Annotated in this window: 52 protein-coding genes, 1 other RNA gene and 2 pseudogenes (1 of these 55 only partly in view); 35 read left to right on the forward strand and 20 right to left on the reverse strand. The window is 41.8% G+C overall.

What is annotated here, in order from left to right; all coding sequences use genetic code 11:
- Positions 1-101 precede the first annotated feature (101 nt).
- From ppiD to VY86_RS02800, 3 genes are all read left to right on the forward strand, one after another.
- Positions 102-1,973, forward strand: a complete 1,872-nt coding sequence (gene ppiD / locus VY86_RS02790) for a peptidylprolyl isomerase (protein ID WP_046973842.1) — start codon at positions 102-104, stop codon at positions 1,971-1,973.
- Positions 1,974-2,123: 150 nt separating this feature from the next.
- The gene (locus VY86_RS02795) at positions 2,124-2,498 is read left to right on the forward strand and encodes a ComEA family DNA-binding protein (RefSeq protein WP_046973843.1); all 375 of its coding nucleotides are present in this window, start codon (positions 2,124-2,126) and stop codon (positions 2,496-2,498) included.
- A 154-nt stretch (positions 2,499-2,652) separates the two neighbouring features.
- Positions 2,653-3,060 (forward strand): acyl-CoA thioesterase, encoded by a 408-nt coding sequence (locus tag VY86_RS02800; protein ID WP_021323860.1) that lies wholly within the window; start codon positions 2,653-2,655, stop codon positions 3,058-3,060.
- A 28-nt stretch (positions 3,061-3,088) separates the two neighbouring features.
- Here the strand turns inward: VY86_RS02800 and queC are convergent, their stop codons facing one another.
- Both queC and VY86_RS02810 read right to left on the reverse strand, forming a co-directional pair.
- Positions 3,089-3,787 carry a 7-cyano-7-deazaguanine synthase QueC gene (gene queC / locus VY86_RS02805; protein ID WP_046973844.1) on the reverse strand — a complete coding sequence of 233 codons (699 nt, stop codon included), beginning with the start codon at positions 3,785-3,787 and terminating at the stop codon, positions 3,089-3,091.
- A gap of 32 nt (positions 3,788-3,819) precedes the next feature.
- Positions 3,820-4,872, reverse strand: coding sequence for a PLP-dependent cysteine synthase family protein (locus VY86_RS02810; RefSeq protein WP_046973845.1), 1,053 nt, complete (start codon positions 4,870-4,872; stop codon positions 3,820-3,822).
- A 126-nt stretch (positions 4,873-4,998) separates the two neighbouring features.
- On the opposite strand from VY86_RS02810, the gene VY86_RS02815 reads away from it, so the two are divergent.
- The 5 genes from VY86_RS02815 to amtB all read left to right on the forward strand — a co-directional run bounded on the left by VY86_RS02815 (position 4,999) and on the right by amtB (position 10,914).
- Positions 4,999-5,460 (forward strand): Lrp/AsnC family transcriptional regulator, encoded by a 462-nt coding sequence (locus VY86_RS02815; RefSeq protein WP_021323859.1) that lies wholly within the window; start codon positions 4,999-5,001, stop codon positions 5,458-5,460.
- Between the two features lie 86 nt (positions 5,461-5,546).
- Positions 5,547-7,316 carry a SmdA family multidrug ABC transporter permease/ATP-binding protein gene (locus tag VY86_RS02820; RefSeq protein WP_046973846.1) on the forward strand — a complete coding sequence of 590 codons (1,770 nt, stop codon included), beginning with the start codon at positions 5,547-5,549 and terminating at the stop codon, positions 7,314-7,316.
- Positions 7,309-9,093: a SmdB family multidrug efflux ABC transporter permease/ATP-binding protein gene (locus VY86_RS02825; protein ID WP_046973847.1), complete on the forward strand. Its 1,785-nt coding sequence runs from the start codon at positions 7,309-7,311 to the stop codon at positions 9,091-9,093. Before VY86_RS02820 ends, VY86_RS02825 begins: the two co-directional genes overlap by 8 nt.
- A gap of 176 nt (positions 9,094-9,269) precedes the next feature.
- Entirely contained in the window at positions 9,270-9,608 is a 339-nt protein-coding gene (glnK, locus tag VY86_RS02830) for a P-II family nitrogen regulator (RefSeq protein WP_046973848.1), read from the forward strand.
- A 22-nt stretch (positions 9,609-9,630) separates the two neighbouring features.
- On the forward strand, positions 9,631-10,914 hold the full coding sequence (gene amtB, locus VY86_RS02835) for an ammonium transporter AmtB (protein ID WP_046973849.1): 1,284 nt from the start codon (positions 9,631-9,633) through the stop codon (positions 10,912-10,914).
- Positions 10,915-10,986: 72 nt separating this feature from the next.
- On the opposite strand, the gene tesB is transcribed toward amtB, so the two are convergent.
- The gene (gene tesB / locus VY86_RS02840; RefSeq protein ID WP_046973850.1) at positions 10,987-11,850 is read right to left on the reverse strand and encodes an acyl-CoA thioesterase II; all 864 of its coding nucleotides are present in this window, start codon (positions 11,848-11,850) and stop codon (positions 10,987-10,989) included.
- Positions 11,851-12,101: 251 nt separating this feature from the next.
- Between tesB and VY86_RS02845 the strand changes: the two genes are divergently transcribed.
- Positions 12,102-12,548: a YbaY family lipoprotein gene (locus VY86_RS02845; RefSeq protein ID WP_046973851.1), complete on the forward strand. Its 447-nt coding sequence runs from the start codon at positions 12,102-12,104 to the stop codon at positions 12,546-12,548.
- 130 nt (positions 12,549-12,678) lie between these two features.
- Positions 12,679-12,775: signal recognition particle sRNA small type (gene ffs, locus VY86_RS22890), an RNA gene on the forward strand.
- Positions 12,776-12,857: 82 nt separating this feature from the next.
- Here the strand turns inward: ffs and VY86_RS02850 are convergent.
- The 3 genes from VY86_RS02850 to VY86_RS02860 form a co-directional block, all read right to left on the reverse strand.
- A complete protein-coding gene (locus VY86_RS02850) occupies positions 12,858-13,061 on the reverse strand; it encodes an HHA domain-containing protein (protein ID WP_011147992.1) in 204 nt (67 codons plus the stop codon).
- 1,049 nt (positions 13,062-14,110) lie between these two features.
- Positions 14,111-17,260: an efflux RND transporter permease subunit gene (locus VY86_RS02855; protein ID WP_046973852.1), complete on the reverse strand. Its 3,150-nt coding sequence runs from the start codon at positions 17,258-17,260 to the stop codon at positions 14,111-14,113.
- Between the two features lie 18 nt (positions 17,261-17,278).
- A complete protein-coding gene (locus VY86_RS02860; protein ID WP_046973853.1) occupies positions 17,279-18,472 on the reverse strand; it encodes an efflux RND transporter periplasmic adaptor subunit in 1,194 nt (397 codons plus the stop codon).
- Positions 18,473-18,601: 129 nt separating this feature from the next.
- On the opposite strand from VY86_RS02860, the gene acrR reads away from it, so the two are divergent.
- The 4 genes from acrR (at position 18,602) to VY86_RS02880 (ending at position 21,526) form a co-directional block, all read left to right on the forward strand.
- Positions 18,602-19,243: a multidrug efflux transporter transcriptional repressor AcrR gene (gene acrR, locus VY86_RS02865; protein ID WP_046973854.1), complete on the forward strand. Its 642-nt coding sequence runs from the start codon at positions 18,602-18,604 to the stop codon at positions 19,241-19,243.
- Between the two features lie 390 nt (positions 19,244-19,633).
- A complete protein-coding gene (locus tag VY86_RS02870) occupies positions 19,634-20,308 on the forward strand; it encodes an energy-coupling factor ABC transporter ATP-binding protein (RefSeq protein ID WP_046973855.1) in 675 nt (224 codons plus the stop codon).
- Entirely contained in the window at positions 20,305-20,934 is a 630-nt protein-coding gene (locus VY86_RS02875; protein WP_046973856.1) for an energy-coupling factor transporter transmembrane component T family protein, read from the forward strand. The genes VY86_RS02870 and VY86_RS02875 overlap by 4 nt, the downstream gene beginning before the upstream one ends.
- A gap of 43 nt (positions 20,935-20,977) precedes the next feature.
- Entirely contained in the window at positions 20,978-21,526 is a 549-nt protein-coding gene (locus VY86_RS02880; protein WP_046973857.1) for a biotin transporter BioY, read from the forward strand.
- Here the strand turns inward: VY86_RS02880 and VY86_RS02885 are convergent.
- Entirely contained in the window at positions 21,523-22,428 is a 906-nt protein-coding gene (locus VY86_RS02885) for a DMT family transporter (protein WP_046973858.1), read from the reverse strand. The two genes, VY86_RS02880 and VY86_RS02885, sit on opposite strands and share 4 nt — an antisense overlap.
- Positions 22,429-22,459: 31 nt before the next feature.
- Entirely contained in the window at positions 22,460-23,224 is a 765-nt protein-coding gene (locus VY86_RS02890; protein ID WP_046973859.1) for a 2OG-Fe(II)-dependent halogenase WelO5 family protein, read from the reverse strand.
- A gap of 129 nt (positions 23,225-23,353) precedes the next feature.
- Here VY86_RS02890 and VY86_RS02895 point away from each other — a divergent pair, with 129 nt between their 5' ends.
- Positions 23,354-23,791 carry a DUF1284 domain-containing protein gene (locus VY86_RS02895; protein WP_046973860.1) on the forward strand — a complete coding sequence of 146 codons (438 nt, stop codon included), beginning with the start codon at positions 23,354-23,356 and terminating at the stop codon, positions 23,789-23,791.
- Positions 23,792-23,905: 114 nt separating this feature from the next.
- Here VY86_RS02895 and rsmS read toward each other — a convergent pair whose 3' ends face one another.
- Together rsmS and priC are read right to left on the reverse strand one after the other, a co-directional pair.
- A complete protein-coding gene (gene rsmS, locus VY86_RS22895; protein WP_071880961.1) occupies positions 23,906-24,073 on the reverse strand; it encodes a pleiotropic regulatory protein RsmS in 168 nt (55 codons plus the stop codon).
- 21 nt (positions 24,074-24,094) lie between these two features.
- A complete protein-coding gene (priC, locus tag VY86_RS02900; RefSeq protein WP_046973861.1) occupies positions 24,095-24,637 on the reverse strand; it encodes a primosomal replication protein PriC in 543 nt (180 codons plus the stop codon).
- Positions 24,638-24,780: 143 nt separating this feature from the next.
- Here priC and apt point away from each other — a divergent pair, with 143 nt between their 5' ends.
- The 15 genes from apt (at position 24,781) to VY86_RS02975 (ending at position 40,216) form a co-directional block, all read left to right on the forward strand.
- Positions 24,781-25,332, forward strand: a complete 552-nt coding sequence (apt, locus tag VY86_RS02905; protein WP_046973862.1) for an adenine phosphoribosyltransferase — start codon at positions 24,781-24,783, stop codon at positions 25,330-25,332.
- Between the two features lie 96 nt (positions 25,333-25,428).
- Positions 25,429-27,411, forward strand: coding sequence for a DNA polymerase III subunit gamma/tau (gene dnaX / locus VY86_RS02910; protein ID WP_046973863.1), 1,983 nt, complete (start codon positions 25,429-25,431; stop codon positions 27,409-27,411).
- Positions 27,412-27,466: 55 nt separating this feature from the next.
- Positions 27,467-27,796 carry a YbaB/EbfC family nucleoid-associated protein gene (locus VY86_RS02915; protein WP_046973864.1) on the forward strand — a complete coding sequence of 110 codons (330 nt, stop codon included), beginning with the start codon at positions 27,467-27,469 and terminating at the stop codon, positions 27,794-27,796.
- The gene (gene recR, locus VY86_RS02920; protein WP_046973865.1) at positions 27,796-28,401 is read left to right on the forward strand and encodes a recombination mediator RecR; all 606 of its coding nucleotides are present in this window, start codon (positions 27,796-27,798) and stop codon (positions 28,399-28,401) included. Before VY86_RS02915 ends, recR begins: the two co-directional genes overlap by 1 nt.
- Positions 28,402-28,683: 282 nt before the next feature.
- Positions 28,684-30,576 carry a molecular chaperone HtpG gene (gene htpG, locus VY86_RS02925; protein WP_193386978.1) on the forward strand — a complete coding sequence of 631 codons (1,893 nt, stop codon included), beginning with the start codon at positions 28,684-28,686 and terminating at the stop codon, positions 30,574-30,576.
- A gap of 184 nt (positions 30,577-30,760) precedes the next feature.
- Positions 30,761-31,405 (forward strand): adenylate kinase, encoded by a 645-nt coding sequence (adk, locus tag VY86_RS02930; RefSeq protein ID WP_021323839.1) that lies wholly within the window; start codon positions 30,761-30,763, stop codon positions 31,403-31,405.
- 178 nt (positions 31,406-31,583) lie between these two features.
- The gene (hemH, locus tag VY86_RS02935; RefSeq protein WP_046973867.1) at positions 31,584-32,573 is read left to right on the forward strand and encodes a ferrochelatase; all 990 of its coding nucleotides are present in this window, start codon (positions 31,584-31,586) and stop codon (positions 32,571-32,573) included.
- 163 nt (positions 32,574-32,736) lie between these two features.
- A complete protein-coding gene (gene wzz(fepE) / locus VY86_RS02940; protein ID WP_046973868.1) occupies positions 32,737-33,840 on the forward strand; it encodes an LPS O-antigen length regulator Wzz(fepE) in 1,104 nt (367 codons plus the stop codon).
- A 96-nt stretch (positions 33,841-33,936) separates the two neighbouring features.
- Positions 33,937-35,247: an inosine/guanosine kinase gene (locus tag VY86_RS02945; RefSeq protein WP_046973869.1), complete on the forward strand. Its 1,311-nt coding sequence runs from the start codon at positions 33,937-33,939 to the stop codon at positions 35,245-35,247.
- A 288-nt stretch (positions 35,248-35,535) separates the two neighbouring features.
- Positions 35,536-36,144, forward strand: coding sequence for a hypothetical protein (locus VY86_RS02950; protein WP_046973870.1), 609 nt, complete (start codon positions 35,536-35,538; stop codon positions 36,142-36,144).
- Between the two features lie 23 nt (positions 36,145-36,167).
- Positions 36,168-36,962, forward strand: a complete 795-nt coding sequence (locus VY86_RS02955; protein WP_046973871.1) for an AfsA-related hotdog domain-containing protein — start codon at positions 36,168-36,170, stop codon at positions 36,960-36,962.
- Positions 36,955-37,785 (forward strand): hypothetical protein, encoded by an 831-nt coding sequence (locus VY86_RS02960; protein WP_046973872.1) that lies wholly within the window; start codon positions 36,955-36,957, stop codon positions 37,783-37,785. The genes VY86_RS02955 and VY86_RS02960 overlap by 8 nt, the downstream gene beginning before the upstream one ends.
- A gap of 96 nt (positions 37,786-37,881) precedes the next feature.
- Positions 37,882-38,556 (forward strand): HAD family hydrolase, encoded by a 675-nt coding sequence (locus VY86_RS02965; RefSeq protein WP_046973873.1) that lies wholly within the window; start codon positions 37,882-37,884, stop codon positions 38,554-38,556.
- A 74-nt stretch (positions 38,557-38,630) separates the two neighbouring features.
- Positions 38,631-39,041 (forward strand): carboxymuconolactone decarboxylase family protein, encoded by a 411-nt coding sequence (locus VY86_RS02970; protein ID WP_046973874.1) that lies wholly within the window; start codon positions 38,631-38,633, stop codon positions 39,039-39,041.
- Positions 39,038-40,216, forward strand: a complete 1,179-nt coding sequence (locus VY86_RS02975) for an acetyl-CoA C-acetyltransferase (protein WP_046973875.1) — start codon at positions 39,038-39,040, stop codon at positions 40,214-40,216. The genes VY86_RS02970 and VY86_RS02975 overlap by 4 nt, the downstream gene beginning before the upstream one ends.
- Before the next feature lie 84 nt (positions 40,217-40,300).
- Here VY86_RS02975 and VY86_RS02980 read toward each other — a convergent pair whose 3' ends face one another.
- The 3 genes from VY86_RS02980 to VY86_RS22900 form a co-directional block, all read right to left on the reverse strand.
- Positions 40,301-40,825: a hypothetical protein gene (locus VY86_RS02980; RefSeq protein ID WP_158019896.1), complete on the reverse strand. Its 525-nt coding sequence runs from the start codon at positions 40,823-40,825 to the stop codon at positions 40,301-40,303.
- A gap of 197 nt (positions 40,826-41,022) precedes the next feature.
- Positions 41,023-41,946: a DMT family transporter gene (locus VY86_RS02985; RefSeq protein WP_046976683.1), complete on the reverse strand. Its 924-nt coding sequence runs from the start codon at positions 41,944-41,946 to the stop codon at positions 41,023-41,025.
- 10 nt (positions 41,947-41,956) lie between these two features.
- A complete protein-coding gene (locus VY86_RS22900) occupies positions 41,957-42,682 on the reverse strand; it encodes an SDR family oxidoreductase (RefSeq protein ID WP_158019897.1) in 726 nt (241 codons plus the stop codon).
- Positions 42,683-42,961: 279 nt separating this feature from the next.
- Between VY86_RS22900 and VY86_RS02995 the strand changes: the two genes are divergently transcribed.
- A complete protein-coding gene (locus VY86_RS02995) occupies positions 42,962-43,927 on the forward strand; it encodes a LysR family transcriptional regulator (RefSeq protein ID WP_046973876.1) in 966 nt (321 codons plus the stop codon).
- A gap of 214 nt (positions 43,928-44,141) precedes the next feature.
- Here VY86_RS02995 and VY86_RS03000 read toward each other — a convergent pair whose 3' ends face one another.
- A complete protein-coding gene (locus tag VY86_RS03000; RefSeq protein ID WP_046973877.1) occupies positions 44,142-45,056 on the reverse strand; it encodes a LysR family transcriptional regulator in 915 nt (304 codons plus the stop codon).
- A gap of 392 nt (positions 45,057-45,448) precedes the next feature.
- On the opposite strand from VY86_RS03000, the pseudogene tnpA reads away from it, so the two are divergent.
- Positions 45,449-45,878 (forward strand): annotated as a pseudogene (tnpA, locus tag VY86_RS22905) (IS200/IS605 family transposase).
- 773 nt (positions 45,879-46,651) lie between these two features.
- On the forward strand, positions 46,652-47,263 hold the full coding sequence (locus VY86_RS03010) for a LysE family translocator (protein ID WP_046973879.1): 612 nt from the start codon (positions 46,652-46,654) through the stop codon (positions 47,261-47,263).
- Positions 47,264-47,469: 206 nt separating this feature from the next.
- Here VY86_RS03010 and ybaL read toward each other — a convergent pair whose 3' ends face one another.
- Together ybaL and VY86_RS03020 are read right to left on the reverse strand one after the other, a co-directional pair.
- Positions 47,470-49,173, reverse strand: a complete 1,704-nt coding sequence (gene ybaL, locus VY86_RS03015) for a YbaL family putative K(+) efflux transporter (RefSeq protein WP_046973880.1) — start codon at positions 49,171-49,173, stop codon at positions 47,470-47,472.
- A 241-nt stretch (positions 49,174-49,414) separates the two neighbouring features.
- Positions 49,415-50,632: an MFS transporter gene (locus tag VY86_RS03020; protein WP_046973881.1), complete on the reverse strand. Its 1,218-nt coding sequence runs from the start codon at positions 50,630-50,632 to the stop codon at positions 49,415-49,417.
- A gap of 255 nt (positions 50,633-50,887) precedes the next feature.
- Between VY86_RS03020 and ushA the strand changes: the two genes are divergently transcribed.
- Positions 50,888-52,546 carry a bifunctional UDP-sugar hydrolase/5'-nucleotidase UshA gene (ushA, locus tag VY86_RS03025; RefSeq protein WP_046973882.1) on the forward strand — a complete coding sequence of 553 codons (1,659 nt, stop codon included), beginning with the start codon at positions 50,888-50,890 and terminating at the stop codon, positions 52,544-52,546.
- Between the two features lie 59 nt (positions 52,547-52,605).
- Here the strand turns inward: ushA and ybaK are convergent, their stop codons facing one another.
- The 3 genes and pseudogenes from ybaK to copA form a co-directional block, all read right to left on the reverse strand.
- Positions 52,606-53,082 (reverse strand): Cys-tRNA(Pro)/Cys-tRNA(Cys) deacylase YbaK, encoded by a 477-nt coding sequence (gene ybaK / locus VY86_RS03030; RefSeq protein ID WP_046973883.1) that lies wholly within the window; start codon positions 53,080-53,082, stop codon positions 52,606-52,608.
- 182 nt (positions 53,083-53,264) lie between these two features.
- A complete protein-coding gene (locus tag VY86_RS03035; protein WP_023043781.1) occupies positions 53,265-54,080 on the reverse strand; it encodes a TraB/GumN family protein in 816 nt (271 codons plus the stop codon).
- 340 nt (positions 54,081-54,420) lie between these two features.
- Positions 54,421-56,949: pseudogene (gene copA, locus VY86_RS03040) on the reverse strand (copper-exporting P-type ATPase CopA); the annotation flags it as partial.
- 150 nt (positions 56,950-57,099) lie between these two features.
- Here copA and cueR point away from each other — a divergent pair.
- A complete protein-coding gene (cueR, locus tag VY86_RS03045; protein ID WP_046973885.1) occupies positions 57,100-57,501 on the forward strand; it encodes a Cu(I)-responsive transcriptional regulator in 402 nt (133 codons plus the stop codon).
- Here cueR and VY86_RS03050 read toward each other — a convergent pair.
- On the reverse strand, positions 57,495-57,671 hold the end of the coding sequence (locus tag VY86_RS03050) for an NfeD family protein (RefSeq protein WP_046973886.1). Its footprint extends 279 nt past the window's final position; 177 of the gene's 456 nt are visible here — the last part of the coding sequence; the start codon falls outside the window, past its right edge — the gene reads right to left on this strand; its stop codon occupies positions 57,495-57,497. The two genes, cueR and VY86_RS03050, sit on opposite strands and share 7 nt — an antisense overlap.

Consider the following 57,671-nt stretch of genomic DNA (forward strand, 5'->3'; position numbering starts at 1 on the left):
ATAGAAGCGCATCAATTGATTGGTGCGCTTTTTTTCTCTTAACGCTTGAATTAGCGTAATATAGCGTTTTCTATTTCACCAAAGCGGAGTTTTGCCTCTTTATGATGGACAACCTACGCACGGCGGCAAACAGTCCTGTGCTTAAAATCGTGCTGGCTCTCATTATCTTGTCTTTTGTACTGACAGGGGTTGGGGGCTACTTGACAAGTGGAACTGGTAGTTATGCTGCCGAAGTGAATGGCCAGACTATCAGTCGTGCTCAATTGGAGCAGGCGTTTCAGCAAGAGAGAAACACGTTGCAAGAACAACTGGGAGATAAATTCTCTGTGTTGGCAAGTGACGAACAAAGTATGAAGCAGATTCGTAGCCAGGCTTTGGAACGTCTGATTAATAACGCGTTGATTGAGCAATATTCCCGTGAATTGGGTCTATCTGCCAGTGATGAGCAAGTTAAGGATTCTATCCGAAATATCCCTTATTTTCAGACAAATGGTAAATTTGATAACAACAAATACCTGGAACTGCTCAACCGTTTCAATCAGAGTCCGGATATTTTTGCTGAACAAACGCGCCAGAATTTAATTAATCAGCAATTAGTTATGTCTTTTTCTGGTAGTGAAATAGCATTGCCTGGTGAGGCAAAACTCAATGCTGAATTGCTTTTGCAAAAGAGGACAGTCCGTCTGGCTACACTGGAGCTGAAGAAAATTCAGGCGCAGCAAGAAGTGACAGATAAAGATTTACAGGATTATTACGCTCGAAATAAGAACAGCTTTATTGCTCCCGAAGAAGTGAAAGTCAGCTATATAAAAATGGATGCTGTAGATGAAATGGATAAAGTTTCAGCCACATCCACTGATATTGATACTTACTATGAGCACAACTTGAAGCGTTATACTCAATCAGAGCAGAAAAAATACAGTTTGATTCAGCTTGCAACCGAAGCTGAAGCCAAAGCAGTGCTTGATGAGCTGAATAAAGGTGCTGATTTTGGTAAATTGGCGACTAAAAAATCCACAGATAAGTTTTCAGCGAAAAATCATGGCGATATTGGCTGGATGGAAGCGGATTCTCTTCCTGAAGAGATGAAAAAAGCTCACTTAAGAGAGAAAGGCCAAACTTCTTCTGTGATTAAAGTTCCTAATGGTTTCGCTATTTTCCATTTAGATGATGTTAAGCCTCAAATAACTAAGCCTTTGTCTGAAGTTCGCTCTGAAATTGAGAAAATAGTTAAACAGGAAAAAGCGGTAGATGCTTTCTATGCTCTGCAACAGAAGGTCAGTGATGCGGCTACCAGCGATAATGAATCTTTAGCTGCTGCTGAGGAAGTTTCAGGTATTAAAATTGTGACGACTAATTGGTTTGATCGCAATAATGTGCCGGCAGAGATTAATTTTAGTTCTGTTATTCATGCAATTTTTGAAGGTAATCTTGTTGATGGGCAAGGGCCAACAGGCACTAACTCTGATGTGATCTCAGTTGAAGGTGATCGTGCGTTTGTTCTGCGTGTAGATAATTACAAGCCAGAAACAGTGCAGCCATTTGAGAAAGTTAAAGAACAGGTTATCGAACTGGTTAAGCGTCAGAAAGCTGAAAAACAGCTTCAAATTGAAAGTGAGAGATTACTTGCTGCCTTAAAAGAAGGTAAAGGTGAACAAGCTCTGAAAGACGCAGGCATTCATTTTGGTGAATCTCAGGTTATTCAGCGTATACCTCAGAATAATGTATTGGTTGATGCGGTATTCGCTTTACCACAGCCAAAAGCAGCTAAGGCAGAGTATGGTTTAGCGAAAAATAGTTTGGATGACGTTGTTTTGATTCAATTGGATAAAGTGACTCCAGGTGTTGTATCCGGAGAGCAAATTAAAAGCATGACTGATGGTTACCAGAGTGAGATGGGTAACGCGATGCTGGAGTCATTATTGATTAGCTTGCGTGAAAAAGCCAAAATTAAGTTAGGTCATATTGAATAAAAATTTGCGGGGAATATCGCAAATATTTTTGTAATTATCTTGCTCATAAAGGCCGCTTTCGCGGCCTTTCGCATATCTGATCTTCATCTATTGTGCTCAAATTTATCTGTGGCAATCTTTTTTGTACCAATAAAACACGGAGGAATAAGTATGAAAAAATCGGGAATTTTATCTGTTTTGCTTGCTGGCTTGCTTTATACGTGTGGAGGGCAATTTGCAATCGCCGCTGAACAAGTAAAAGATAAAGTCGCTAAAACAGCCAGTACTACAAGTCATTCTTCATCAGAAAAGCAGTTACAGCAACCAGATGCTTTGAAAGTAGAAGAAAAGGGAAAGGTGAATATTAATATTGCAAGTGCAGAAGAGTTAGCAAAAGCACTGAATGGTATTGGGGTAAAAAAAGCACAGGGAATTGTTGAGTATCGTGAAAAACATGGCTCATTTACTGCTGTGGAACAATTACAGGAGGTTCAGGGAATAGGGCCAGTTTTTATCGAACGAAACAGAAGTAAGTTGAGTTATTAGTAGTCATCCAGCATCCTCATTCATGATTTATTTTGTGAGTGGGGATGTTGTGATCGGGGTTGCAAATAAATCACTTTAATTCGTGTAAATTTTTTGTTTTGCTATTGTTAACCGAATCTGGTCAGATGAGTGACGTTAACATTAAGGCAATATTATGAGTTCAATTATAAAAGTTCATGGTTATCATATCGATTTATTTCAACATGTAAACAATGCCCGCTATTTGGAGTTTATGGAAAGTGCTCGATGGGAATGGCTATATAAGCACTCTGTAGTGGAATGGATACAGAAAAATAATGTTGGGTTTGCGGTGGTTAACATGAATATTAATTATCGTAGTTCAGCCGTTCTTGGTGATGAATTGGAAGTGGATTGCCGATTAACTGAGTTGAGAAACAGAAGTGGTGTATTTTCGCAGGAAATAATACGCAAGAGGGATAATCAACTCATTACAGATGCTAAAACCACATTTGTGTGGATTGATAGGAAAACGCAAAAAGCATTGTCTATTGAAGGTGAATTACGTGAAATAATGGGAGCTTTGATGAAAACGGGACAATGAGAGGAGAATGTTCCCATTGTCCTTTGGGTTAAGGTAAATGTGTTTTTGCTTTCATTTCAGTCATTATTTTCTCAGGCGCATTCAGATATTTTTCCAGTCCGCTAGTTCTGAGATAACAAGCTGCACATGTACCACACCCATTACCTTGAATGCCGTTATAACAAGTCAGTGTCTGGCTACGGACGAAATCTAAATGCTGATAGTAGTCGGACAATGCCCAGGTTTCAGCTTTGTTGAGCCACATCAATGGGGTTTCAAAGTGGATATCACGGGCAACGCCAAGGCTTACAGCTTTATTCAGTGCTTTGACAAATTCATCACGGCAATCAGGGTAGCCAGAGAAATCAGTCTCGCATACACCAGTGATAACTGTTTCAGCTTCAACTTGGTAAGCATATATAGCAGCCAGTGTCAGGAACAAAATATTACGGCCAGGGACAAATGTACTGGGTAGGGTGCTTTTTTCACTTTCACTATAGTTAGGGACAGGGATGTTATCACGAGTCAGGCTGCTGAGAGCCAGTTCGTTAAGTAATGTGACATCAATTACCTTATGTGCAATAACACCAAGAGAATGGCTGATATCACATGCAACATCAATTTCGGCCCGATGGCGTTGACCATAATCAAAAGTGACACAATGTACTTCATCATATTGGTTAATTGCCTGAATCAGACATGTAGTGGAATCTTGCCCACCACTGAATACAACAACAGCTCGTCTCATTGTAACATCCTCATTGGAATAAAACGGTTATTTTACTTATAACCTTGGAGATTGGGTAGCTGCTTGAGGTAAGGAGAGATATCGCCGATATTATTTTTTACCCAATCTGGGTTGTAATAAGTGTCGAGATAACGTTCACCACTGTCACACAGTAAGGTGACTATTGCTCCTTGTTCTTCACGTTCATGCATTTGATTGGCAAGCAGGAGTGCACCCCAAACATTGGCTCCTGTAGATGCTCCAACTTTTCTGCCCAGTAACTTTTCCAGCCAGTAAATCGTTGCAATGCTGGCGCAATCTGGTATTTGTATCATGTCATCGATAACTGTAGGAATAAAAGAAGGTTCTGCCCGAGGACGGCCAATACCCTCAATTTTGCTGCTGTAATTGCCACGAATATCACAACAATTTTGACGGTAGCAGTCATAAAATACAGAGTTTTCTGGATCAACAACAATCAGCTTGGTGTTATACCCCTGGTAACGGATATAGCGTCCTAATGTTGCAGAAGTCCCGCCAGTGCCAGCGCTCATAACGATATAATCTGGCTCAGGAAATGGTTCCATTTGCATCTGGCGGAAAATACTTTCAGCAATATTATTATTACCCCGCCAGTCCGTTGCACGTTCAGCATAAGTGAATTGATCCATATAATGACCATTTAATTCTTTCGCTAGTCGTTCTGATTCGTCATAAATTTGAGCTGAATGATCAACAAAATGGCATTTCCCGCCGTAGAATTCAATTTCTTGAATTTTACGTTTTGCGGTGTATGAGGGCATAACAGCAATAAAAGGTAATCCAAGTAGACGGGCAAAATAGGCTTCGGATACAGCAGTACTGCCAGATGAGGATTCAATAACTGGAGTACCTTCCTTGATCCAGCCATTGATAAGTGCGTAAAGGAATAAAGAACGGGCAAGTCGGTGTTTTAGACTGCCGGTTGGGTGGGTACTTTCATCTTTCAGATATAAATGGATACCTGGAAAAGCCGGTAAATTAAGGCGGATGAGATGAGTATCAGAACTGCGTTGATAATCTGCCTGAATCTCTTTGATTGCCTTGGTTGTCCAGCTGTACGACATAATTTATTAACTCTTAATTAGAATGTAATTGATGATGAGTAGATTAACTTTATACTGGGAGAAATGGATTGTTATTTTTTTCAATATGTGGTTTCTTTATGGAAAAATTTTCTATAAGAGGTGACTATGTTAGATAAAACAGACCGCAAGTTGCTTAAGTTACTACAGAAAGATTGTAGCCTGTCTCTGAATGCATTGGCGGAAGCTGTTAATCTTACCTCTACCCCTTGCTGGAAACGTTTAAAACGGCTTGAAGACGAAGGCTATATCGTTGGCAAAGTTGCTTTGATTGATAGTGAAAAATTAGGGCTAGGATTGACAGTGATTGTCATGATCAGAACTCAGCAGCATAACAGTAGTTGGTATGAGGAATTTGTTGCATTTATAAAGCAAATGCCAGAGGTTCTGGCTTTTTACCGTATGGCCGGTGAATGTGATTATCTGATGCATGTAGAAGTTGTGGATATGAAAAGCTATGATCTCTTCTACAAGCGCATGGTTAATGGTGTTTCGGGATTGATTGATGTTACATCCAGCTTTGCAATGGAAAAAATCAAGTACACTACAGCATTACCGATACCAGATTAACTAATGATTACTCAATGAGTTAACTTCATTATTCTGAATGTCGTTCAACATTTATATTATCTATTTCTATTTCAGGATATACGCGTGTGAGAATATTTTCTCAATTAAGCTGGTACTTCCGCCGCGAGTGGCGTCGCTATCTTGGCGCAGTGACTCTACTTATTATTATCTCTATTCTGCTACTGGTTCCTCCATATCTGGTGGGCGTAATTGTTGATGGCATCCGTGCTGGTTCTATGTCATCTCACCAACTGATGGCGTGGATTGGTGTTATGCTGGTCATTGCATTGATTGTTTACATTCTGCGTTATATATGGCGCTTATGGTTGTTTGGGGCGTCATATCAATTAGCGGTTAAATTACGCAATAATTTTTACCAGCAACTTAGCCGACAAACCCCTGAGTTTTATCTGCGTCACCGTACGGGTGATTTGATGGCCCGTGCGACTAATGATGTGGACCGTGTGGTATTTGCTGCGGGTGAAGGGGTGCTCACTTTAGTTGACTCGTTGGTTATGGGTTGCGCAGTACTGATTATGATGAGTGTACAAATTAGTTGGCAGTTAACTTTATTATCTTTGTTACCTATGCCGATTATGGCAATCATCATTAAACGATATGGTGATCAACTTCATCATCGCTTTAAATCTGCACAAGGTGCCTTTTCTGCTCTGAATAACCAAGCTCAGGAAAGTTTGACCAGCATTCGCATGATCAAGGCATTTGGTCTTGAAGATATGCAATCAAATCAATTTGAACAGGTTGCTGTAGAAGCTGGGCGTAAGAATATGTATGTTGCTAGGGTGGATGCCCGATTTGATCCGACAATTTTTATTGCTATCGGTATGTCAAACTTTCTGGCTATCGGTGGTGGTAGTTGGATGGTGCTGAATGGTGTTTTGACTCTTGGGGAGCTCACTAGCTTTGTGATGTACCTTGGCCTGATGATTTGGCCAATGTTAGCGCTGGCATGGATGTTTAATATCGTTGAACGGGGAAGTGCTGCATATAGCCGTATCCGTAGCTTGTTGCAGGAGCTTCCGGTTATTGCGGATGGTAACCGTCATTTATCTCCTGAGCGTAGTATTCTGAATGTGAATATCAAAGCGTTTCATTATCCGCAAAGTAATAAAACTATTTTGAGTCAAATTAACTTCCGGTTATCACCCGGACAGTTACTGGGGATATGTGGCCCAACCGGTTCAGGTAAGAGCACACTACTTGCGTTGATACAGAGACAGTTTGATGTGACTGATGGGGAAATTTTTTTCCAGTCGATTAAAATTGCAGATATCCGGTTAGATGAATGGCGAGCACGGTTTGCTGTTGTCAATCAAACTCCTTTTCTATTTTCAGACACAGTTGCCGGGAATATTGCTTTGGGACGTCCTGATGCAACACAGGAACAGATCGAAGGAGTTGCCCGTCTTGCCAATGTTCATGAAGATATTCTTCGTTTACCTGAAGGGTACCAAACGGAAGTGGGCGAGCGTGGAGTGATGCTTTCTGGTGGGCAGAAGCAGCGCATTTCTATTGCAAGAGCATTGCTTTTAGATGCAGAGATTTTGATTCTGGATGACGCTTTATCTGCGGTTGATGGGCAAACTGAACACAATATCTTACAAAACCTCAGCCAGTGGAGACAACAACGCACAGTTATTATCAGCGCACACCGCCTGTCTGCATTAACTGATGCTGATAATATTCTAGTGATGCAGCAAGGTTCTGTTATACATCAGGGGCGGCATCAGCAACTGGCGGAGCAGCCAGGATGGTATCGTGATATGTATCATTATCAGCAGCTTGAAGCAGCATTGGATGACGGGGAAACCACTGAGGGAGATCAAGATGACTAAGGTTCGCCGATTGTGGCCGTCTCTGAAACGTTTGCTGGTTTATGGAAAAAATTATCGTAAGCCGTTGGGGCTGGCGGTGCTAATGCTGTGGGGGGCTGCAATTGCGGAAGTAAGTGGTCCGATTTTGGTTAGTTACTTTATCGATAATATGGTTGCAACGGGTAATATGCCAGTAGGAGTGATTATTGGGTTGTCTGTAACCTTTATTGCTCTGCAACTGATTACGGCTGCATTACACTATTTCCAGACTTTATTGTTCAATCAAGTGTCAGTTGATGTGGTTCAGCAACTTCGTACTGATGTGATGAATGCAGCATTGCGCCAGCCTTTGAGTGCTTTTGATAATCAACCGGTAGGGCAATTGATTTCCCGTGTAACGAACGACACAGAGGTCATTAAAGATCTTTATGTCAATGTGGTTCCTGCGGTATTCCGGAGTATAGCGTTGATTGGTGCGATGATGATAGCCATGTTTGTGCTCGAATGGCGTATGGCACTGATTGCAATGCTTATTTTTCCTATCGTGTTGATTGTCATGGCGATATACCAGCATCTAAGTACGCCAATTATCAGGCAGGTACGCAGTTATTTAGCTGATATTAATGATAATTTTAATGAAGTTATCAATGGAATGAGTGTTATTCAGCAGTTCCGGCAGCAGGCTCATTTTGGTGAACGTATGTTGTCAACAAATCGTGCTCATTTTAAAGCGAGAATGCAGACGTTGCGATTAGATGGGATTTTATTACGTCCATTGCTGAGTTTATTGTCAACTATGGTGCTGTGCGGTCTTATTGTGTTATTTGGGTTCAGTGGAGCAGGAGTGATTGGTGTCGGGGTATTGTATGCTTTTATCAATTATCTTGGGCGGTTGAATGAACCACTAATCGAACTGACCTCTCAACAATCAATCCTGCAACAGGCTGTAGTTTCTGGTGAGAGGATATTTGAATTAATGGATAGCCCTCAACAAGGTTATGGAATGGATAGTCAACCACTATCCAGTGGTCGAATTGATATAGAAAATGTCAGTTTTTCCTATCGGGATGACAAAATAGTTTTACAAGATATTAATTTACAGGTTCCGGCTTATGGTTTTATTGCTTTGGTTGGTCATACCGGTAGTGGAAAAAGTACGCTGGCAAATTTACTGATGGGATATTACCCGTGGCAGAAAGGGGAGATTTACCTTGATGGCCGGCCTGTGTCGTCTCTGTCTCATTCGGTATTACGCAATGGTGTGGCAATGGTTCAGCAGGATCCAGTCGTTCTCGCTGACTCTTTCTTTAACAATGTTACGCTTGGTCGGAATATTTCAGAAGAGAAAGTTTGGCAGGTACTGGACACTGTGCAATTAGCTGAGTTAGTGCGTACGCTTCCTGATGGCCTTCATACTATCTTGGGAGAGCAGGGCAATACGTTGTCAGCCGGCCAAAAACAATTGCTTGCTATGGCGAGAGTGTTAGTGCAAGCACCGCAAATTTTGATCCTTGATGAAGCGACAGCAAATATTGATTCTGGTACGGAACAGGCGGTACAACAGGCTTTACGATTGATTCGCCAGCAAACAACATTGATCGTGATTGCTCACCGTCTGTCCACGATTGTAGAGGCTGATACTATTCTGGTGCTGCATCGTGGTGCAGTTGTTGAACAAGGACACCATCAACAATTATTGGTAAGACGTGGACGTTACTATCAGATGTATCAGTTACAACAAGTGAGTGATACATTAAATGAATGTGGCACAATCTTTGAGAAAGAGGTGGCGATTTAATCATATTTGCACTAATTTGGTGCTCTAACGGGAGAGGACATTCGTTGCTCTCCCTGTTCTTCTCTCTGTAATTTATATTAACCTTATAATTAATTGATTTTTATATATTTTAATTTCTGGCACACCCCTTGCTACTGACTTATTGCAAACACAATAGCCGGATGGCGGGGGGATATATGAAGCTCATTACGACAATTATAAAACCATTTAAATTGGAGGATATTAGGGAGGTTCTCTCTGGTCTTGGTGTTCAAGGGTTGACCATAACAGAGGTAAAAGGATTTGGTCGCCAAAAAGGGCATGCGGAGCTTTATCGTGGAGCTGAGTATAGCGTCAATTTTTTACCTAAGGTAAAGATAGATATTGCTGTAGCAGATGAGTTAGTTGAGGAGGTAATTCATGCGATTCAGCAAGCGGCTTTCACCGGAAAAGTTGGCGACGGTAAAATTTTTGTCATCGAATTACAACAGGCTATCCGTATCAGAACAGGCGAGATTAATGATGCGGCACTGTAAGTCACTGATAGAGACGATATATATGAAAAGACAATTCTCTGTGGCTACCGGTGTTGTGGCCAGTTTTTTACCATCATTATCTCAGGCAGCGGAAGGTGTTGCTGATAGAGCTGATAATGCCTTTATGATGATTTGTACAGTACTTGTTCTGTTTATGACAATTCCAGGAATCGCTCTATTTTATGGTGGATTGTTACGGAGTAAAAATGTTTTATCGCTGATGGCTCAGGTTATGGTGAGCTTTGCTCTGGTATGTGTATTGTGGGTGATTTACGGTTATAGTCTGGCTTTTGAGCCAGGGAATGGTTTTTTTGGTAGTTTTAGTCAAATGATGTTAAAGAATGTGGCACTCACGAACTTAAGTGGCAATTTTTATCAGTTAATTCATGTGGCATTTCAGGGTTCTTTCGCTTGTATCACAGTCGCTTTGATTATTGGCGCGTTAGGCGAGCGTATTCGCTTTTCGGCTTTGTTAATTTTCAGTGTGCTCTGGTTGACGTTTTCTTATTTGCCTATGGCGCATATGGTTTGGGGAGGTGGTATTCTTTCACAGGATGGTGCGTTGGATTTTGCTGGTGGTACAGTTGTACATATTAATGCTGCTGTAGCTGGATTGGTTGGTGCTTACTTACTGGGAAAACGTACTGGCTTTGGGAAAGAAGCATTTAAACCGCATAACTTGCCGATGGTCTTCATTGGTACTGCTATACTCTATATCGGTTGGTTTGGTTTTAATGCGGGTTCTGCTGGTGCTGCTAATGAAATCGCTGCTCTGGCATTTTTGAATACAATTGTGGCGACTGCCGCCGCTATTCTGTCATGGGTTTTTGCAGAATGGCTTTTCCGTAATAAACCTTCTCTTTTAGGGGCATGCTCAGGCTGTATTGCCGGGCTGGTTGGTATTACACCTGCTGCGGGAATGGTTGGTGTTGGTGGTGCACTAATTATTGGATTAATCGCGGGTTTTGCCGGGCTTTGGGGAGTAGTGGTCTTAAAACGGTGGTTACGCGTTGATGATGTGTGTGATGTATTTGGTATACATGGTGTATGTGGGATCGTAGGTTGCCTCCTGACTGGAGTTTTTACGGCGAAATCATTGGGCGGAACCGGTTATGCAGAGGGTATAACCATGTTGGAACAAGTGAGTATTCAGGTTTTTAGTATATTGATCTGTGTGGTTTGGTCAGTAATTGTCTCTTTTATTGCTTTTAAAATAGCAGATCTGCTGGTAGGGCTGCGGGTTACTGTTGAAATTGAAAGAGAAGGTCTGGATATTAATTCCCATGGAGAGAGTGCTTATAATTAATCTGTGATATAAACAGGCAGCAATAAGACCGTAGGTGTGATGCTGATTTCTTATTTGCTGCCCTTATTATTTTTATTTGTTCCGTTTCCTGATTAGCCCTTCTTGTACAGTGGAAGCAACAAGTACACCTTCATAATTATAAATCTGTCCACGAACAAAACCACGGGCCCCAGAAGCTGATGGACTATCTATAGCATAGAGTAACCAGTCGTCTAGTTTAAACGGACGATGGAACCACATAGAGTGGTCAATAGTTGCTATCTTAATATCTTTCTCAAGGAACCCAACACCATGTGGCTGTAATGCTGTTGGTAGGAAATTAAAATCAGAGGCATAGCCGAGCAGATATTGATGCATAAAAGGATCGGCAGGCATGTCGCCATTACTGCGGAACCAAACATAGCGTACAGGTTCTTCTGGTAGACAATTGAATGGGCTGTAATATTTTACTGGCCTCATTTCCAGCGGGCAGGGGTGGAGAAAAATATTCTGCATCTTCTGCGGCAGCAGATGCGACATTTTTTTCGCAATTTCGTCCTGAGAGATAAGTTCTTCTGGATAGGGGACATCTGGCATCATATTCTGGTGTTCAAAACTTTCTTCATGACTTTGGAATGAGGCGGTCATATAAAAGATAGGCTTACCATTTTGAATAGCACTGACTCGCCGGGCACTGAAACTTCCTCCATCGCGCAGGATCTCGACATCATAGACGATGGGTTTGCTACTGTCACCGGGGCGTAAGAAATAGCTATGGAAAGAGTTGCTCATCCGGTCATCAACAACGGTTTGTTTGGCAGCATAAAGTGCCTGACCAATCACTTGTCCCCCGAAAACCTGAGGAAAACCTAAATCTTTACTTTGCCCCCGGTAAATACCTTCCTCAATTTTTTCTAAGTTCATCAGATTTATCAGATTCTTTAATGACTTGCTCATAATATTCCTTTGTTTTCTATCTGGTTATCAGAGAGTACAAGAGATGATTATTGTCCCATTAATAGATGATAAATAAATAACTAAATTGTAAATGTTTTAAGTCCTGATAGTAGTGCAACAAAGAATATGAGATTAATTGAAGTTTTATATTAAGATTTTTAATCTATAATCCAGACGGTTTAGATTTAACGGTTTGATATTTCAATTTATTTTATTATTTATATAGATTAGTTAATAGTGGAGGAGTGTGTATGAAATTATGGCAGATCCCTGCGAGCGTATTACTGGCGGTTGCTTTGGTTGGGTGTAATGGTAAAGGTCCTGAAATAGCAGATACTCAGGTGGAAGCGATTGAAAATCCAGTAAAACGCTCTTTTGTTGAAGGCAATATTAATATATTGCAGCGTATTGCGTTGCCAGCGGATGCAGTTCTGACAGTAACTTTATCTGATATATCTTTGGCTGATGCGCCTTCAGTTACTCTGTCTGAGAAGGTAGAACGTTTAGGTGGGAAACAATCACCTTTCCATTTTGTTCTGCCTTACCAGCCAAACGAAATTAAGCCACATGCACGTATTGTCGTCAGTGCTTCTGTTTCGCTGCATAATCGTTTGATGTTTGTTACAGATACTGCATATGAGGTGATTAATAATGGACAGACTAAAGATATCGAAATCACGTTGAAAGCTATCAGATAATACATTTCCTTGTGTATTTACTCGTAATGTGCAATAAAGCATCATTCGAGTCTGCTTGTCTTGCTATTTAGATAGGTATGAATGATAATGGCGCCGCTTTGAAGCTAAAGCAACACGTCAATGGGGGCTCTGTTGGTTCTCCCGCAACGCTAACTTGTTAACTTGGTCAGGTCCGGAAGGAAGCAGCCATAGCAGGGGATGTGTGTGCCGGGATGTCGCTGGCAGAGCCCTCACCAGTTTTATTGATAACCCAATTAAGCCGATAGCACTTTACCGGCCCGGATCATTTTCTACCTGATGAAAACTATTTTAGCGAACGTATTTCCACACTGAAGGTGGAATTCTATCATATAGTTTATTCATGGTCAGCTCAGCTAGTCGGTGATCCGCAGCAGAGTAGAATAGTTCAAGTTCGTCTCCTGAAAGTTCATATTTGTTCTTTTCAATCACACGTTCCAGTGTATCAATTGTAGTGCATTTTCTTAAACGCATCAGATAATCAGTTTTAGTCATAGTCGCCTTTCTTATTTAAGATATATAAAGAATTATTTAGTGAAATATTCAATCAAATTTTGCTCAGGGAGCAATTTAAATCGTGTAACAGGATACTGGTTAAACATTCATTGGTTTTTTACCATTTCGTAAGTTTAGAAACGCTAATCTTATTCGCTTCCAAACAAAGTATAAGTATATGTATATGTATATGTATTATCAAAAAATTTATCAATTCAAGTGAGAAGGCTGAAATCATCAGAATATTTTATTTTAAAGTGCTAAACTAAAATTGATATGTACTCAATCAATTCATTTAGCTTTAAATTATTCTGAGACGTAAGAATTATTTACACAACCAGTCTCGATGTACTCTGTCACTAGAGGTGCTTCTTGCCTTAGATTCTCACATTAGCATTTTAATTCAGCAATGTTATGTCATCCTAGTGAATATTCATCTATGCTATGTATCTCTCCCGTATATGTATGGCATTACTTAATTTGAGTCAAACACTAAACATATGCACGTATTATAGAAATTTTCTTTCGAGAGATTATTATTATGTGCCTATAATCGTTCTTTGGGATTATTTTTCTTTTTTACAGGAAACCCTGATTTGCTTTTAGTAAATCAGAATCACCTCTTAAACAAAAACTCATACCTTAACGTAATAAACTATAAATATCGGCTAGTATATGTGAGCTTATATAAAGCAGTATTATCCTCAGATACCCATAACAGCAGATTATAGCCTGATGGCTACAATAATCAATGAATATAGCATCATTATTACATAAGTCACTATGTGCTGGTATTGTTTTTTGTCATTTAGTGTAAAAAAAGATAAAGCAATTTTTGTCCAACAATTTTCTCGTTAATTTTATTAAAGTCAGTAATGCTTGGATTTTTAAAGATATTTTCTACTCATAAGTGGTAATTTTAATTAAATTTGAACGAATTTATGTAAGAGTTCAGCGAGTAGATTAGTGGTCAGAATCTTGCCTGATGCAGGCAACTATTATATTTAAGAAGGCCGTTAAAACGGCCTTCTTATTATTGTTTAGTTGCATTAGTGAGATTCTGACGCAGGTTCAATCTCCTCAGCTTTCTTACTAAAACGTCGTCTGATAACGACAAAGAACACAGGTACGAAAAAGATAGCCAGCGAGGTTGCAGCAATCATTCCGCCCAATACCCCGGTACCCACTGCGTTTTGAGAGCCGGAGCCTGCACCATTACTCAGTACTAGAGGGATAACACCTAGCATAAATGCCAGTGATGTCATTAGGATTGGGCGAAGACGCATTCTTACGGCATCTAGCGTAGCTTCTATCAACCCTTTTCCTTCTTTTTCCATCAGGTCCTTAGCGAACTCAACGATTAGGATTGCGTTCTTTGCCGATAAGCCGATGGTAGTCAGTAAGCCAACTTTAAAGTAAACATCGTTATCCAAGCCTCGGAATGTTGTTGCTAACAAGGCTCCAATGATACCCAATGGTACTACCAGCATAACTGAGAATGGAATTGACCAGCTTTCATACAGTGCAGCCAGACAGAGGAATACCACTATTAATGACAGTGCATACAGAGCAGGCGCCTGATTACCTGACAGGCGTTCCTGATAAGACATTCCTGTCCAGTCGAAACCGATTCCATTTGGTAACTGGGATGCTAATTCTTCCATCAGAGCCATTGCATCACCGGTACTTTTACCTGGCGCTGCTTCACCCAGAATTTCCATTGATGGCAAACCATTGTAACGTTCCAAACGTGGCGAGCCATAGGTCCATGGCTCTTTAGACATATCTGCGAAGGCAGATAATGGAACCATTTCGCCCTGTTTGTTACGGACATACAGTTTGTAGATATCACCTGGCAGCATACGATAAGGTGCTTCTGATTGAACATAAACTTTTTTGACACGACCACGGTCGATAAAGTCATTCACATAGTTGCCACCAAACATCGTGCTTAGTGTCGAGTTGATATCAGAGATGGAAACACCTAAAGCTTCCGCCTTTTCCTGATCAATCCTAATCCGATACTGAGGGGTATCTTCTTGGCCATTAGGGCGAACACCCACTAACATATCTGGATGTTTTTGTATCATGCCAAGCAATTGGTTACGTGCTTCGGTCAGTTTATTATGCCCAAGGTTCGCTTTGTCAATTAATTCAAAATCAAAACCAGTGGCTGAACCTAACTCTACAATTGCTGGAATGTTAAAGGCAAAAACCATACCTTCTTTGATTTTCTGGAAGTGAGCACTTGCCCTGGCAACAATAGCAGGTACTTTGCTCTCTGCATCAGAGCGCTCACTCCAGTCTTTCAGGCTTATAAATGCCAGACCGGTGTTTTGCCCCTGACCACTGAAACCAAAGCCACTTACTGTAAATACAGAAACCACAAGATCTTTTTCTTCTGTATTGAAGTAGTCACTTATTTTTTCCAGAACTTTCTGTGTCTGTTCTTGTGTTGCACCTGAAGGTAATTGAACCATTGTCAGCAATACCCCTTGATCTTCTTCAGGAAGGAAGGAGGATGGCAGACGAGTGAACATGACAGCCATACCAGCAACCAGCAATACATAAATTACCAGGTAGCGGCCTGTATTGCGCAGGATACGGCCGATACTATCAGTATAGTGGTGGGTACTTTTATCAAACATGCGGTTAAACCAGCCAAAGATCCCGGTCTGTTTACCGTGGCTGCCTTTAGCAATGGGTTTCAATATGGTGGCACACAGAGCAGGTGTCAGGATTAATGCTACCAGTACAGACAGTACCATTGCAGATACGATGGTGATCGAGAATTGACGATAAATCGCACCGGTTGAACCACCGAAGAAAGCCATTGGGACAAATACAGCAGACAGCACCATGGCAATACCAACAAGGGCGCTTTGGATTTGCCCCATTGATTTCCTGGTTGCTTCCTTCGGAGATAGACCTTCTTCCTGCATAACACGTTCAACGTTTTCCACCACCACAATGGCATCATCTACCAGTAAGCCAATGGCGAGAACCATGGCAAACATAGTTAATGTATTTATTGAATAACCAAATGTGGCAAGTATTGCAAATGTTCCCAGCAATACGACAGGAACCGCAATGGTTGGAATAAGTGTTGCTCGGAAGTTTTGTAGGAATAGGTACATAACCACGAACACCAGCATAATTGCTTCAACTAGTGTTTTAACTACTTCGTTAATAGAGATTTTAACGAATGGAGTGGTGTCATATGGATAGACGACTTTCAGCCCATGAGGGAAGAAAGGCTCCATATTTTTTAGCGCTTCTTTTACCGCTTTTGACGTATCCAGAGCGTTAGCGCCTGTTGCTAGTTTGATACCGACACCAGCAGCTGGTTTACCGTTAAAGCGGGCAATGATATTGTAACTTTCTGCTCCTAACTCCACTTTTGCCACATCTTTCAGACGGATCTGAGAACCATCAGTATTAACGCGCAGAAGAATATTGCTGAACTCTTCCGGTGAAGTCAGACGTGTTTGAGCAATAATAGAAGCATTCAACCGTTGACCTGGAACTGGAGGGGTTCCCCCTAACTGACCGGCGGCTATTTGGTTATTTTGAGCTTTGATTGCATTTATTACATCCAGAGTCGTCATTTTGTAGTCAACGAGCTTGTCAGGATTTAACCAAATGCGCATTGCATATTGGTTACCAAACAGCATTGAATCACCCACACCAGTTACACGGCTTAACGGGTCTTTGACGTTTGCGCCAACATAGTCAGCGATATCCTCCTGTGACATGGAGCCATCTTCAGAAATGAACCCTGCAACCATTAGGAAAGAACTTGTGGACTTATCCACATGTATCCCTTGCTGCTGTACTTCTTGTGGTAACAGAGGCATAGCCAGTTGCAGCTTGTTCTGTACTTGTACCTGTGCAATGTCAGGATTAGTACCCGCTTCAAAGGTTAGCGTGATATTCATGTTGCCAGCAGAGTCACTGTTGGAAGACATATAAACCAGATTATCGATACCATTCATATTCTGTTCGATAACCTGAGTAACTGTGTTTTGCACAGTGGTGGCATCTGCGCCGGGATAAGTTGCGGAGATAGAAATTGCCGGTGGTGCGATAGTTGGGTACTGCGCCACGGGTAATTTCATAATTGCCAGCAGCCCAGCCAGCATGGTAATAATTGCGATTACCCATGCAAAGATTGGCCGATCTATAAAAAACTTAGGCATGAATCACCGACTCCTTAATTAAGACTTTTTTGCAGGTTCAGCTTGGTTCGCAGCAGGTTTTGCATCTAAATCCACTTCTTCTGCTTTAACTGGTATGCCAGGTTGAATTTTTTGCAAGCCAGTAACGATAACCCGATCACCTGTTTTCAGACCGGAAGTTACCAGCCATTTGTCACCAATGGCTTGGCTTGCCGTGATAACGCGTGGTTCGACTTTTTCGTCTTTACCGACCACCATAACAGTAGCTTCGCCACGAGGTGTACGGGTAATTCCTTGCTGAGGAACCAATATTGCATCCCGACGAATACCTTCTTCCAGTTTTGCGCGAACAAACATACCTGGTAGTAATTTTTCATTTGGGTTAGGGAATATTGCACGGATGGTGATAGAACCCGTTGTTTCATTTACAGTGATATCGGAGAATTCCAGATAGCCTGTTTCACTGTAATTTTTACCATCTTCCATAACCAGGTGAACTTTAGCTTTACTACCCTCTTTCTGTACAATACCTCTGGTGATTTCATTTTTAAGACGCAGGTAGTCATCACTTGACTGAGTGACATCCACATAAATTGGATCCAACTGTTGAACGGTTGTCAGTGCTGTTGGTTGACCAACAGAAACCAGAGCACCTTCCGTTATAGTCGATTTGCCGGAACGACCGCTAATCGGTGCTGTAACTTTGGTGTATGCCAAATTAATACGAGCAGTCTCTACAGCCGCTTTTGCTGCTTGTACCGCAGCATTCGCCTGTGCAGAGTCAGCGCTGGCTTTATCAAACTCCTGCTGACTAACATAGTTTGTACCTAACAGTGGCTTATAGCGGTTCACTGTCAGGCGTGCTATCTCTGCATTAGCCTGAGCTTTAGCCAAATCAGCTTTAGCACTGTCATAGGCAGCCTGGTAAGTTGCTGGATCTATCTGGTATAAAGAAGTCCCCTCTTTTACATCACTTCCTTCTTTGTAGTTTCGCTTCAGAATTATGCCACTTACTTGTGGACGAACTTCTGCAATACGGAAGGCTGATGTTCGGCCTGGCAGTTCAGTTGTGACCATCAGAGGTTCAGTTTTCAGCGTCACGATACCGACTTCAGGAGCCTGTTGATTTTCAGCAACTTGCTGAGAGTCTTTGTCGTTACATCCTGAAAGAGCTAAGCTGCCTGAGAGTACCAGTACTGTAGCCAGAGGCAAAACTCCCCTGTTTATTCGCATAAGTAAACCTCAATATTTTTAGATGTTGACCTTTCAATCCGTAAAACCACTACTCCATTAATAGCAGCATGCTATAATACAAACATACATGAATGTATGTAAATCAGCTTCAGGTTAAAAACAGAGTATATGGCACGAAAAACTAAACAACAGGCTGAGGAGACCCGGCAACAGATTATAGACGCAGCTATAAAAGAGTTTTCTGAGCGCGGTGTCTCTGCTACTTCACTGACAGATATTGCCACAACGGCTGGCGTAACCCGAGGTGCAATTTACTGGCACTTTAAAAATAAAGTAGACCTGTTTTCCGAAGCTTGTAGAATAACAGATTCTAAGATTGATGAATTAGAAAAAGAGTATCAAGGAAAATATCCTAATAATCCACTCCTGATTTTAAGAACTTTAATAATTCATATCCTGACGTCGGTCGTTGATGATCCGAAGAACCGGCTGTTAATGGAAATTTTTTTCCACAAATGTGAGTTTGTTGGTGAAATGTCTGCTTTGGTGGAAGTTCGTCAGGAGCTGTGTGTTGCAGACTATGTTCGTATTGAAGAGTCACTTTCCAACTGTATTGCATCAGGTCAGCTTCCTTATAATCTTAATCTGCGGCGAGCCGCTATCATGCTGAGAGGGTTGATAACTGGTTTGCTGGAGAATTGGTTATTTGCGCCAGACAGTTTTGATATTCAGAAAGAAGCTGAACCGTTAGTGGATAGTTTTATCGATATGCTTAAATATAGTGAGCATATGAAAGTCACAGAAAAATGAAAAACCAGAATAATAGAGGTAAATTCTATTTTGGTAATTGCTAACAATGCGGCTAATGGTCAAAAGTCATTATCTTATGCTCTTTGTTTATCGACTGCTACATACAAGGAATAAAACTTAGGAACTGAGCCGAAATTATTTCTAATATCAAATATTGCTGCTGCTGGCTTTGTAGATAGTGACCAAAGAAAAACGATAACTTAAAAAAATGTCGAAGATTCTGTCTGAGAAAAATTTATTAAATTATTTAATATCAGCAATTTATGTTTCTTGATGGTGTTGGGATCAATACGTTGGTTGAATTTGCCCTACGGGTTTTGCAGTCAGATAGAGTGCTAAGTTGGTACCGTGTTATGTAGCTAGTCACAATTGTTGAGGGATAACCATCATATGCTGGAAATACGAAATGTAACGCATGCTTACGGCGAGCGTGTGGTATTGAAAGACTTAAATTTGCAGTTGAAGGAAAAGCGAATTGCCATCATAGGTAGCAACGGTTGCGGCAAGAGCACATTTGCGCGTCTGCTTAATGGATTACTAGTACCGAAATGTGGTGACGTTTTGGTGGATGGTCTGAATACCAGAACGGAGGGTAAAGCGATTCGGCGCAAGGTTGGTTTTGTATTCCAGAATCCTGATAATCAGATTGTCTTTCCAGTTGTTGAAGAGGATTTGGCCTTTGGAATGAAAAATCTCGGTTTTACCAAGGAGACAATTCAGCAAAGAACGCAGGAGGTACTTTCACGATATGGCTTACTTCAGTTTAGGGAGCATCCAGCCCATCTTTTGAGTGGCGGTCAGAAACAACTCTTGGCAATTTCTGGTGTCCTGGTGATGGAACCTGCTTACATAATTTTCGATGAGCCTACGACTTTACTGGATTTACGCAACAAGCGTCGTGTTGCTGAAGCAATCGATAACTTATCTCAAACTGTGATCATAGTTTCTCATGATCTTGAGTTTTTGGCGGGGTTTGACCGCGTGCTCGTTTTTGATGATGGTCGTGTGGTTGTTGATGACATTCCCTCTGTTGCTATTCCTGAATATTTAAGGATGATGTCATGAGCCTGTCTGGGTATGATCTTGGTTCATCACTTGTGCATCGAGTTAGTCCTGGGTTCAAAATTATTTCTTTGCTCATTCTGGGGACATTACTCTTTATTGTTCCGCGTATCGATCTTTCTATGGCAGCGTTGGCAGGTATCGTACTTTTATACTTGTTAGCCAGAATCTCATTAAGAACTGCCTGGGCGCAACTACGACCTGCTGTGTGGATCTTTGCGCTTATTTTTATAGTCCAGGTGTTTCTGCATCACTGGACTGCCGGTGTACTTGTAGTCATTCGTCTTGCCTCACTTTTACTGTTAGCCTCGCTTGTCACCCTGACTACTCGTTCCTCCGACATGATCGATGCATTGGAAAAGGGTCTTTGGTGGTTGTATTATTTTAGAATCAATCCAGGAAAAGTGAGTCTGGCTCTATCTCTTGCCTTGCGGTTTATTCCTGTTCTCGCGTCAATTACAGAAGAAGTACGGGAGGCTCAGAAAGCAAGAGGTCTCGATAAGAGTGTCATAGCAATTGCCGTACCCGTTATCGTGCGAACTCTCAAAATGGCAGATGATATTTCTGCTGCTATTGAAGCTCGGTCTTACGATCCAGGGTTTGAGAGAAAGAAATCGAGCAGCAAATAAAACCTAGTTTGTGGCTTTATCGAAAAAAAGGGGGGGGGATTAAATGTCCACGAAAGATATTGTTTATATAGCACTATTTGCCGCGCTAACCGCAGCACTGGGTTTATTCCCACCATTGGCTCTTCCCGTTATAGGCGTTCCGATAACAGCCCAATCAATGGGAGCGATGTTTGCTGGCGCTATTGCTGGTGCGAAACGAGGGGGGTTAGCATTATTGCTCTTTTGTGTTCTTGTTGCAGTTGGATTACCGGTAATGGCGGGAGGTATGGGAGGATTGGGGGTATTTTTCAGTCCAAGCGGTGGTTTTGTTTTGGCGTGGCCGATTGCTGCTTTTATTATCGGCTACTTGTATGAGTGGAGTCTTGCAAAACTAAATACTTTTAAAGAAGCTGTATTTCTTGTCTTTGGTGGAATTGTGATTGTCTACGTGATGGGTATTCCATGGGTTGCGGCATTTGCCAATATCAGCTTTTGGCAAGCAGCCATCGGTTCGATTGGATTTATTCCAGGAGATATTATTAAAATCGTGCTGGTTATCTTAATTGCGAAAACTGTTCGCCGGGCCTACCCGACTCTTGAATTACATTCTTAAGTATCAGTGTTTACGGCGGGCTGATATTTGGTTGTGATTACCCAATAATTGCCGCTAAGCGTCATTATTGTGCCGATTATGGCCCAAACGGTTGGACGGTAGCCCTCTGTGATGCTGGAGATCGCTAAGGCTACAAGCGGAACGAGAAGCATTGTATAGGCCCCTCGTTCCGCACCTAAACGACCGACGACGGCGAAATACGTTGTGTACCCAATCACCGAAGGAAACAGGATCAAATAGAATAGAGATGTTACGTAGACTGGTGATGGATCAAAGTTAAACGTTTGTTTAGTTAAAAGGGCATAGCCGAGCAAGAATATGGCACCATATCCCATAGAAATACCTGTCATTGGGAGAACAGTGGCCCCCTTTCTCTGTAACTGAACTGCGGAAATGTTGGCGAATGAGAACGCGAGGGTTGCTGTGATAGCGTAACCGAATCCCGCCCAATTCCATTCATTATTTAAAAATTCTGGGCTGAAGACCAAAATTATCCCAGTCAGACCGACCATAGCACCGACTAGAACTGTCCATGAAATTGATTGCCGTAGGAAGAGAATTGCATTCACAGAGTTGAATAATATGACCGAAGAGTAGGTAAGGGCGATTAAACCTGTGGTGATTAAGGCCGCAGCCTTGTAAATCAGTAAGAATGCGACAGCGAATCCGAATGCTCCAAGCGCAGCGAAAGAGAGGTGCTCGCGCCAGGTATATGTGAGTCTTTCCCGAGAAATTGCAGTAATCAGAAGCAGCAATACCGACGCACATCCAAAACGGTAAATCAGGGATATTACAGGTGAAACATCAGTTAATTGCAGTTTTGCCGCATACCACGATGTTCCCCCCGTAATGATCGTCACGACGTATAGAACAACGGTAGAGTAAGAAAAGGCGGTCTTCATGCTCAGATTCCAAACATCTTATTGAAATGTATTACGACCATAAGATCAGATTTTTTTCATTTAACAGACCGATGAAGGAGCCTGTTGCAATCCGATTGCCGTTCGCTGGCAGGACGATATGAGGATTGCTGGTGTTAAAAATGACGACAGAACCAACTTGAGGCCGGAAAGTGAAAGATTCGCAATCACCCAATAGCGAACTATCATATGGCTTATAGGTTTTATCAACAACAGTACTCTTGAATGGCTGATTATAGATTACTGTTTCCCCTCCTTGTGAAGGAGACAAAACATAGAGGTTCCAGGCGAGCTGAGCTGATATCTCTCCGATGGATAAATTGCCTTTCGCAAAAGTAGGGGCGTAGTCCACATGTAGATCTGAACCACCGGAGATAATACGGACGATACCTGCAAAGTAGGAGCCAAGCCCTGGTTCTTCCGCGATCGAAATGCTGAAATCGGTATCGTGATTGATACGTTGTATGAATCGAACAACGGGATCAAAAGCTTGATTGGTAAATTGAGCACGTTCTTGCTCTGCTGCGTTAACTTGAGCGAAATATTCTTCTTTTGGGCGATCACGGTAGTGAGTGAGTGGATTTCCCAAGTAAAATCCTGGCCTGCCGAATTCATATTGCTTTGCCTTCATGCTCAGTATTGCCGCAGAAAGCTGTATTGATTCCTCTGTAGCTGCAAAATCATCTATCATTACCGCTGGAATCTTGTTATCTATGATTGCCTGCAAGCTTTCTGATGATAATTTAACAAGCTCGTTTGATGCCCATCTTGATGGCATGATTGCCGATTCCTAGTCTATTTTCTTTATATTAGAAAAATTGATCTATTTAAGGCCTGTGTCAATCGTATAACATTGTTTGTATAATAATGCAACACTTGGCTGCACTCCACACTCAGGAACGCAACAATGACAATATCTTTGAGAGGTCATCACCTCCTATGTATTCTTACCTACGCGGGCAACGGATATTCCCCTAGCTTTATTGAAAACTACAATAAGATTATTCCCCGAATTCAGAACGAAGATATCCTGATTGTGGAAGGGCCAGATGATATTTGTGCTCCTTTGCTTGGAGAAGATGATCCTCATTGTTTGGGCAAGAGTGTCATTGTCCGGGATAGTCGTGCTTTGGAGGCTATTGGTGCTCTTATGGGGTGGTCAATCGAAGTAGGTCATACACTGAGGCTTGACGAAACCTATTTAAAACAGGCTCGATGGGCTTTTAACCGCAGGATCGTAAGATCTGCCTGTGTAGGATGTGAATGGGAGCAGCTTTGCACTCGAATCGCTGCGGACGATTATGCTTCAACGTTTCTTAAACTCAGCAATGGAAAGAATGAATGACGACATCAAGTCATTTTGCAAAGGCTGATCAAATGCGTGAGAGCAAATTCTAAGACTAACTAATGTAGATCTTTATGGTATCGACAAAGTATCTATGAGGTGTTTGTAAATCGCTCAATATTCCTTCGTAGATTGTGACTGCTTCACTAACTTTGCTTGATAATCGTGTTTGACTATTTCCAGTGCAGCGAGTGCAATTTCGGGCGCGATTTCATTGCATTCCAATAGATAGATCAGATCAACAGCAAGCTGAACTTCAGGTGGTGCGTGTTCGACTGACATAAAACTTCCTCATCTGCGTTGTTAATCCATGTTCTCTTTATATTCGATTGATTTTTCAATTCGTGTCAGAGATTGGCGGCAACGTGCTAGTCTTCCGGCTAGTGCTGCGATTTCTTTTTGTATTTTTTGCTGATTACTCAGTGTAGTTTGTTGATTCAATCTTAGCTCTCGATCATTGATCATTGCGAGCAGACGGCGTTCATAATCCTGATGTTCAGCCAGCTTGTGATACAGGTCAGTAGCTTGTTGTTTATGTTCGAACCTGCTCTCTTTTTTTCTCAGTGATTGAGTAGACAATTCACGCTTTAATGCTTCCATTTGAGCAACTAAACGCTCGGTCAGAAATGCGACTTGTTCCGTTCGGTTATCCTGAACACACTCTTTGAGTTGTTCCATGTTATGCCTGACTTCTTGCAGATAACCACGGAGTTTATCGCTGCGCCGGTTAAATAAAGTTTGATCAAACCGGGCAGTAGAAAATGGGATATCTGCCAGAGGTGTGAGCTCTTCCGCCAATATATTGACCTGTTTTTCGAGTAAATTTAATAACGGTTGTGTATTCATTTATACCCTGCAATGATTATGTTTTGCGAAGCAGAATTAACCTGGAACGACAAAAAATAGGCTGATGTATGTTCATCAGTTGCTTTTTTTTATCAGTTTGCATAGATTTTAGCACTCTCGTGTTCTACTCACTGGCACCGATTATGACCGCAAACGCGCAGCAACTGCAATTTATTAAAGACAGTATTGAAACTATTCCTGATTACCCTAAACCGGGGGTTCTTTTTCGTGATATTACGACCTTATTGGATAACCCTCTTGCCTACCAGGCAACAATTAATCTTCTGGTAGAGCGATATCAGGACAAAGGCATTACGAAAATTGTGGGTACTGAGGCGCGCGGTTTTCTATTTGGAGCTCCAGTTGCGTTGCGTCTCGGTGTTGGTTTTATCCCTGTCCGTAAAGCAGGTAAATTACCTCGTGAAACATTGAGTGAAACTTACGATTTAGAGTATGGCACCGATACACTGGAAATACATAAGGACAGCATCAAAGAAGGTGATAAGGTGTTGGTTATTGATGACCTGCTGGCAACGGGTGGCACTATTGAGGCAACTGTTCGCTTAATCCGTCATTTAGATGGTGACGTTTCTGAGGCTGCCTTCGTTATTGGCCTGCCTGATTTGGGAGGGAGTGAGCGTCTGCAAAAACAAGGTGTGAACAGCTTCACTCTACTGGAATTCCCTGGTCATTAATCTGCTTATTTTCGTATTACTGACATATCGGCCTCGCTGTCTGTAGTGGGGCTGTGTTAGCATGGTACCCAATTATATTCAATTTTCCCGGTATCAATGAGCTATCAGGTACTTGCCCGTAAGTGGCGCCCACAGATATTTTCTGATGTGATTGGTCAGGAATATGTCCTGACTGCGCTGGCTAATGGCCTTTCCCATGGCCGGCTCCATCATGCCTACCTTTTTTCCGGCACTAGAGGTGTCGGGAAAACAACGATTGCCCGTTTATTTGCCAAGGGATTAAATTGCGAAACAGGTATTACTGATAAGCCTTGTGGTAAATGTGCTAATTGCCTTGAAATTGAACAAGGGCGATTTGTCGATCTCATTGAGATTGATGCGGCTTCCCGTACTAAAGTTGAAGATACGCGCGAATTGCTGGATAACGTGCAATATGCTCCAGCTCGTGGGCGTTTCAAAGTCTACCTGATTGATGAAGTGCATATGCTTTCCCGCCACAGCTTCAATGCGTTATTGAAAACGCTGGAAGAGCCTCCTGAGCATGTGAAATTTTTGCTGGCAACTACTGATCCGCAAAAATTGCCGGTAACTATCCTTTCCCGCTGTTTGCAGTTCCATCTCAAAGCGCTGGGTGTTGATCAGATAAGCGATCAACTCGAACATATTCTTAAAGCTGAACATCTGGAGAGTGACAGCCGTGCCCGTCAGCTTCTGGCCCGTGCTGCTGATGGCAGTATGCGTGATGCTTTGAGTCTGACAGATCAGGCTATCGCGATGGGGCAAGGCCAGGTAACAACTGAAATAGTCAGTTTGATGCTGGGAACATTAGATGATGAACAACCGTTATCAATTATAGAATCATTGATTCGGGCTGACGGTCAGCAGGTTATGGCATTAGTGGAACAAGCCGCTTCACGGGGGGCTGATTGGGAGAATTTGCTGGTAGAGATTCTTTCATTACTGCATCGTATTGCAATGATCCAGTTATTACCTTCTCAACCAGAAATCGCTTCTTCTTCCATTGAAGGCCGTTTGCGGATATTGGCAAAAGCAATTTCACCAGAAGATTTGCAACTTTATTATCAAACTCTACTGATTGGTCGTAGAGATCTGCCGTATGCACCGGAACGCAGGATGGGTGTTGAAATGACGCTGCTCAGAGCTTTGGCATTTCATCCAAAAACAGTCATTGAAGAGGTTGCTGCACCGGTTGTGCATGGACATCCTGCGGCTATCCCATCAATTGCAGCACAGCTGCAACATAATCATCAGGGCAATACGGCATCCGCTTACTCTATTGATGAACCAGTACCGGTGGGCAGTGTTTCTCAGACGGAACCCCAGATACCTCAGGCACTTGCATCAAGTCCAACAGCGCAGTTGCTGAAAGCAAGGAGTGTGTTATCCCGGCAACAAGAGCAAACGCCACCAAAAAAGCCTAAACCGGCTACGCCTGTTCAGGCGAGGCCGGCAACCTCGGCGCTGGAGCGGATTGCCGCAGTGTCAGGGCAGCGACCTCAGTCATCAATAGCTAAAACGCAGGAAGAAAAACCTGAGAAAAAAGAGGCTTACCGTTGGCGAGCTAAGAATATTGAAGAAAAACCAGAAGCTCATGTCGCTACGCCAAAGGCTTTAAGAACGGCTCTGGAGCATGAGAAAACGCCGGAACTGGCAGAAAAATTAGCTGAAGAATCCAAACAAAGAGATGCATGGGCAGCGGAAGTTGATAAACTTAAAATTCCTAAGCTAGTGCAACAATTAGCATTAAATGCGTTTAAAGAGCAGATTAGTGTTAATAATATCTGTTTACACCTGCGTTCGAGTCAGCGTCATCTTAATTCCGCTTTTGCACAAAAATCATTAGCGGAGGCTTTAAGCGAGTTGTACGGTGTAACGATTGAATTCAGCATTATTGAAGATGATAATCCAGAGGAGAAAACTCCACTGGAGTGGCGACAAGCCATTTATGAAGAAAAATTGGCACAAGCTCGCCAATCAATTATTGCGGATAAGACTATTCAGACATTGCGGCAGGTATTTGATGCTGAACTGGATGAAGAGAGTATCCGGCCGGTCTAACCGCGCTGCAATCTGTACCTGTTGTACGATGTAGCCATAGCGAAGAGAGAAAACTATGTTTGGTAAAGGTGGTTTGGGCAATTTGATGAAACAAGCCCAACAAATGCAGGATAAGGTGCAGAAAATGCAGGAAGAGATCGCCAATCTGGAAGTGACGGGTGAATCTGGTGCAGGTCTGGTTAAAGTGACTATCAATGGTGCTCATAATTGCCGTCGTGTTGAGATTGATCCAAGCCTGATGGACGATGACAAAGAGATGCTGGAAGACTTGATTGCAGCTGCATTCAATGACGCAGCCCGCCGCATTGAAGAAACTCAGAAAGAGAAAATGGCAAGCGTTTCCAGTGGGATGCAACTGCCACCAGGCTTTAAGATGCCATTCTGATGCAAACCAGTCCTCTCCTTGAATCCTTGATGGAAGCATTGCGCTGTTTGCCAGGAGTCGGCCCTAAATCTGCGCAGCGGATGTCTTTTCATCTGTTACAGCGTGATCGCAGTGGTGGAATGCGTTTGGCTCAGGCCTTGACAAGGGCAATGTCGGAAATTGGACACTGTAAATATTGCCGGACTTTTACCGAGCAGGAGCAGTGCACGATCTGCGCTAATCCACGCCGTCAGCAAAATGGTCAAATTTGTGTGGTTGAAAGCCCTGCGGATATTCATGCCATTGAACAAACCGGGCAGTTTGCTGGGCGCTACTTTGTGTTGATGGGGCATCTTTCTCCATTGGATGGCATTGGCCCGATGGATATTGGTTTGGATCGTCTTGAAGACCGTCTCTCCACTGAGGAGATTTCAGAGGTGATTTTGGCGACTAATCCGACAGTGGAGGGAGAGGCAACGGCCAATTATATCGCAGAAATATGTGTTCAGTATGGTGTAACAGCAAGCCGCATTGCTCATGGTGTACCGGTTGGTGGTGAGCTTGAAATGGTAGATGGTACAACTTTGTCGCATTCACTTGCTGGGCGGCAGAAAATTACTTATTGATTTTCTGTTAATGTCTTACCGTTTTATCTGGCTGGAAAAGAGTACGGTTGTATACCCTGCATAGATCAAATCGTAAAGACGTTGAGGCGCTGCATTTATGTGGCGCACGCCTATTAATTCATTCCGCTATGGTTATAACCTATTTAAATATCTAACTTATTCGCGTTATTTGATACTCTTTTGAATAATCAAACTTGAAACCCGGCTTATTTATCCCCATCTGCATACTATCGTCTAATTTTATCTGTCTGAACTGGATTTAGATTGAGGTAACAAATGAGTATGAAAGGTCAGGAAACCCGTGGATTTCAGTCTGAAGTAAAACAACTTCTGCAATTAATGATCCATTCACTTTATTCCAATAAAGAGATTTTCCTTCGTGAGTTAATCTCAAATGCTTCCGATGCGGCTGACAAATTACGTTTCCGCGCATTATCTGCACCAGAACTTTATGAAGGTGATGGTGAACTGCGCGTTCGCCTCTCTTTTGATAAAGAGAAGAGATCTATCACGATCAGTGATAATGGCATTGGTATGACCCGTGATGAAGTCATCGATAATCTTGGCACTATTGCTAAATCAGGAACAAAAGCTTTCCTGGAATCTATTGGTTCAGATCAGGCTAAAGACAGCCAGTTAATTGGTCAATTTGGTGTTGGTTTTTACTCTGCCTTTATTGTATCTGATAAAGTCACGGTACGTACCCGTGCTGCCGGTGCTTCAATTGATCAGGGCGTATTCTGGGAATCCGCTGGTGAAGGTGATTACACTGTCGCTGATATTGAAAAAGAAACTCGTGGTACAGAGATCACCCTTCATTTACGTGCAGGGGAAGATGACTTCCTGAATGACTGGCGTTTGCGTTCTGTTATCAGTAAATACTCTGACCATATTGCTCTGCCAGTTGAAATTGAAACTAAAAATAAGAGCGAAGAAGAGGGCGAAGAAGATACAGTAACCTGGGAAAAGATTAATAAAGCTCAGGCTTTGTGGACTCGTAGTAAATCTGAAATTACAGATGAAGAATATAAAGAGTTCTACAAACATATTTCCCATGATTTTACTGATCCGTTGATCTGGAGCCATAACCGCGTAGAGGGTAAACAGGAATATACCAGTATGCTCTATATTCCCTCTCAGGCTCCGTGGGATATGTGGAACCGTGAGCATAAGCACGGGTTGAAATTGTATGTCCAGCGCGTGTTTATCATGGATGACGCAGAACAGTTTATGCCAAACTATTTGCGCTTTGTTCGTGGCCTGATTGATTCCAATGATTTGCCGCTGAACGTTTCCCGTGAAATTCTGCAAGATAATTCTATTACCCGTAATTTACGTAATGCATTGACCAAACGTGCATTGCAGATGCTGGATAAGCTGGCGAAAGATGACGCAGAAAAATACCAGCAATTCTGGCAGCAGTTTGGCCTGGTGATGAAAGAAGGTCCGGCAGAGGATAATACGAATAAGGAAGCTATCGCTAAATTGTTGCGTTTTGCTTCTACTCATAATGACAGTTCTGCGCAAACAGTTTCTTTGGAAGAATATGTCAGTAGGATGACCGAAGGTCAGGATAAAATCTACTATATCACTGCGGACAGTTATGCTGCGGCGAAAAATAGCCCTCATCTGGAGCTGTTCCGTAAGAAAGGTATTGAAGTTCTGTTGTTGTCAGAGCGTATTGATGAATGGATGATGGGATACCTTACTGAGTTTGATGGTAAGAAATTCCAGTCAGTCAGTAAAGCTGATGAATCTCTGGATAAACTGGCAGATGAAGACAAAGCTGAGCAGGAAGAAATTGATAAACAGCTGGAACCGTTTGTTGAGCGTGTGAAAACATTACTTGGCGATCGGGTAAAAGAGGTTAAATTGACTCACCGTTTGACGGATACTCCGGCAATTGTGACAACAAATGCGGATGAAATGAGCACTCAGATGGCGAAATTGTTTGCGGCGGCGGGTCAACAAGTGCCGGATGTTAAATACAATTTTGAACTGAATCCTGATCATCAATTAGTAAAACTGGTTGCCGATATCAGTGATGAAGCTCAATTCTCGGATTGGGTTGAATTACTGCTCGATCAGGCATTATTTGCTGAACGTGGTACATTAGAAGATCCAAACCAGTTTATTCGCCGTATGAATCAGCTATTACTGTCTGAAAAAGCTTGATTTAATTATTTTCTGGTAACGATTGTAAACCACGCCTCTGATAGTGAGATGGGGCGTGGTTTATTTTTTGCAAAAAAATATCACGAAATCGTTTCCCTGTTTTCTTGAGCGAACCCCATTCCAGATGGTATGGTGACTCGTTTTCTTACAAATATAAAAACTAACTAGCAAGGGGATTTACGCAATGCGTATTATTCTGCTGGGCGCTCCGGGCGCCGGTAAAGGGACTCAGGCGCAATTTATCATGGAGAAATATGGGATCCCTCAAATTTCTACCGGTGATATGTTACGTACTGCGGTTAAGGCTGGCACAGAATTGGGCTTAAAAGCCAAAGAATTGATGGATAATGGCAAGCTGGTTACTGATGAACTGGTTATTGCTTTGGTAAAAGAGCGCATCAAACAAGATGACTGCCACAATGGCTTCTTGTTGGATGGGTTCCCTCGTACCATTCCTCAGGCTGATGCAATGAAAGAAGCCGGTATTCATGTTGATTATGTCCTGGAATTCGATGTTCCTGATGAACTGATTATTGAACGTATCATTGGACGCCGTGTACATGCGCCGTCTGGCCGTGTTTATCACATCAAATTTAATCCACCGTCAGTGGAAAACAAGGATGATGTTACTGGTGAAGAGCTGACTATTCGTAAAGACGATCATGAAGATATCGTGCGTAAACGTTTAGTTGAATATCATCAACAGACTGCCCCTCTGGTATCTTATTACCAGAAAGAAGCTGAAACAGGTGATACCCAATATTTCAGAATTGATGGTACTCGCAAGGTATCTGAAGTTAGCGAAGAATTAGTCAAAATTCTGGATTAATCAACCTTAGTGATGTTTAAAAGGCGGCTTATAAGCTGCCTTATCTTATTATTATTTCTTTACTGTTTCAGGTAAATCAGTTGGTTTTTATTTATTGTTCTAGTGGATAAACATGATTTTCATCTCTATTTTATTGTGTTAGGGTGCTCACCAGAGAAGACAATAGGGAGTCGGCATGATGAGCAGCAGTAAGTATGGCGTTTTATTAGTTAATCTTGGCACTCCTGATGAACCGACAACTGCGGCTATAAAACGTTACTTAGCTGAGTTTCTGAGCGATAAAAGGGTTGTCGATTTTTCCAGATTTATCTGGATTCCAATACTATATGGCGTTATTTTGCCTCTCCGCTCTTCACGTGTGGCAAAGTTGTACCAGAAAATCTGGACTGATGAAGGCTCTCCCTTGTTAGTATATAGCCGTCGTCAGCAGAAATTGCTGGCAGAAAAACTGGCAGCGATTCCTGTTGAATTGGGAATGAGTTATGGTTCTCCATCGCTTGAGCAGGCAATTGACAATCTGCTCAAACAGGGTGTTGAGCAATTGATTGTCTTGCCACTGTATCCTCAGTATTCCTGTTCTACATCTGCGGCTGTATTTGATGGTGTCAGCAAAGTATTGCAGAAATACCGCACTATCCCTGGAATTCACTTTATCCGTAGTTATGCTGACCATCCTGCTTATATTTCTGCATTGAAAGAGACTATTGAGCAGAGTTTCCATGAGCATGGCAAGCCGGACAGATTACTATTTTCCTACCATAGTATTCCACGGCGTTTTGTTGATACAGGTGATATTTATTCTGAACAGTGTGAGTTAACAACCCAGTTGCTAAAGCAAACAATTAACTATCCGGCAGAGCAGGTAATGATGACTTATCAATCGCGGTTTGGTCGTGAACCTTGGTTGACGCCATTCACTAATCAAACCATGAAATCATTACCTGATCAGGGAATAAAGCATATTCAGGTACTTTGCCCCGGCTTTTCGTCCGATTGTCTGGAAACGTTGGAAGAGATAAAACAGCAGAATAAAGAGATATTTCTTAATGCTGGTGGGCAGAAATGTGAATATATTCCTGCGCTTAACGACAATAGTAATCATATTTTTCTGCTGGAAGCGTTGGTGAGCGGGCTTGTCGGAAGCAAAACGAATAGTATATGCAATTAATCTATCATTAGGATTAAATGACTCTTTAATGATATATTCTCACGCGGGAGTCTATCTATCCGAGCTGTTTCGCCCGGTTTTTCAGGATATAAACTGACGGCTCTGTGGGATGATGTTTTGTAGAATAGTTAGCAACAGTCATATTTGAATTTGGACATAAATAATGAGTATTAAACCGATTAAAAGCACTAACTCCAGTGAAGAATATTTTAATTATTACAATTCAAAACAAGACGATGAAATTGATTTGTTTGAGTTATTCTCTGTTTTATTTCAATCAAAGTTATTGATTATTGCTGTTACTATCATTTTTGCTGTTATTGGTTTTACAGCAGCATCTCTTATGCCACAAAAATGGACCAGTTCAGCTTCAGTTATTCAACCTCAACTTGAAGAAATACAGCCACTTAAAAACATTCTGACTAAGTTAGAGGTTTTAAGTTTACAACCATCGGTAACTTCATCATCACTGTATGATAGTTTTTTAAATAATTTTAACTCACGTGTTTTACGAGAAGAATATCTGGTTAATACAGAATATTTTAAAAATCTGATAGCTGAATCAGATGATCATTCACCACTTGCAAAAAGAAAACTTATTGAAAAGATTGTAAATAGTAATATTTCATCTTCAAAAATGGAAAAAGATGATAGAAGTGGTGAAACTGAACTGACTTTCAGTGCCGGAACTGCTGAGGATGCATATAACCTGCTAAATGGCTATATCAGCTATGTGTCGTCTGTTGTCCATCAGCAGTTGGAAAGTGAATTGAGTGATATGGTAAAACAGAAGCTTGCCTACTCCGAAGGCTTGTATACAGTTGATTTGAACCGTGTTCATAATATACAGAGAGCTAATATTGAGCGATTGAAATATTCATTATCTATCGCCACTTCAGCGGGAATTAAAAAGCCTATTTCCAGCGAAGGGGCAATGATCAAAGACGATCCAGATTATTCCATTGCTTTGGGTGCTGATGCATTACAACGTAAGCTGCAAATTACCGAAGAGATCAAAGATCCATCTTTGATTGATGGTGATTTACGTAACCGCATGTTCTATATAAATGAACTTAAATCACTTAGAATAGATAAAGTTAACTTCCAGCCATTCAAATATATGCAGGCTCCTTATGAACCAACGGCGAAAGATTCGCCTAAGCGTCTGCTTATTCTGGTAGGCAGTGCCTTTATCGGTTTGATCTTGGCGGTAATATTTGTTCTGATTCGTCACGTGGCGCGCAGTCGTCAGCAGCAAGTGGCTTAATCTCTCTGGCAGCGGGTGTCGCAATGACACTTGCTGCCTGTCAGTTTTTATTGTGCTAACATGCTGCATCTTTTCGCGTTATAGCATCAATCAAATATGAAATTCCCTGGTAAACGTAAATCAAAACACTATTTTCCCGTCAGTCTGCGTGATCCTTTACTCCAGCCAATTAAAGAAATGATGGATGGTGAGAATAACCGAGCTTATATTGTTGGTATCGATCAGACATTAGTAGATATTGAGGCGAAAGTAGACGAAGATTTTATCCGGCGTTATCACCTCAGCCAGGGACACTCATTAGTTATTGAAGATGATGTAGCTGAAACCTTGTATAGAGAACTGACGGATAACAATCTTATCAGCCACGAATTTGCCGGTGGCACGATCGGTAATACTTTACATAATTATTCAGTGCTGGCTGATGATCGTTCCGTCTTACTGGGCACGATGTGTAACAACATTCAGATTGGCAGCTATGCTTACCGCTACTTATGTAACACCTCCAGCCGAACTGATCTAAATTATTTACAAGGTGTGGATGGCGCAATTGGCCGCTGTTTTACGCTGGTAACAGAAAATGGTGAACGGACTTTTGCCATTAGTCCTGGACAAATGAACCAACTAAAACCGGAGAGTATTCCTGAGCAGATTATCGCTGAAGCTTCAGCCTTGGTATTGACTGCTTATTTGGTTCGTTGCAAGCCAGGGGAACTAATGCCAGAAGCAACAATGAAGGCCATCGAATATGCGAAAAAACACAGTGTACCTGTCGTTCTGACTTTGGGGACAAAATATGTTATTGCTGATGATCCACAATGGTGGCGCGATTTCCTGGTTGAGAATATTTCTGTTCTGGCAATGAATGAAGATGAAGCTTATGAGCTTACTGGTTTCAGTGATCCATTATTGGCGTCAGATATGGCTCTGGATTGGGTTGATTTGGTTTTGTGTACCGCTGGTCCTGCGGGATTATATATGGCGGGATATACGGAAAAAGACTATAAGCGTCAGACAACTCACCCATTGCTACCAGGTGCTATTGCTGAATTTAACCGTTATGAATTCAGCCGCGCTATGCGTAAATCTGATTGCCAAACCCCAATGAAAGTTTACTCCCATATTGAACCTTATATGGGCGGGCCAGAAAAAATTATGAATACCAATGGTGCAGGTGATGGTGCTTTATCTGCGTTACTGCATGATATAACCGCCAACAACCATCACAGAATGAATGTGCCTAATTCCAGTAAGCATATTCGTACTTACCTGACATATTCATCACTTGCCCAGGTTTGTAAATATGCAAACAGAGTGAGTTATCAGGTATTGAGTCAGCACTCACCACGATTAAGCCGTGGTTTACCAGAAAAAGAAGATAGTCTGGAAGAGTCTTACTGGGAACGGTAATTATTAAATAATATTAGCTTATTATATTCATCACTGCGTAATTTAATACGGCTGTAGCTTACAGCCGTATTTTTTTTCTAAACGGAATAGATTACACTGATCACTAACACGTTACGCATTATAATTCTGGTTTGAATCTACTGACTTCCGGAATAACTGTTCTTAAACGGGACAGAGATTATCTTATGAAACTCGTGATATAATAAATGTATAACAAAAATAACAATTCCGTAACTTCATAAAATCTTTATTATGAGACTACCAATATAAACAATGAGATGATTTAAAATGTCTGCGAAATACGTAATTATTACACGCTTTCCATTAAAAAAACAAACTGATACTCATAAGTTCAACACATTGAAAAATAAAAATAATAAAAAATATTTTATTTCAGATGAACAAGGAATTAATGAATTATTAGAACTTCGTTCTTTTTCATCAATTGATGAAATAAGCGAAAGTGAAAACGAATTAGAGTCGGCATTTGAGAGTTTTTCTTCAATCTTGAGCGGAGATATTTGCCGTGAATTGGTAAAATTTGTTGAAGCGCCAATTGACTCAGAAGATGAACTTCCTATTACGGAGTATATTCAACTTCGTCATGTAGAAGTACCAGCAGAAAATTATAAACAATACCGTCAATGGCGTGAAGAGACAATCTTTAATGTGGTACGGGAAAATAAAGATAAGATTATCAGTTTTGAAGCCTACCATTCTCTGATTAGTGGTCAACCTGGTGTTATGTTTATTTCGGCATTTAATGTAGATAAAGAAAGCTATTTAGAGGTGTTTACCAATGAACGTTATCGGAATATTATCCAGCAAGCTGGGGATAACTACATTACAGGAGGAAATGGTGGTCTTTATACTCGTATTTATCGTTCTATTTCTTGATGTTTTAAAATCTGGTAACGAAAATGAAAAACACAGCAGCGTGTAAAAAAATAGTCGTTGTAGGGGACAAGTTTAATGCATTTGCCAATGGTAAAGATGTCGTTACCATTAGCCAATTGGATCTTATTACACAAATCCCTGCTCATATTATTGATACAAAGAAGCAGTTTATTGTTGGTCAGGGAGTAAGATATGATTTTGCAGAAAAAGTATTAGATAATCAGAAGAGAAACCAGTGCCATAATAACGAAATAGATTTGACTACTTTGCAACAGTTAACCGTTTCGAGGAAAAATGAATACTCACATAAGAAAATAACACATAATACGGTGATAGGTGTTGCAGAGAAAGTGAATGAAAATTTATTTTCTTTACCACTGTTAATTGATGAACGTTGTGAATTAATGGCTGACCATCAAACAGGGCAACATATTCAAGGGATGATTTTAGTTGAGGCTTGTCGTCAGACTTTTATAGCTGTGACAGAAGAGTTTTATATGTCAGATAAAGTAGGACAGTCTTATTATGTTATCAATGACATGAATATAAAATTTTCAAACTTTTTATTCCCTTTACCAGCAGTAGTTAATTATGAATTGGTAGAAGAAGATATTAACGATCGCCGTTCCCGTTTTAAAGCTAATATTCATATCTCACAACATACAACACTTTGTGCATCTATGGCTGTTTCCTTCACGGTTTATCCAGAAAAAGTGATCAGCAAAAAAGAAGCAGCAATGGCTAACGAAATCACTAAGGCTATTTTGCAGACTCAAAACATAAGCACACAAGCTGTTGAGGGGAATGTATATGCCTGAAAAATACGGTCAAACTTATAATCTGGCCGTCACTACGCAGGGGCCTCTTTATCCCCCTGCTGAGGTGGTGGATATTCACGGGAATTTTGTCGTGGTCGGTCAGATTCCCTCTGATGATGGTATTCGTTGGGGCTGTGCAATTGTGAATCAGAACAGTCCGTTGCCACCTTATGGACAGGTTGAACCATATAATATTGTTCAGAATCTTGATGAACAGTCAAAAGACTATCTGGTAAAAATCACCTTATATACATTGCCATTACCGCTACCGATGAATAACTATCCTATGATATTTGCTCCAGAGCAGCGACCAGAAGCAGCTCGAGATCAGCGACCAAGCAGGCCATTACATGAAGGATATATTGCTGATTTCCGAGCTTCTGATGGACGACGTAAGCTGCAACCTATCACATTGTGGGATTGGATGAAGGCTAAGGGGACTCTGACGGTAACTCTGAGTAAAGACAAGCGCAGTGCACGCTTTGATTTTACCTTTAAGCATCTGGTACCACACAGTGTTTATACTGTTATGAGTCTGCGTGAACGAGATCTGGCTCTTGAGAAACCTAGTCGTCCAGGGCCGCTCGGAATACCTAACGTTTTTGTTACTGATGCTGAAGGGAACGCAGAATATTGGGCAGAATTATCTAATCCATTCCCCTCAGGGGGAAAGGAGCGTAACCGTATTATCAACATTGTTGTTCTTTTTATGAGTTGTCAGCAAAGTTTTGGCGGTGCGATAGGTTTATATGGTTTGGGGGGGGATATCCATGCTCATCTAAAATTACCTACTGCTTCTTTCAGTGAATTCACTACTTTTTAAATAATTACAACACCAAGAAAAATAACTACAAGAATGTAATTAAACAGATTTTTTAACTAAAATCCTATCAAAAAATTTATTAGGAGAGTAGGAACTGTGAAGCGAATAGCCGCTTTTTTCGATGTTGATGAAACTTTGATAAAAATGAAAAGTATGTTTCATTTTTATCAATTTTGGTGCCATTGTCGCCAACGTCAGCATGAATATAATGCATTTAATGAGCGGTTTATAACTGCTCTTTCTCAGGGAGCTAAAAGAGAAGAATTAAATCGTATGTATTATCGGCAACTCAGTGGAGTTTATATAGATGAGTTGTATCAAGAGGGTGAGAATTGGTTTAATAAGTTTCTTAAAAAGGATGAGATTTATATTTCGTCAGCAATAGATGCGTTTTATAAACATCAGACTTATGGTCATTTAACAGTATTTATCTCCGGCTCCATGTTGCCTTTATTAAAGCCATTGGGACGGCATTTGGGAGTGGATGTTATTCTGTGTACGCAATTATTGTTAAATAAAGAAGGAAAACTAACAGGAGAGATAGATGAACCACAAACCATAGGAGAAGGAAAGAAAAAAGCATTAATTCCCTTTTCATACAGCCAACATATTGATCTGGAAAATAGCTTTGCTTATGGCGACGACCTTTCTGATGTATCGATGTTAGAGGCTACAGGAAATCCGGTTTGCGTTGGTGATAATACAAATCTGGCCGCATATGCTCGAAGGAATAATTGGGAAATTCTTACTGAAAGTGCCCATATTTATTGAAGAATATTATGAAAATTGAAAAGAATGATAATTATAAAAACCACGTAGAGTAACATATTAGTAAGGAAAACAAGATGAAAATGGGTAAAGAATTAACCGAACATGGTCGCTCTATTATGGAGTCATTAGAGCCAGGTTTGGCAGATCGAGTAATGGGAAGTTTAGCAGAACTGGATGCAGACTTACCATTTTTGATTACTGATTATGCCTTTGGTGCAGTTGTGGGACGTGAAGGTTTGGATCTTAAAACGCGTGAGATGCTCTCAGTAGCCTCTTTGATTACTTTAGGTAATGCTCAGCCTCAATTAGAACTGCATATGCGTGCTGCACTTAATGTAGGAGTCACAGAGAAAGAGTTATTGGAGATTGTAATCCAGATGGCTGTGTACGCTGGTGTTCCCGCCTGCATGAATGGGCTAACTGCGTTCCGTGCAGCTATAGCTCAAAGAAATGCACTGAAGAGTGAAACAGGAGGGAAATCATGAGAGACGTTGTTGTTGTTGCTGCTAAACGTACGGCAACGGGTAGTTTCCGGGGTTCGCTAGCTGATCAACCAGCAACTTTTCTTGGCAGTACGGTCATCCGTGCCTTGCTAGCAGAAAGTGGTGTTGCTGCACGAGATATTGAACAGGTCATTATGGGGCAAGTGCTGACGGCCGGTTGTGGACAAAATCCAGCGCGGCAAACTGCATTGCGAGCGGGGTTACCAGTTACTATCCAAGCTATGACAATTAATAAGGTCTGTGGTTCAGGTCTGAAAGCTGTTCATTTGGGTATGCAAGCGATCCAGAGTGGTGAAGCGGAGATAGTTATTGCTGGTGGGCAGGAGAACATGTCTCTGGCTCCTCACATTCTACCCATGTCTCGACAAGGGATTCGTCTCGGCCACTGTGAACTGAAAGATAGTTTGGTACATGATGGCCTTTGGGATGCTTTTCATCATTTTCACATGGGAGTAACAGCAGAAAATGTTGCAAAGCAATTTAATATAACACGTGCTCAGCAGGATGAATATGCGCTTCTATCACATCACCGGGCTGTTCATGCTCAACAGGCGGGGTATTTTAATGACGAGATTGTTGCTGTTGAGATAGCAGGAAGAAAGGGAGAAACTCTCCGTTTCGTACAAGATGAGGGGCCACGGGAGACTAGCATAGAAAAATTATCTTCTCTGAAGCCTGTCTTTCAGAAAGAAGGGACAGTTACCGCTGGTAATGCATCTTCCCTGAATGATGGTGCTGCGGCAGTGTTATTATGTAGCCGCGAGAAAGCAGAAAGTCTAAATTTACAGCCATTGGCTACTTTGGGCGGCTTTGCCAATACAGGTATTGAGCCCGAGCTCATGGGAGTGGCTCCCATTGAAGCGATACACCAGTGTATATTAAAACAGCAATGGAAGCCTGAGGATGTTGATGTACTTGAGTCAAACGAGGCATTTGCTGCGCAGGCTTTGGCTGTGCTTTCTTCGTGTGGTGTTCCATCTGAGCGTGTCAATCCTTATGGTGGTGCTATTGCTTTAGGACATGCCATCGGTGCTTCTGGATGCCGCATTCTTGTGACGTTAATCCATAACTTGAGACGGAACCGTTTGCAGAATGGTATCGCTGCGCTGTGTATTGGCGGTGGTGAAGGAGTGGCTTTGGCGGTCACTTGTTCATAATGAGTATGAGCAAGGTACTTAAAATCAATCTCTTCTTTCACCATGCTTTTCGCGGGAAGCTCCTTCCTTTCAGGTCGTAGGTATCTACACATCGCCGAACTGATCCAACACACTTGCGGCTAGCCGGGTCAGTTCCTCATCCTTCAGTCGGGTAACTATTAGCCTGACCCGGAGCAGCGAACCTGACTGCACTTTTAGCTTTTTTCCGGTTTCTTCATTGATACGTTTCGGTTTGGCCGCTCGCGTTATCGTTATTTGGGCTTCACTCACCGCCAGACTCGTCTTCCTGCCTTTGTAATCCACTTGTCTGGTCACGTGAAAAAACAGGCTTTCTGCCACCTGACCGAGTTTTTGCGTTTCGCCTTGATATTCAACCCGGAGGCCCTCTTTTCCCCGGATTAACCACCGAAATCCCTGCGAACTGAGCTGACGCAGATGGCTCACCGAATCGCCTTCCCGGCCAATCACATGAATCAATGTCTTGCCCAGTTCCAGGGCTTCAATCTGGCTGATACTGGTCGTCACCGCATCCAAATGCGTTTCCTGGGGAAGCCGGTTCTCATCCAGCGTCAAGTGATATCCAGTATTATCCGTCAGTGACTGCGCCACCAGGAAATTGGCAGACCGGAAGCGGCATCAACCAGCAGACTGGTTTGCAAGTCATAGCCGATATCTCGGGTATGCGTCATCTGAAGACGATGGGCTTTATACAGCAGCTACCCATCAGATTTTGAGAGAACGGGGGACAGTATATTTCCATTTTCCCAAGCCCCCCTAGAAAACAAACAACTAATTATTGTAGATTGTTATTTCGCCGGTAATCCCTTAGATATAAACCACGAAGTAATCATCCCCTGCCCTAAAAGTACCCCTGCAATGGTGATAATTATTCCAATAATTTGCGCTAAACTTGGAATATCCCCCATTGCTACTTGTATACCAAGAGCAAAAATTGGAACGAAATTGAAAAATATCGCTGTTTTTCCTGGTCCTCTAGTAGCAATGCCTATATTCCAAAAAAGATAGGCAAAAACGGAACCGGCGATCCCCATATAGACACTCGCCAGATGACTTTCAAGTTTTCCTGAGAATAATGAAGGAACCGGTGATTCAATGAAAATGGCAATAATAGCCAATATCACAGTACCAAAAAGCATCGTCCAACTAGTTGTTTCGAGAGGAGTAGCGCCTGTAACAAACGTGCGGGTTCCCACTGTGTAAATTGCCCAACCGAGGCTACCCGCTAAAATGATTAAGTCACCAGATGCTGTATGAATTGCTCCGCCAGAAAACAATTGACCATTGGTGATAACTAACGCTACACCAAATAGACTAATCGTCATCCCGTACACGCGGATAAGATCTGGAAAACGGCGATTCATTATGGCTTCCAGAATATTGGCAGAAATTGGGGTTGTCGCCATTATTAATGCAGCAGTGACAGGGCTGGAGCTTTGCAGGCCAACGAACAAAGCCCCATTGAAGCCGGCGACGCCAATCGTTCCAAGACTAATGAATGCGAGAAGGTTTTGTCTCAGTACCTTACCGTGAATACCGCCCTTAAGGACCATAAAGATAAAAATAGCTAAGACAGCGAAGACAAAACGTTCAACAGATGCAGTCCATGGAGGTAAGCTGCTGAGAGCGAGTTTTGTTGCCTGAAAATTGGAGCCCCAAAAGAAGGTTGCAAATAGAGTCAGAATGACGGCTAGCTGTGGTGTGACCCGCATAACAATGACCTTATTTTTCCAATTGATACCATAATGGAGCATCAAGACGCATATATGATACATGCGCAGTCGAATTTGTACTGAGAACAAAGCATACAGCTTCTGAAACATCTTTTGGTGTAAGCATTCTTCTCAATTTTTCATCAGGGAAAACACCCGCATTACCTAAATTGCGACGAAAGTTGGTATCGACTTTGTCCACTTGCAACGACGTCACTCGTATATTTCTGGGAAGGCCCCACGCGCGTAATCCTCCTGTATAGCCCTCTACTGCAAACTTTGATGCTGAGTATGAGAGTAGATTCGGATTGTAGTCTACTCCCCATACGGAAGATATATTCACAATATCAGAGCGCTCTTTTCCTTGTAAGTACGGTAAAGCGGCTTGGGTTATTTGAAACATACCTTTTACGTTAATATCAAATGTGTCTTCCCATTCTTCGGGTGACGCAGTGAGTGGATCTCCCCCGTAGCAAATACCTGCCACATTAATCAGTGTGTCTATTGAACCAAATGTTTCCACTGCGGTTTGAATAGCTTGGGTGCAACTATTGGCATCCCGTATGTCGAACTGAAGGGGGACTAAACGAGCTGAATCGCTGTCACTACCGTGAGTATTAATTGATGTGATGTCTCCAGCAGCTACAAAATGACCTGCTTGCAGGAGATCCTGAACCAATGAAGATCCAATACCTCCACCAGCACCAGTAATAAATATTTTTCTTTTCTTCATCATAATGGCCTCTCATATCATATTAAATAAGTAGACTTAGTCAGGATGGGGATTGGATGTGTGGTGGTTAACTCATTTCCAATTAACTCATCAATGCTGGTCTCAGAGTAAGCAACAAGTACTTTTGACTGCCATTATTTATTGAACGACAATGACAGTCTAAGAATGAACGATTCGACATTCAATATATGCAGAAATGACCGTTGGTATATTGAATATCAAAAAAACGTCATGCATTAAACTCGTTTACTTTTATCAAGATAATTGTGGCATATATCAAATATGAAAGATGTAGATAATATTGGAATTCAACTTTCCAAAAATGGAAGCAGCATTGAGCAGTCTCTTGTTTGGGATGATATACGTGTATTCTTGGCAGTGGCTCGAACTGGTACCATAAGTAGGGCTGCGGATCTTCTCAAGATAGGAGTTGCAACTGTATCCAGAAGAATTGAACGACTTGAAGCAACTTTTGGGATGCCATTGTTTCTCCGCCATCAAGCTGGTTATCGACTAACAGAAGACGGAACTGAACTTCTGGGAAAAGCGAAAAGTATGGAGATGGCAGCAAATACATTGTTGCTTGAGGCGGATACACGCATGGAAATTTCGGGAAAAGTTCGAATTGCTACTACGGAGACCCTCGCAAACAGTTTAATAATTCCTAGTTTGCCAAGCTTACAGAAAAATTATCCGGATCTAACATTGGAGATCATTACAGATATTCGTACTGTCAATTTACATCGTCGCGACGCTGACTTGGCACTTCGCATAATTAGGCCAGAGAGAGGGCATGTAACTATTCGTCAATTAGGCATCTTAGGATTTGGTCTTTATGGAAGTGAAGATTACCTGGCAACTCATTCATCAGGAGCACTTAGAGGAGAATATGAAAATGATAACTTTATTGGGTGGACAGATGATCAATCTCAACTCTTTACATTCAAATGGGTTGAACAAATGCTCAAAGGCCGTCCACTTTCTGTAGCCACAACTTCCCTTTCTGCTCAAATTTCTGCTGTAAAAGCAGGCTTGGGATTGGCAGTACTTCCACATTTTGTCGCCAACGCGGCGGGTTTCATATGTGTTTCAAGTAATTTGGGCATAGATCAACCTTTATGGCTGGTAATTCAAGCAGATTTAGCGCATTCCCTCAGGATAAGAAAAGTTGCAGACTTTCTGGCAGATACAGTGTTTCTAAATAGGGCAAAACTTTTAGGGCAAGATGAGACCAAACCTTTCAAGTAATGTAAACTTCATTGGCAAGAGTCACTTAGAACAATAGACAGGCTGCTCATTGCAATTTTGTTCATAAAAAATTAATGACAGCCTGACTGGCTGCGATATGGTGCGAAATTAAAAATAACAGCGTAAGAAATACCTATACATAAAGGCTGTTTGTTTCCCTATATTAATATTGTTGTTTTATCAGAGCATATATATCGAAACATTGTCTGGGTCATTAATTTTTTGGAGAAAGAGCAAGCAACTTTTGGGTTATATGCAACACATTATCACGATGTTCATTACTACGTATTACCAAATAGATATCAATGTTCAGCTGCTCATTGTCTGACTTATCTAACTTGCGATAGCACAGGCCCTCGCGCATTGATACACACATTGACTGTGGCATCAGTGCCATTCCTTTCCCTCTGGCTATATTAGCCAGCATGATCAATGAATCATCAGGTTTTGGTATTCGTTTCAAAGGAAATGGCAACTGTTGAAAATAGGTTTCGCATTTACCGTAGAAGCCAGGATTCGCTCTACGTGAAAACCAATATAAAGGTAAATCAGCTACATCCTGTAATAAGACTCGCTCTTTAAGGCTTGCAGGATGGAAAGATGGAAGAGCTAGCATTAATGGTTCACGATAAAGCCAGTAAAAACTGAATTCCTGTAAATGGCTAAGAGGTTTTTCACCTACTAAGGCAATATCCAACTTCCCATTTCCTAGCATTTGCAGTAATTGTTTTGAGACCAACTGATGAGAGGATATGACATTTGTATCGTCTAGTAACTTAAAGACAGGATAAATGGAAGGAATGAGGTTGGAATCTAACGTACGTGTGATTCCAATTTTTACCGTACAACTTTCTCTACTTATTTCTCTGACCAAATTAGTCAATTGATTTATAAGTTCTCTAGCTTTTTTTTCAAATTGAACGCCCACTTCAGTCAAATAAACTTGGTGAGTATTTCGGGTAAATAAAGAACAATCGAGCATTTCTTCTAAGCACTGGATTTGCCGAGTCAATGGGGGTTGAGTCATGAGCATCCGTTCAGCAGCCCGGCGAAAGTTTAATTCATGAGCAACAGCAAGGAAGCATTGTAATTGTTTAATTGTAGGGAGTTTTCCATTTAAATAATTCATTTTTATATTTCAACACCGTTTTCAATATTTAATAAGAGCGAAGCGATTATAGTGAGCGGTATTAGCTTAACCTTATCTATGTACTATATTTAAGAAAGGTAATTCCACTTTGTTATTAATTAAAATACATTAACTATTAAATTAATTAAATGGGCGAATTTACTTAACATGGCAGTAGTCGTGGAACAATAAATTTTGTCAATTAAAGACGCCGTAGTATTGCCACTATGATGGGACATATTGATGTTAATGTTTTTATCAAATACTTAATTTGATTTAATTAAATTTTTTATGCTATGCATTTGCATTTATTCTTCCATATGAAAGGTTAAAACTACCGACTTTAGTCGGCCAGCTTTAGCTGAGGTAGAGTGTTGCATGGGAGGTGCAACATGGATTACAGATACGATAGTCACACAGTATTTCAGATTGAATATCATTTTGTGTGGGTAACGAAATACAGGCACAAAGTGCTAACAGGTGAAGTAGCGATATGGGTGTCCGAGTGAGTTCGTCAGATATGTGAAGCATTTGAAATCAGGATATTAAAAGGGGTAGTGAGCAAAGCTCATGTTCACATACTGGTGAGTAGTCCCCCCAACATTAGCCCCCTCAGAAATCCTGAGGAGACTGAAGGGAAGGACGGCGAGTAAGTTGTTTGAAGAGTTTTCTCCTGTGAAGAAGCACTACTAGGGCCAGCATTTTTGGGGCAGAGGCTATTTTTGTGCGATGGTGGATCAGTTAACGGAAGAGATGATAAAGGCTTATCTGGAGCATCATTTTGAACCGAACCCGGATGATAACTTCAGGATGGACAATTGAAGCATCGTTCAGCCGATGCGTATCCGGATTTTCAGTCCGTTAATCATTAACCTACCGACTTTAGTCGGTGGTTGTTGAGTTGAATTTATCACCTTAATCTTACTACTTATTTTAGAGGGGATTATCTAAAGGTGAATCTTAACTAAAATCACAATTTTAAAAATTCTTAGTGGCTGATCTTTCAATTATTGATTTCACTAATTAGAATCAAAATAATCGGATAGGAATTATTCCTTTTTTAGTTATATATGACTAATAATTTATAAAGATCATTCAGAGAAATATTTATTCTCTATTGTAATTATTTGACTTTTCTGCCGATATTGGTACAGGTTTTTAGTCTCGTTTGTTGTTGAATTGAAGCCATTGAGATCATTAACATTATAACAAAAGATGAAGTTAATAGCTGCTAAGAGAAAATAAAGCATTTAATAACTATAGTTTCATATTGTTAACTTTAGAAAAATAATTATATGATGGGGTTTTTACTAAGGATTTTATATATGGCTTGAATGGTGAATTATTGTCTAAAGATATTATCATGGGTTATTTTTATTTATATTAAAATTGACGGAATGGTGATTGTCGGCTTAGCCATTTCATGGATGATAAATATCTTTTTGGTATTGGTTAATAGTTGGAAGGAGAAAGTAATAGCATTTAATGACCATGATTTTATATTGTTAATTTGAAAAAAAAGAAGTATATGATAGAACTTGTACCAAGTATTTCCTATATACACTTTGAATGATAAATTATTATCTAAGGATATTATGAGTAGTTATTATGATTATGTGAAAATTGCCGGTATGTTGACAATGGTCTTAATGATGCCTGGGCCGACAAATACCCTTTTAGTCTTGTCTGGATATTCACATGGTTTTATTAGCACACTCAGGCTGATATTGGCTGAGATGTTGGGTTATCTAACAGCAATTAGTTTATGGGGGTTATTGTTATCCATAACTCCTCAGACTTTCATATGGTTGATATTAGTTTTAAAGCTTTGTGCTTCAACATACATTGCTTATCTGGCTTTTAAAGTCTGGCATTTTTCATTAAGCAAAAATGGGGTGAAGGTCTGTTTCAACGTTGTATTATTTACCACTTTGCTTAATCCCAAAGCTTTTGTCTTTGCTACATATGTATTGCCTTTTACTGCGTTCACTCAGTGGGTAGATTATATTTTTTCCATGACGACTTTTGTTTGTGCATTGTTACCCGTTTCCCTGATTTGGACGGGGGTGGGAAAAATATTATATCGGGAAGGGCAGGAAGTTGGTCGTTTAAAACCTAATCTATTTTATCGTTTTGCTTCTTTAGTACTATCTGTTTTCTCATTCTCAATGTTTTACTCCTCAATCAAGGGTATTTTATATCTCTGATGTAATATTGAGATTTGATATTGTTTTCCTATTAGTTTTTCAAAAAAGAAATTTATTCAAAAAGATACTGGAGACTGTCGAATTCGTGTTTGATTTTCTCTGCTTTAAAAATTGAGTAAAATGGGTCATGGGATATCTCATATGATAAAAGTCATGACCCAGCTCGGTTATGGATGGGAAATTATTCCATTATTAGCGGCATTTCCTCAAAGCGATGAAGAAAATGGTGATACGGGGGGATCAGCCGGATAACCTTGTTCACTGTTTACCAGCACATTTGCCATTGTTTTAGCAATTTCGTGTTCGCCAATAATGACATGGCTGGCTCCACGCTCCGTGATATAGGTAACTTCGTCATCATAGTCAGCACGGACAATAATATTAATATCCGGGCGGATTTCTCTTGCGCTGGCGACAATCTCACCTGCTTCATAACCATTAGGGATTGTCAGTAATAGGGAACAAGCACAGTCCAGGCGTGCCAGTGACATAATATCTGTGCTGGCGGCGTTACCCATGACCGCACTGATACCTTGTTCACCCAGTTCCTCAAATTTGGCTCTAGTATTTTCAATCACAACCAGAGGGAACCCGTTTTCTTGCAAGCGTTGGCATAGCAGGCTACCAGTGCGTCCGTAGCCGACAACGATAGTGTGACCACAGATATTAACAGGAATTTGCGTCTCTTCTTCCAGGGTTTCTTCCAATAGTTGTTCTTCAATTGTTTCTGTTTTTTCCAGATAACGGTCCAGCAGGCTAAACAGAACTGGGTTCAGCATGATAGAAACAATCGCACCAGCCAGAACAAGGTTACGGGCATTTCCGTCAAGTAGGCCAAGTGCAACGCCAAGACCCGCCAGAATAAAGGCAAATTCACCGATTTGTGCCAGACTGACCGAAATCGTCAGCGCAGTACGGCGTGAATGACCGAACATCTTTACCAGCAACATTGCAGCGGCAGATTTACCGATAATAATAATTGCCAGCGTTGCCAGTATTTCGAGTGGTTGCTGAATCAGTACCATCGGATCAAACAGCATACCAACGGATACGAAGAACAGAACAGCGAAAGCATCTCTGAGTGGCAATGTATCTTGAGCAGCCCGGTGGCTGAGTTCTGATTCGTTCAGTACCATACCGGCGAAGAATGCACCCAGCGCGAATGAGGCATCAAATAGTGTAACGGCGCCATAAGCGATACCCAGAGCGATAACCAGTACGGCAAGGGTAAATAGTTCTCTGGAGCCGGTACTGGCGGTTTTTGCCAGTACCCACGGAATTAGACGGCGACCAACAACGATCATCAGCAGAATAAACGCGATAACTTTTCCGACGGTAATGGCGAGTTCCATAAATAACTGCCCGGCATTGGCTTCCTGATTACCCAGAATACCGGCAGCCGCAGGCAGTAATACCAGCGTCAGTACCATCGCCAGATCTTCAACAATCAGCCAGCCGATAGCTATCTGACCGCGCTGGCTATCGATCAGTTGACGCTCTTCCAGCGCTCGTAACAGAACGACAGTACTGGCAGTTGATAGACAGAGACCAAAGACGATACCGCTAACTAATTCCCAACCCAGTATTGCCGATAGCCCGACACCAAGTAGTGTTGCTACCAGTATTTGTGCAATAGCGCCGGGGATAGCAATGGATTTTACTGCCAGCAGATCTTTGAGTGAAAAATGCAGTCCGACGCCAAACATTAATAAGATAACACCAATTTCGGCCAGTTCCGGTGCCAGTGATGCATCAGCGACAAAGCCGGGGGTGAAAGGACCCGCGAGTACACCGGCGGTAAGATAACCAACCAGTGGTGAGATTTTCAGACGTTGTGCCAGCATACCAAGCAGATAAGCGAGGACGAACCCGCCAACGAGAGTGGTGATAAGTGGTGTCGAATGCTCCATTAAGACTCCTTCTTGCTGAGGCTATTAAATAGCATAGTGAAGAGGTAGGTGTAACCGTATTTTATAGATAATTCGAGGTAAATTCGCTAAAAAAATGAATAAAACATCAAAAAATATGGATTGAAAGGATTAAATTACCCGTAACATCGATTTGTATTGATTTGTTTGAACATTTATGAGGTATATAAAGGTTATTCCCACATAAAAAATAACTTTTATGTGGGGCTGTTTGGCAATTTTTCTAGTTCTTATCTTCTATATTAGGTAATAATGCGGTAAATACTCCAAGTAACGGCAGAAAAGCACAGATCTGATAAACCAGTTCAATACTTGTCCTGTCCGCAATGTAACCCAATACCGCGGCGCCAATACCTCCCATACCAAAAGCCAGTCCGAAAAACAGGCCGGATACCATCCCGGTTTTACCCGGAATAAGCTCCTGAGCATATACCAGGATTGCAGAAAACGCGGATGCCAGAATCACACCAATGATCACTGACAGCATGCTTGTCCAGTACAGAGAAGCATAAGGCAGAATCAATGTAAAAGGTGCAACGCCAAGGATTGATATCCAGATAACGTATTTTCTGCCGATTTTATCACCAAGAGGTCCGCCAATGATGGTCCCAGCCGCAACTGCGAATAAAAAGATGAACAGATGAAGCTGGGCGTTTTGTACGGAAATGCCAAACTTGTGCATTAAGTAAAAAGTGTAATAGCTGCTGATACTGGTGAGATAAAAATATTTGGAAAATACTAAGATCAACAGAATAGTCAGAGAACCGATCACTGTTTTTCTTGATAAAACTTTAACAACAGGGACGGTTTTGGCTTGATTTTTTTTGGTATGATTTTGGGTCTTATACCATTTACTGACCTGCAACAGCACGACAATTCCTAGTAACGCAGCCAGAGAGAACCAGCCGACGTTGCCTTTACCATAAGGTGCGATAAACGCAGCTGCCAGCAAAGGCCCGAGGGAAGTGCCAAAATTACCGCCGACTTGAAAAAGAGATTGAGCCAGCCCGTGGCGACCACCGGATGCCATGCGTGCTACGCGCGACGATTCAGGGTGGAATACCGAAGAGCCGGTGCCAACTAATGCAGACGCTAATAAGATTATTGGGAAACTGTTAGCATAGGCCAGCAGTAACAGACCTGATAAGGTAAAGCTCATCCCAATGGGTAATGAATAGGGCTGTGGATGTTTATCAGTATAAAGACCTATCAGCGGTTGTAATAAAGACGCAGTAATCTGATAGGTTAACGTGATCATGCCGATTTGCACGAAACTCAGGTTGAATTCTGATTGCAGTAAAGGATAAATCGCCAGAATCAACGATTGGATCATATCATTCAACAAGTGTGAAATACTGATCGCACCAAGAATAGTAAAAACGGTATGCTTGGTTTTTCTTGCATGAGGTGGAACTATGGTGGTGTTGCTCTGTTCGCTCATATTAACTGCCAGCCTATCTTATTTGGGAGTAAGTTCATTGGTTATTTGTTGCACTTAAATATATATTAGGCTGATAGTTGATTTTTTACTATCCCAGATAATAGTTTGATAAGATGCTCGAAAAGATGAAACGAATCATCTTCTAATAATCGCATAGAGTGACCTATCCCATAGAATGATCAGTTAATCCGGCCTTGTTAGCTTCTGAAGCTGTTTTTGCATGGCAATTCACTAAAAAAAACATGGAGATATACCATGACGTTTTCGTTTAAAACCTCAGCTTGTGCTTTGGTTGTTTCTATGACACTACTTCCAGCAATGGCAAATGCATGGGAAAAAGATAAAACCTATGACATTACTATCTTGCACACGAATGACCATCATGGTCATTTTTGGCATAACGACTACGGCGAATATGGGTTGGCCGCGCAAAAAACGGTAGTTGATGAAATCCGTCAGGAAATCGCTAAAAAAGGCGGTAGTGTGTTACTGCTCTCCGGCGGAGATATTAATACCGGCGTACCAGAGTCTGATTTGCAAGATGCGGAGCCTGATTTTAAAGGTATGAACCTGGTGGGCTATGATGCAATGGCGTTGGGTAACCATGAGTTTGATAATCCTTTGCAAGTGTTGCGTCAACAGGAAAAATGGGCAAATTTTCCATTCCTTGCGGCTAATATTTACAAGACAAGCACCGGTAAACGTTTGTTCAAGCCTTATACTATTTTTGATAAACAAGGTGTGAAAATTGCGGTTATTGGACTGACTACCGATGATACGGCAAAAATCGGCAGCCCTGCTAATTTCCCTGATGTTGAATTTCGTGTGCCCGCTACAGAAGCTAAAATGGTAGTTGAGGAACTGAAAAGAAATGAAAAACCAGATGTCATTATTGCAGCAACGCACATGGGACACTATGACAACGGTAATCATGGTTCCAACGCACCGGGTGATGTTGAAATGGCGCGCAGTTTGCCTGCGGGTTATCTAGATATGATTGTAGGTGGTCACTCACAAGATCCGGTCTGTATGTCTGTGGAAAATAAAAACTACAAACAGATTGATTATGTACCAGGAACGCCATGTTCGCCTGATCGCCAGAATGGCACCTGGATTGTTCAGGCTCACGAGTGGGGCAAATATGTTGGTCGTGCTGATTTTCAGTTCCGTAATGGTGAATTAAAGCTGACTCACTATCAGTTGATCCCCATTAATCTCAAGAAGAAAGTGCAAAAGGAAGATGGTTCTGCTGAACGTGTTTACTACACTCATGAAATTGCTCAAAACCCGGAAATGATCAAGTTGCTGACGCTTTATCAGGATAAAGGTGATAAACAGCTTGGTATAAAAGTGGGTTCTGTTGAGGGTAAATTGGAAGGAGATCGCAGCAAAGTTCGTTTTGTTCAGACTAATATGGCCCATGTTGTGCTTTCTGCCATGATGGAACGCGCTGATGCTGATTTCGCAATTATGAGTGGTGGTGGTATTCGTGATTCAATTGAATCAGGTGACATCACTTATAAAGATGTGTTGAAAGTGCATCCATTTGCTAACACATTGGTTTACGTTGAGATGAAAGGCAGCGAAGTTGAACAATATCTGGCGACGATTGCGAATATGAAAGTTGACTCTGGCGCTTATGCTCAATTCGTGAATGTCAGCCTGGTTGCTGATGGTAAACATGTTAAAGAGGTAAAAATTGGTGGTAAACCATTGGAGCCAAATAAAATTTACCGCATGGCAATGCTTGATTTTAACGCTATTGGTGGGGATGGTTACCCACGTATTGATAATTATCCAACCTATGTCAACACCGGTTTTGTTGATGCAGAAGTTCTGAAAGGCTATATCGAAAAGCACTCACCACTGAAAGCGGCTGATTATGAGCCAAAAGGTGAAATTGTTTATCAATAATCCCTGACAAGGTGATGAATTGAAAGGGCTGCCAATCTGGCGGCCCTTTTGGGTTGAGATTAAGCTTTTGCTATATCGGCAAAAGTACCCTTCAGCAAACAACACAGCTCAGCAGGTGCCAGTTCAATATCTAATCCCCGTTTACCGCCAGAGATAAACATAGTCGGGAACTGTTGTGCCTGGTTATCAATAACTGTTGGTAAGTGTTTTTTCTGTCCTAACGGGCTGATCCCACCGACCAGATAACCCGTGATTTTTTGGGCTATGTATGGATCAGCCATATCTGCTTTTTTGGCTTTAAAGGCTTTGGCGACCTTTTTCAAATCCAGTTGACCTGAAACGGGGGTAATGGCGACTACTAAATTTTTAGCATCACCATTAAGTGCGACCAGCAACGTTTTAAACACTTGCCTGGCATTCAATCCTAGTTTCTTAGCTGCTTCATCACCAAAATTGTGCTCATTGGTATCATGTTCATAGGTGTGAAGAGTAAAGTTAACTTTTTGTTTTTCTAATAAAATGATCGCCGGTGTCATAATTTCATTACAGAGGATAATTTTGTAATCTAGGATAACGGATGAAATAGAATTGTGAAATTGATATTCTGATTTCGGCTCTGTTGCCTGCTATACAAACGGGTAATACTCCGAATAATAAGAATAACGAAAATAATAGGTTATTCCTCTTTTGACTGGCCAATAGAAATATTGGCCTTTTTTTAACTCTGCTCTTCCATCAACATCTGAGGCAAATTACCCTCACCATATAAGTGCAAAGCTCCGACAGCGATCAAATACCGGCCGGCAGGTAATTCCCGTAAGCGCTGATTCCATTGCTTATTACGTTCAGTCATCAGCAGTTGATATATTTCTTCACTGAAAGTTGTTGGTAAAGCATGTTTTTGCTGTTCGGGCTGATAATCCATCCACCAACTTATCATCGTTTGTAAAGCGCGAGCATTGGCGTACCAATGGGCTAATGTATCTTCCAGTAGTGGCAGGCCGTTATTCGGTATTTGATTGAGTAACTTAATCTGTGATTCAGCACCTTCCAGTTCGATAATTGTTTTCCCCCGTGCTTTGGCTGCATTCAGTAGCTGATAATCGATACCATAGTGAGGGTACAATCCAAGATTCTGCGCTTGTTCAGCCTGTAAAATTAAAGCGATTTGCCATGAGGGTAATAAATTGAGCCATTCTTCGTGTTGCCGGATCTCATGGCAGCAGCGCTGAAAATCTTGATACATTTCAGAGGATAGACGTTGTTCAATACGGGAATACGATTGAAACTCATCATCATGAAATGGGAAATCTGCCTGAGTAATATCTGCTTCTACGATTAATGTATCGGATTGATTAAGCTGCTCCATTAATATTTCTGGAAGTGGAAACATGTTTTCCGTGCCCATATGAATACTGCCTACCAGATGCAGATGTTGGCCACCTGTCAGTGTAATATCACAAGCTGGATAAGGATAACGGCGGGATGAGTTCAGCCCCAGCATATTGGTAAGGTATTTAATCAGTCGTCCCATTTGAACTCCAGTTCAGCATTTATTTTTTAGGCTAACTATTTTCAGGTTAATATTACAGCTGTATCTTTATTCATTTCTATTGAATGTTTCTTTACTACTATCAGTATACAAGGAGATTTTCTTTCATGGCGGCACTTACCTTTGCCAACTCTTTAGTAATGACCATAATCTTTATCGATCTGAATGAGAACATTGACGGAGATGTGGTGATTTAATGCAGCGGCATGGATGGACATTGCTGTATGGAATGTGCTGGGGGTGGAAGTATAAGGCATGATCATGGATATGCATTTTTACTATCCCCCCAACATCATCAAAGCAGACTCATTTCTCTGGTGATTCAGAATTTAGGCTTAAACCTCAGTAATCGGTTAGCGTTACTTACCACCGTAATTGAAGAAAGCGCCATAGCTGCACCTGCTACTATCGGATCTAACAATGTTCCGGTAAAGGGATAGAGCACGCCAGCGGCAATTGGAATCCCTAATGTGTTGTAAATAAATGCGCCTAACAGGTTCTGTTTCATATTGCGCAGAGTTCCTTTGGACAGTTCAACCGCATCAGCCACACCATGCAGACTGTGACGCATCAATGTTATTGCTGCGGTTTCAATAGCGATATCACTGCCACCGCCCATTGCTATCCCAACATCAGCTTGTGCCAGTGCGGGCGCATCGTTAATACCATCCCCCACCATAGCAACCTTGTGGCCTGCTGCCTGAAGCCTCTGAATAGCTGCGGCCTTGCCATCTGGTAACACACCCGCGATCACCTGATCAATACTCGCTTCTTTGGCAATTGCATTGGCAGTCACCGGGTTATCTCCAGTCAGCATCACTAAACGGTAGCCCTGATGATGTAATCGTTTCAGTGCGCTAAGGGTGTCTTCACGCAATGGGTCACGAATTGACAGCACTGCCGCCGCTTTGCCGCCTGCCGCCAGAATAACTGGCGTGATACCTTTTTCTGCCTGTTGAGCAATCAGCGGTTTTAATTCCTGTGTATCAATTTGATTTTGTTCCAGTAATGCCTGATTGCCCAGCAACAGAGCTGTACCATTCACTTCACCACTGATACCCAATCCAGCCAGAGTGCGGAATTGTTCAACTTGCGGTAATTCCAGTCCTTCGGCTTTGGCAAGAATTGCTTTGGCTAATGGATGGTTAGAACCACTTTCCAGTGCGCCTGCCCAAATCAATACATTTTGTTCATTATATCCGTTGAAAGTATGGATATCAGTAACTTGTGGCATACCTTCAGTCAGTGTACCGGTCTTATCGAAAACAAGAGTGTCTAGTGTACTGGCTTGTTGCAGGGCATCGGCATCCCGTACCAAAACCCCGAATTCTGCGGCGCGGCCAACACCCGAGATAATCGACATAGGGGTCGCCAGCCCAAGAGCACAGGGACAGGCAATAATCATCACTGTGGTAATAATGACCAATGAATACATAATCTGTGGTGCCGGGCCAGCGAAATACCAAATGGTGCCTGCAATCATGGCAATCGCCACGACAATCGGAACAAACACAGAGGAGATTTTATCTGCTAACTGACCCATCTCGGGTTTACTGCTTTGTGCCTGACGTACCAGTTTGATAATTCGTGCTAATGTCGTCTGGCTGCCGACTGCGGCGGCAGTAAACAACACGGTGCCATCCTGCACGGTTGTACCCGCGTGAACGTTATCGCCTCTGGATTTCTGCTGTGGAATCGGCTCACCGGTCAGCATCGCCTCATCTATCCAGACTTCACCCTGAATGATTTCACCATCAACTGGTACACGATCACCCGTTGTCAAACGCAATGTCATTCCTGGTTTAACATCGGCCAGAGGGATCTCTTTTTCACCATCTTCTGTCACCACACGGGTGGTCGGTGGTGTCAGATCCAGCAGGCGTTCCAGTGCTTTTGAGGAGCGCTGGCGGGCCCGCTGTTCCAGAGCATGTCCCAGGTTTATCAAACCGATAATCATGGCACTGGCTTCGTAATAAAGGTGACGGGCTTGTGGTGGAAAAATATCTGACCACAGGTTGACACTGATGGAGTAAAACCAGGCGGCACCTGTTCCTAATGCCACCAGTGTGTCCATTGTGGCACTGCCATTTTTCAGGTTTTGCCACGCGTTGCGATAGAAATGACCACCGGCGAAAATCATCACGGCAAGCGTGAGAATCCCGATAGTCAGCCAGATGTTATGGTTTTCCGGGGTGAGCACCATATTATCGCCCATCATGCCCCATACCATTACTGGAATACCGACGACTAAGGCTAATGCCGACTGCCAGCGGAAACGGCGCATATTGGCTTCAGAAACTTGTTGCTGGCGCTCACGACGCTCAGTTTCATCCTGGATCAGTTCTGCACCATACCCTGCCTTTTCCACTGCCTGAATCAGTGCGTCAGGTGATGCGCTACCGGTAATCAAAGCGCTGCGTTCAGCAAGGTTCACTCTGGCATTTTCCACGCCATCGACACTTTGCAATGCTTTTTGAACCTTGTTCACACAGCTGGCACAAGTCATACCATCCAACAGCAACTGGATACTGTCATCACTGTCACTGACTAGGAATACATCAGTTTTTTCGACCGGAACAGAAGAGGTTGCCGCTGCTAAAGGTTCCGGTCTGTTTGAAGCAGATATTGTCAGCGGCTCAGATTTTGGGGAGTTTTGACCAGCAGCCAGTTTTGCGTGATAACCCGCCTGCTCAATGGCGGCAATCAACGTATCGGTATCGGCTTTACCGTAAACTTTAGTGGTTTCAGTATTCACATCTGCGGCGATTACGCCATCTACGGCTTCCAGCGCTTTTTTCACACGGTTAACACAATGCATACAGGAGAGTCCCTGTAATATTAAAATAGTGGTATGTGACATAAAAAACCTCCTAACACATAGTGATATAATTATTCTTCACATCGGTATGATAATTGATGATGATATCGACACAGTTCAAGTGAATTTCTGACTTGTTGCGAAGGTTAAACCTTCCCGCAAGGGTAAGGTCAAGGGGAAAAAATGAACATCAGTGAAATTGCCCAAAGAACCGGCCTGACCAGTAAAGCTATTCGGTTTTATGAAGAAAAGGATCTGATCACACCGCCGGAGAGAGGTGATAATGGCTACCGTTATTATCAGCAGAAACATATTGATGAATTAACGCTGTTGCGTCAGGCGAAACAGGTCGGTTTTACGCTTGAGGAGTGTCGTGAGTTTTTAGTGTTATTTCGCAATCCTAACCGTCACAGTGCCGATGTAAAAGCGGCAACGTTGTATAAAGTGGCTCAGATAGAAAAGACGATTAAAGAGTTACAGGAAATCAGAAGTAAATTGTTATCTTTGGCGGAAGAGTGTCCAGGAGATGACGGGGCTGCGTGCCCCATCATAGATCATTTGTCTGGTTGCTGTCCTCATCAATGAGAATCGACGGGTTTTACTTTCAGTGTAATACCATCAACAGCAATGACTTCTACTTCGGTATTGGCGGATAATTCTCTATCACAGTGAACTCGCCAGCTTCCATCTGCAAGCTTGATCCGGCTGTAACCATTTTCGGTATCCGCAGTCAGTTTAGCCTGGGTACCGATGAG

The sequence above is a fragment of the Photorhabdus thracensis genome, assembly GCF_001010285.1.
GTDB lineage: Bacteria > Pseudomonadota > Gammaproteobacteria > Enterobacterales > Enterobacteriaceae > Photorhabdus > Photorhabdus temperata.

What these genes read in the sequence shown, in the direction of transcription:
- VY86_RS02845 (WP_046973851.1), top strand. Translation starts at nt 12,102, where the DNA reads ATGAAATTATGGCAGATCCCTGCGAGCGTATTACTGGCGGTTGCTTTG.
- VY86_RS03010 (WP_046973879.1), top strand. Translation starts at nt 46,652, where the DNA reads ATGAGTAGTTATTATGATTATGTGAAAATTGCCGGTATGTTGACAATG.
- ybaK (WP_046973883.1), bottom strand. Translation starts at nt 53,082, where the DNA reads ATGACACCGGCGATCATTTTATTAGAAAAACAAAAAGTTAACTTTACT.
- VY86_RS02945 (WP_046973869.1), top strand. Translation starts at nt 33,937, where the DNA reads ATGAAATTCCCTGGTAAACGTAAATCAAAACACTATTTTCCCGTCAGT.
- VY86_RS02870 (WP_046973855.1), top strand. Translation starts at nt 19,634, where the DNA reads ATGCTGGAAATACGAAATGTAACGCATGCTTACGGCGAGCGTGTGGTA.
- queC (WP_046973844.1), bottom strand. Translation starts at nt 3,787, where the DNA reads ATGAGACGAGCTGTTGTTGTATTCAGTGGTGGGCAAGATTCCACTACA.
- VY86_RS02800 (WP_021323860.1), top strand. Translation starts at nt 2,653, where the DNA reads ATGAGTTCAATTATAAAAGTTCATGGTTATCATATCGATTTATTTCAA.
- htpG (WP_193386978.1), top strand. Translation starts at nt 28,684, where the DNA reads ATGAAAGGTCAGGAAACCCGTGGATTTCAGTCTGAAGTAAAACAACTT.
- recR (WP_046973865.1), top strand. Translation starts at nt 27,796, where the DNA reads ATGCAAACCAGTCCTCTCCTTGAATCCTTGATGGAAGCATTGCGCTGT.
- VY86_RS02895 (WP_046973860.1), top strand. Translation starts at nt 23,354, where the DNA reads ATGACAATATCTTTGAGAGGTCATCACCTCCTATGTATTCTTACCTAC.
- priC (WP_046973861.1), bottom strand. Translation starts at nt 24,637, where the DNA reads ATGAATACACAACCGTTATTAAATTTACTCGAAAAACAGGTCAATATA.
- VY86_RS02810 (WP_046973845.1), bottom strand. Translation starts at nt 4,872, where the DNA reads ATGTCGTACAGCTGGACAACCAAGGCAATCAAAGAGATTCAGGCAGAT.
- cueR (WP_046973885.1), top strand. Translation starts at nt 57,100, where the DNA reads ATGAACATCAGTGAAATTGCCCAAAGAACCGGCCTGACCAGTAAAGCT.
- VY86_RS03020 (WP_046973881.1), bottom strand. Translation starts at nt 50,632, where the DNA reads ATGAGCGAACAGAGCAACACCACCATAGTTCCACCTCATGCAAGAAAA.
- ybaL (WP_046973880.1), bottom strand. Translation starts at nt 49,173, where the DNA reads ATGGAGCATTCGACACCACTTATCACCACTCTCGTTGGCGGGTTCGTC.
- VY86_RS02850 (WP_011147992.1), bottom strand. Translation starts at nt 13,061, where the DNA reads ATGACTAAAACTGATTATCTGATGCGTTTAAGAAAATGCACTACAATT.
- VY86_RS02875 (WP_046973856.1), top strand. Translation starts at nt 20,305, where the DNA reads ATGAGCCTGTCTGGGTATGATCTTGGTTCATCACTTGTGCATCGAGTT.
- VY86_RS02855 (WP_046973852.1), bottom strand. Translation starts at nt 17,260, where the DNA reads ATGCCTAAGTTTTTTATAGATCGGCCAATCTTTGCATGGGTAATCGCA.
- adk (WP_021323839.1), top strand. Translation starts at nt 30,761, where the DNA reads ATGCGTATTATTCTGCTGGGCGCTCCGGGCGCCGGTAAAGGGACTCAG.
- VY86_RS02795 (WP_046973843.1), top strand. Translation starts at nt 2,124, where the DNA reads ATGAAAAAATCGGGAATTTTATCTGTTTTGCTTGCTGGCTTGCTTTAT.
- VY86_RS02880 (WP_046973857.1), top strand. Translation starts at nt 20,978, where the DNA reads ATGTCCACGAAAGATATTGTTTATATAGCACTATTTGCCGCGCTAACC.
- VY86_RS02950 (WP_046973870.1), top strand. Translation starts at nt 35,536, where the DNA reads ATGTCTGCGAAATACGTAATTATTACACGCTTTCCATTAAAAAAACAA.
- dnaX (WP_046973863.1), top strand. Translation starts at nt 25,429, where the DNA reads ATGAGCTATCAGGTACTTGCCCGTAAGTGGCGCCCACAGATATTTTCT.
- apt (WP_046973862.1), top strand. Translation starts at nt 24,781, where the DNA reads ATGACCGCAAACGCGCAGCAACTGCAATTTATTAAAGACAGTATTGAA.
- VY86_RS03000 (WP_046973877.1), bottom strand. Translation starts at nt 45,056, where the DNA reads ATGAATTATTTAAATGGAAAACTCCCTACAATTAAACAATTACAATGC.
- hemH (WP_046973867.1), top strand. Translation starts at nt 31,584, where the DNA reads ATGAGCAGCAGTAAGTATGGCGTTTTATTAGTTAATCTTGGCACTCCT.
- VY86_RS02815 (WP_021323859.1), top strand. Translation starts at nt 4,999, where the DNA reads ATGTTAGATAAAACAGACCGCAAGTTGCTTAAGTTACTACAGAAAGAT.
- VY86_RS02970 (WP_046973874.1), top strand. Translation starts at nt 38,631, where the DNA reads ATGAAAATGGGTAAAGAATTAACCGAACATGGTCGCTCTATTATGGAG.
- VY86_RS02995 (WP_046973876.1), top strand. Translation starts at nt 42,962, where the DNA reads ATGAAAGATGTAGATAATATTGGAATTCAACTTTCCAAAAATGGAAGC.
- VY86_RS02975 (WP_046973875.1), top strand. Translation starts at nt 39,038, where the DNA reads ATGAGAGACGTTGTTGTTGTTGCTGCTAAACGTACGGCAACGGGTAGT.
- VY86_RS02860 (WP_046973853.1), bottom strand. Translation starts at nt 18,472, where the DNA reads ATGCGAATAAACAGGGGAGTTTTGCCTCTGGCTACAGTACTGGTACTC.
- VY86_RS02960 (WP_046973872.1), top strand. Translation starts at nt 36,955, where the DNA reads ATGCCTGAAAAATACGGTCAAACTTATAATCTGGCCGTCACTACGCAG.
- VY86_RS02825 (WP_046973847.1), top strand. Translation starts at nt 7,309, where the DNA reads ATGACTAAGGTTCGCCGATTGTGGCCGTCTCTGAAACGTTTGCTGGTT.
- amtB (WP_046973849.1), top strand. Translation starts at nt 9,631, where the DNA reads ATGAAAAGACAATTCTCTGTGGCTACCGGTGTTGTGGCCAGTTTTTTA.
- VY86_RS03035 (WP_023043781.1), bottom strand. Translation starts at nt 54,080, where the DNA reads ATGGGACGACTGATTAAATACCTTACCAATATGCTGGGGCTGAACTCA.
- glnK (WP_046973848.1), top strand. Translation starts at nt 9,270, where the DNA reads ATGAAGCTCATTACGACAATTATAAAACCATTTAAATTGGAGGATATT.
- VY86_RS02890 (WP_046973859.1), bottom strand. Translation starts at nt 23,224, where the DNA reads ATGCCATCAAGATGGGCATCAAACGAGCTTGTTAAATTATCATCAGAA.
- VY86_RS02915 (WP_046973864.1), top strand. Translation starts at nt 27,467, where the DNA reads ATGTTTGGTAAAGGTGGTTTGGGCAATTTGATGAAACAAGCCCAACAA.
- VY86_RS02885 (WP_046973858.1), bottom strand. Translation starts at nt 22,428, where the DNA reads ATGAAGACCGCCTTTTCTTACTCTACCGTTGTTCTATACGTCGTGACG.
- VY86_RS02955 (WP_046973871.1), top strand. Translation starts at nt 36,168, where the DNA reads ATGAAAAACACAGCAGCGTGTAAAAAAATAGTCGTTGTAGGGGACAAG.
- ppiD (WP_046973842.1), top strand. Translation starts at nt 102, where the DNA reads ATGATGGACAACCTACGCACGGCGGCAAACAGTCCTGTGCTTAAAATC.
- VY86_RS22900 (WP_158019897.1), bottom strand. Translation starts at nt 42,682, where the DNA reads ATGATGAAGAAAAGAAAAATATTTATTACTGGTGCTGGTGGAGGTATT.
- tesB (WP_046973850.1), bottom strand. Translation starts at nt 11,850, where the DNA reads ATGAGCAAGTCATTAAAGAATCTGATAAATCTGATGAACTTAGAAAAA.
- ushA (WP_046973882.1), top strand. Translation starts at nt 50,888, where the DNA reads ATGACGTTTTCGTTTAAAACCTCAGCTTGTGCTTTGGTTGTTTCTATG.
- rsmS (WP_071880961.1), bottom strand. Translation starts at nt 24,073, where the DNA reads ATGTCAGTCGAACACGCACCACCTGAAGTTCAGCTTGCTGTTGATCTG.
- VY86_RS02985 (WP_046976683.1), bottom strand. Translation starts at nt 41,946, where the DNA reads ATGCGGGTCACACCACAGCTAGCCGTCATTCTGACTCTATTTGCAACC.
- acrR (WP_046973854.1), top strand. Translation starts at nt 18,602, where the DNA reads ATGGCACGAAAAACTAAACAACAGGCTGAGGAGACCCGGCAACAGATT.